This is a genomic window from Brevundimonas vesicularis NBRC 12165, from assembly GCF_001592205.1.
Classification (GTDB): domain Bacteria; phylum Pseudomonadota; class Alphaproteobacteria; order Caulobacterales; family Caulobacteraceae; genus Brevundimonas; species Brevundimonas vesicularis.
In genome coordinates, this window is sequence record NZ_BCWM01000020.1 from 1 (window position 1) to 57,671 (window position 57,671).

48 protein-coding genes (1 of these 48 running past the window's edge) are annotated in these 57,671 nt (G+C 62.9%); 24 read left to right on the top strand and 24 right to left on the bottom strand.

Going from position 1 to position 57,671, the window contains the following annotated elements; genetic code table 11:
• The first annotated feature begins 121 nt into the window (after positions 1-121).
• Positions 122-994: a glucose-1-phosphate thymidylyltransferase RfbA gene (rfbA, locus tag BVE01S_RS14210; RefSeq protein WP_066628905.1), complete on the top strand. Its 873-nt coding sequence runs from the start codon at positions 122-124 to the stop codon at positions 992-994.
• A gap of 2 nt (positions 995-996) precedes the next feature.
• Here rfbA and BVE01S_RS14215 read toward each other — a convergent pair whose 3' ends face one another.
• Genes BVE01S_RS14215 through BVE01S_RS14230 form a run of 4 tightly spaced genes read right to left on the bottom strand, consistent with a single transcriptional unit; the run spans position 997 to position 4,894 of the window.
• A complete protein-coding gene (locus BVE01S_RS14215) occupies positions 997-1,623 on the bottom strand; it encodes a D-sedoheptulose-7-phosphate isomerase (protein WP_066628907.1) in 627 nt (208 codons plus the stop codon).
• Between the two features lie 14 nt (positions 1,624-1,637).
• Complete coding sequence (locus tag BVE01S_RS14220) at positions 1,638-2,621, bottom strand: GHMP family kinase ATP-binding protein (RefSeq protein ID WP_066628909.1); 984 nt, start codon at positions 2,619-2,621, stop codon at positions 1,638-1,640.
• Positions 2,622-2,630: 9 nt separating this feature from the next.
• Positions 2,631-3,935: an HAD-IIIA family hydrolase gene (locus BVE01S_RS14225; RefSeq protein ID WP_066628912.1), complete on the bottom strand. Its 1,305-nt coding sequence runs from the start codon at positions 3,933-3,935 to the stop codon at positions 2,631-2,633.
• Complete coding sequence (locus BVE01S_RS14230; RefSeq protein WP_066628915.1) at positions 3,935-4,894, bottom strand: NAD-dependent epimerase/dehydratase family protein; 960 nt, start codon at positions 4,892-4,894, stop codon at positions 3,935-3,937. The genes BVE01S_RS14225 and BVE01S_RS14230 overlap by 1 nt, the downstream gene beginning before the upstream one ends.
• A 99-nt stretch (positions 4,895-4,993) precedes the next feature.
• Here BVE01S_RS14230 and BVE01S_RS16590 point away from each other — a divergent pair, with 99 nt between their 5' ends.
• The 3 genes from BVE01S_RS16590 to BVE01S_RS16600 all read left to right on the top strand — a co-directional run bounded on the left by BVE01S_RS16590 (position 4,994) and on the right by BVE01S_RS16600 (position 10,044).
• Positions 4,994-6,331 carry a glycosyltransferase family protein gene (locus BVE01S_RS16590; protein ID WP_084375420.1) on the top strand — a complete coding sequence of 446 codons (1,338 nt, stop codon included), beginning with the start codon at positions 4,994-4,996 and terminating at the stop codon, positions 6,329-6,331.
• A complete protein-coding gene (locus tag BVE01S_RS16595) occupies positions 6,328-9,195 on the top strand; it encodes a glycosyltransferase (RefSeq protein ID WP_157076471.1) in 2,868 nt (955 codons plus the stop codon). Before BVE01S_RS16590 ends, BVE01S_RS16595 begins: the two co-directional genes overlap by 4 nt.
• 261 nt (positions 9,196-9,456) lie before the next feature.
• Entirely contained in the window at positions 9,457-10,044 is a 588-nt protein-coding gene (locus BVE01S_RS16600) for a class I SAM-dependent methyltransferase (protein WP_169802128.1), read from the top strand.
• Positions 10,045-10,053: 9 nt separating this feature from the next.
• Here BVE01S_RS16600 and BVE01S_RS16890 read toward each other — a convergent pair whose 3' ends face one another.
• From BVE01S_RS16890 to BVE01S_RS14260, 4 genes are read right to left on the bottom strand one after another with little or no spacing between them, the layout of a single operon-like run.
• Positions 10,054-10,914, bottom strand: a complete 861-nt coding sequence (locus BVE01S_RS16890; RefSeq protein ID WP_157076473.1) for a hypothetical protein — start codon at positions 10,912-10,914, stop codon at positions 10,054-10,056.
• A gap of 3 nt (positions 10,915-10,917) precedes the next feature.
• Positions 10,918-11,553, bottom strand: a complete 636-nt coding sequence (locus tag BVE01S_RS14250; protein ID WP_244878391.1) for an ABC transporter ATP-binding protein — start codon at positions 11,551-11,553, stop codon at positions 10,918-10,920.
• 35 nt (positions 11,554-11,588) lie between these two features.
• Positions 11,589-12,752, bottom strand: coding sequence for a KpsE/RkpR family capsule polysaccharide export protein (locus BVE01S_RS14255; RefSeq protein ID WP_066628933.1), 1,164 nt, complete (start codon positions 12,750-12,752; stop codon positions 11,589-11,591).
• Positions 12,753-12,798: 46 nt separating this feature from the next.
• Positions 12,799-13,575: an ABC transporter permease gene (locus BVE01S_RS14260; RefSeq protein WP_066628936.1), complete on the bottom strand. Its 777-nt coding sequence runs from the start codon at positions 13,573-13,575 to the stop codon at positions 12,799-12,801.
• A 166-nt stretch (positions 13,576-13,741) separates the two neighbouring features.
• Between BVE01S_RS14260 and BVE01S_RS16895 the strand changes: the two genes are divergently transcribed.
• The 3 genes from BVE01S_RS16895 to BVE01S_RS14275 are packed head-to-tail and all read left to right on the top strand — an operon-like array spanning position 13,742 to position 17,293.
• Complete coding sequence (locus tag BVE01S_RS16895; protein WP_146112021.1) at positions 13,742-14,218, top strand: hypothetical protein; 477 nt, start codon at positions 13,742-13,744, stop codon at positions 14,216-14,218.
• The gene (locus BVE01S_RS14270) at positions 14,215-15,066 is read left to right on the top strand and encodes an NAD-dependent epimerase/dehydratase family protein (protein ID WP_066628942.1); all 852 of its coding nucleotides are present in this window, start codon (positions 14,215-14,217) and stop codon (positions 15,064-15,066) included. The genes BVE01S_RS16895 and BVE01S_RS14270 overlap by 4 nt, the downstream gene beginning before the upstream one ends.
• Before the next feature lies 1 nt (position 15,067).
• Entirely contained in the window at positions 15,068-17,293 is a 2,226-nt protein-coding gene (locus tag BVE01S_RS14275) for a glycosyltransferase family 4 protein (protein ID WP_146112022.1), read from the top strand.
• 49 nt (positions 17,294-17,342) lie between these two features.
• Here BVE01S_RS14275 and putA read toward each other — a convergent pair whose 3' ends face one another.
• On the bottom strand, positions 17,343-20,474 hold the full coding sequence (gene putA / locus BVE01S_RS14280; RefSeq protein WP_088582587.1) for a bifunctional proline dehydrogenase/L-glutamate gamma-semialdehyde dehydrogenase PutA: 3,132 nt from the start codon (positions 20,472-20,474) through the stop codon (positions 17,343-17,345).
• A gap of 109 nt (positions 20,475-20,583) precedes the next feature.
• Here putA and BVE01S_RS14285 point away from each other — a divergent pair, with 109 nt between their 5' ends.
• The 7 genes from BVE01S_RS14285 (at position 20,584) to BVE01S_RS14315 (ending at position 27,852) form a co-directional block, all read left to right on the top strand.
• Positions 20,584-21,045 (top strand): Lrp/AsnC ligand binding domain-containing protein, encoded by a 462-nt coding sequence (locus BVE01S_RS14285; protein ID WP_039243792.1) that lies wholly within the window; start codon positions 20,584-20,586, stop codon positions 21,043-21,045.
• Between the two features lie 118 nt (positions 21,046-21,163).
• Complete coding sequence (locus BVE01S_RS14290) at positions 21,164-23,377, top strand: AGE family epimerase/isomerase (protein ID WP_240612162.1); 2,214 nt, start codon at positions 21,164-21,166, stop codon at positions 23,375-23,377.
• A gap of 85 nt (positions 23,378-23,462) precedes the next feature.
• Positions 23,463-24,548, top strand: coding sequence for a glycosyltransferase family 4 protein (locus tag BVE01S_RS14295; RefSeq protein ID WP_066628947.1), 1,086 nt, complete (start codon positions 23,463-23,465; stop codon positions 24,546-24,548).
• Positions 24,549-24,558: 10 nt separating this feature from the next.
• Positions 24,559-26,058 carry a phosphomannomutase/phosphoglucomutase gene (locus BVE01S_RS14300; protein WP_066628949.1) on the top strand — a complete coding sequence of 500 codons (1,500 nt, stop codon included), beginning with the start codon at positions 24,559-24,561 and terminating at the stop codon, positions 26,056-26,058.
• 69 nt (positions 26,059-26,127) lie between these two features.
• Positions 26,128-26,388 carry a DUF6894 family protein gene (locus BVE01S_RS14305; protein ID WP_066628951.1) on the top strand — a complete coding sequence of 87 codons (261 nt, stop codon included), beginning with the start codon at positions 26,128-26,130 and terminating at the stop codon, positions 26,386-26,388.
• Entirely contained in the window at positions 26,388-27,131 is a 744-nt protein-coding gene (locus tag BVE01S_RS14310; RefSeq protein WP_066629015.1) for a Crp/Fnr family transcriptional regulator, read from the top strand. The genes BVE01S_RS14305 and BVE01S_RS14310 overlap by 1 nt, the downstream gene beginning before the upstream one ends.
• 52 nt (positions 27,132-27,183) lie before the next feature.
• Positions 27,184-27,852: a Crp/Fnr family transcriptional regulator gene (locus BVE01S_RS14315; RefSeq protein WP_066628953.1), complete on the top strand. Its 669-nt coding sequence runs from the start codon at positions 27,184-27,186 to the stop codon at positions 27,850-27,852.
• Here BVE01S_RS14315 and glmS read toward each other — a convergent pair.
• On the bottom strand, positions 27,813-29,627 hold the full coding sequence (glmS, locus tag BVE01S_RS14320) for a glutamine--fructose-6-phosphate transaminase (isomerizing) (protein WP_066628956.1): 1,815 nt from the start codon (positions 29,625-29,627) through the stop codon (positions 27,813-27,815). The two genes, BVE01S_RS14315 and glmS, sit on opposite strands and share 40 nt — an antisense overlap.
• Positions 29,628-29,788: 161 nt before the next feature.
• Here glmS and glmM point away from each other — a divergent pair, with 161 nt between their 5' ends.
• The gene (gene glmM / locus BVE01S_RS14325; protein WP_084375424.1) at positions 29,789-31,135 is read left to right on the top strand and encodes a phosphoglucosamine mutase; all 1,347 of its coding nucleotides are present in this window, start codon (positions 29,789-29,791) and stop codon (positions 31,133-31,135) included.
• On the opposite strand, the gene BVE01S_RS14330 is transcribed toward glmM, so the two are convergent.
• Both BVE01S_RS14330 and rph read right to left on the bottom strand, forming a co-directional pair.
• Positions 31,132-31,593: a hypothetical protein gene (locus BVE01S_RS14330; protein ID WP_157076474.1), complete on the bottom strand. Its 462-nt coding sequence runs from the start codon at positions 31,591-31,593 to the stop codon at positions 31,132-31,134. The two genes, glmM and BVE01S_RS14330, sit on opposite strands and share 4 nt — an antisense overlap.
• A 63-nt stretch (positions 31,594-31,656) precedes the next feature.
• Positions 31,657-32,382 (bottom strand): ribonuclease PH, encoded by a 726-nt coding sequence (gene rph / locus BVE01S_RS14335; protein ID WP_055754224.1) that lies wholly within the window; start codon positions 32,380-32,382, stop codon positions 31,657-31,659.
• Positions 32,383-32,448: 66 nt separating this feature from the next.
• Between rph and hrcA the strand changes: the two genes are divergently transcribed.
• Positions 32,449-33,543, top strand: coding sequence for a heat-inducible transcriptional repressor HrcA (hrcA, locus tag BVE01S_RS14340; RefSeq protein ID WP_055754458.1), 1,095 nt, complete (start codon positions 32,449-32,451; stop codon positions 33,541-33,543).
• Between the two features lie 44 nt (positions 33,544-33,587).
• Positions 33,588-34,175, top strand: a complete 588-nt coding sequence (gene grpE, locus BVE01S_RS14345) for a nucleotide exchange factor GrpE (RefSeq protein ID WP_240612175.1) — start codon at positions 33,588-33,590, stop codon at positions 34,173-34,175.
• Positions 34,176-34,199: 24 nt separating this feature from the next.
• Here grpE and BVE01S_RS14350 read toward each other — a convergent pair whose 3' ends face one another.
• The 7 genes from BVE01S_RS14350 to BVE01S_RS14380 all read right to left on the bottom strand — a co-directional run bounded on the left by BVE01S_RS14350 (position 34,200) and on the right by BVE01S_RS14380 (position 45,195).
• On the bottom strand, positions 34,200-36,242 hold the full coding sequence (locus tag BVE01S_RS14350; protein ID WP_066628964.1) for a S8 family peptidase: 2,043 nt from the start codon (positions 36,240-36,242) through the stop codon (positions 34,200-34,202).
• Between the two features lie 297 nt (positions 36,243-36,539).
• Positions 36,540-37,439: a dienelactone hydrolase family protein gene (locus BVE01S_RS14355; RefSeq protein WP_066628965.1), complete on the bottom strand. Its 900-nt coding sequence runs from the start codon at positions 37,437-37,439 to the stop codon at positions 36,540-36,542.
• 145 nt (positions 37,440-37,584) lie between these two features.
• Positions 37,585-39,189, bottom strand: coding sequence for a bifunctional phosphoribosylaminoimidazolecarboxamide formyltransferase/IMP cyclohydrolase (gene purH, locus BVE01S_RS14360; protein WP_066628967.1), 1,605 nt, complete (start codon positions 39,187-39,189; stop codon positions 37,585-37,587).
• A gap of 78 nt (positions 39,190-39,267) precedes the next feature.
• Positions 39,268-41,115, bottom strand: a complete 1,848-nt coding sequence (locus tag BVE01S_RS14365; RefSeq protein WP_066628970.1) for a heparinase II/III family protein — start codon at positions 41,113-41,115, stop codon at positions 39,268-39,270.
• The gene (rpe, locus tag BVE01S_RS14370; protein ID WP_066628973.1) at positions 41,112-41,786 is read right to left on the bottom strand and encodes a ribulose-phosphate 3-epimerase; all 675 of its coding nucleotides are present in this window, start codon (positions 41,784-41,786) and stop codon (positions 41,112-41,114) included. Before rpe ends, BVE01S_RS14365 begins: the two co-directional genes overlap by 4 nt.
• A 47-nt stretch (positions 41,787-41,833) precedes the next feature.
• Positions 41,834-43,222 carry an RsmB/NOP family class I SAM-dependent RNA methyltransferase gene (locus BVE01S_RS14375; RefSeq protein ID WP_370667797.1) on the bottom strand — a complete coding sequence of 463 codons (1,389 nt, stop codon included), beginning with the start codon at positions 43,220-43,222 and terminating at the stop codon, positions 41,834-41,836.
• On the bottom strand, positions 43,219-45,195 hold the full coding sequence (locus BVE01S_RS14380; RefSeq protein WP_066628976.1) for a potassium transporter Kup: 1,977 nt from the start codon (positions 45,193-45,195) through the stop codon (positions 43,219-43,221). Before BVE01S_RS14380 ends, BVE01S_RS14375 begins: the two co-directional genes overlap by 4 nt.
• Positions 45,196-45,363: 168 nt before the next feature.
• Between BVE01S_RS14380 and BVE01S_RS14385 the strand changes: the two genes are divergently transcribed.
• Entirely contained in the window at positions 45,364-45,834 is a 471-nt protein-coding gene (locus BVE01S_RS14385; protein ID WP_066628979.1) for an Rrf2 family transcriptional regulator, read from the top strand.
• A 7-nt stretch (positions 45,835-45,841) separates the two neighbouring features.
• Complete coding sequence (locus tag BVE01S_RS14390) at positions 45,842-46,639, top strand: SDR family NAD(P)-dependent oxidoreductase (protein WP_066628982.1); 798 nt, start codon at positions 45,842-45,844, stop codon at positions 46,637-46,639.
• On the opposite strand, the gene lpdA is transcribed toward BVE01S_RS14390, so the two are convergent.
• From lpdA to BVE01S_RS14415, 5 genes are all read right to left on the bottom strand, one after another.
• On the bottom strand, positions 46,640-48,037 hold the full coding sequence (gene lpdA, locus BVE01S_RS14395) for a dihydrolipoyl dehydrogenase (protein ID WP_066628985.1): 1,398 nt from the start codon (positions 48,035-48,037) through the stop codon (positions 46,640-46,642).
• Positions 48,034-48,492 carry a hypothetical protein gene (locus tag BVE01S_RS14400; RefSeq protein WP_066628988.1) on the bottom strand — a complete coding sequence of 153 codons (459 nt, stop codon included), beginning with the start codon at positions 48,490-48,492 and terminating at the stop codon, positions 48,034-48,036. Before BVE01S_RS14400 ends, lpdA begins: the two co-directional genes overlap by 4 nt.
• Positions 48,493-48,623: 131 nt before the next feature.
• Positions 48,624-50,288: a dihydrolipoyl dehydrogenase family protein gene (locus BVE01S_RS14405; protein WP_084375426.1), complete on the bottom strand. Its 1,665-nt coding sequence runs from the start codon at positions 50,286-50,288 to the stop codon at positions 48,624-48,626.
• Between the two features lies 1 nt (position 50,289).
• Entirely contained in the window at positions 50,290-51,414 is a 1,125-nt protein-coding gene (locus BVE01S_RS14410; RefSeq protein WP_205678547.1) for an alpha-ketoacid dehydrogenase subunit beta, read from the bottom strand.
• Positions 51,415-51,416: 2 nt separating this feature from the next.
• On the bottom strand, positions 51,417-52,664 hold the full coding sequence (locus BVE01S_RS14415; RefSeq protein WP_244878392.1) for a thiamine pyrophosphate-dependent enzyme: 1,248 nt from the start codon (positions 52,662-52,664) through the stop codon (positions 51,417-51,419).
• A 149-nt stretch (positions 52,665-52,813) separates the two neighbouring features.
• Between BVE01S_RS14415 and BVE01S_RS14420 the strand changes: the two genes are divergently transcribed.
• The 5 genes from BVE01S_RS14420 to BVE01S_RS14440 all read left to right on the top strand — a co-directional run.
• Positions 52,814-53,302 (top strand): Lrp/AsnC family transcriptional regulator, encoded by a 489-nt coding sequence (locus BVE01S_RS14420; protein ID WP_066628996.1) that lies wholly within the window; start codon positions 52,814-52,816, stop codon positions 53,300-53,302.
• A 39-nt stretch (positions 53,303-53,341) separates the two neighbouring features.
• Positions 53,342-54,280, top strand: coding sequence for a pirin family protein (locus tag BVE01S_RS14425; protein WP_066628999.1), 939 nt, complete (start codon positions 53,342-53,344; stop codon positions 54,278-54,280).
• Between the two features lie 56 nt (positions 54,281-54,336).
• Entirely contained in the window at positions 54,337-55,302 is a 966-nt protein-coding gene (locus BVE01S_RS14430; RefSeq protein ID WP_066629001.1) for a WD40 repeat domain-containing protein, read from the top strand.
• The gene (gene mtgA, locus BVE01S_RS14435) at positions 55,302-55,994 is read left to right on the top strand and encodes a monofunctional biosynthetic peptidoglycan transglycosylase (RefSeq protein ID WP_066629003.1); all 693 of its coding nucleotides are present in this window, start codon (positions 55,302-55,304) and stop codon (positions 55,992-55,994) included. Before BVE01S_RS14430 ends, mtgA begins: the two co-directional genes overlap by 1 nt.
• 64 nt (positions 55,995-56,058) lie before the next feature.
• Positions 56,059-57,671, top strand: partial view of a M2 family metallopeptidase gene (locus BVE01S_RS14440; protein WP_066629004.1) — the 5' portion only. It continues 283 nt past the right edge of the window; the window shows 1,613 of its 1,896 coding nt (coding positions 1-1,613); it begins with the start codon at positions 56,059-56,061; its stop codon lies off the right edge, out of view.

Consider the following 57,671-nt stretch of genomic DNA (forward strand, 5'->3'; position numbering starts at 1 on the left):
GCCCAATAAATTCTCGACTGAGCAACAATAAGATTGCCACATCCTTTGGAATCCAACCGACCCATTGGCGCGATGGAATTCCACAGCTCGTCGATAGGCTGATCAATATGGAGCCGTCGCAATGAAAGGTATCATTCTTGCTGGTGGGTCGGGAACACGACTCCACCCCATGACGATGGCCGTCTCCAAACAGATGATGCCAGTCTACGACAAGCCTATGATCTACTACCCTCTCTCCACCCTCATGTTGGCGGGGATTCGAGAGATAATGATCATCTCAACACCTCGGGATCTTCCGCAATTTCAGGCCTTATTGAGGGACGGGTCTCAGTGGGGGCTGTCGATCTCATACGCAGAGCAGCCAACCCCAGACGGCTTAGCGCAGGCTTATGTAATCGGTGCAGAATTCGTGGATAGGAAGCCGTCAGCCCTGATTTTGGGCGACAACATCTTCTACGGGCACGGCTCTACCGCGCTGTTCGAGGCCGCTTGCAACCGCCCCAGCGGCGCCTCGGTATTTGCTTATCATGTCAATGATCCCGAGCGTTATGGCGTTATCGAGTTTGATGAGAAAAGGCGCGCCATATCAATCGAGGAAAAGCCAGCCTCCCCGAAATCAAACTGGGCCGTGACGGGGCTTTATTTCTATGACGAGCGGGTGATCGACATCGCCGCAGACCTCACGCCTTCAAGTCGCGGAGAGTTGGAAATCACTGATGTAAACCGCGCCTATCTTGAGCGTGGCGATCTGAATGTCGAGACCATGGGGCGTGGGTTTGCGTGGCTTGATACGGGCACCCCTGAAAGCCTCATCGAGGCGGCGGAGTTCGTTCGGACGATCGAGAAACGCCAGGGCGTCAAGATTGCTTGTCCAGAAGAGATCGCGCTCGACCAAGGGTTCATCGACCTACTCCAGTTCGAGAAATTAGCCACAGAGCTAGGTAAGAGCGCTTATGGCCAATATCTTCGCAAACTGCTGTCAATACGTCATTGAAATCAGAACTTGAGCTTTCCTAATTGCTCCACATTCGAGATATGAAGCTGCCGCATATACTGAGCGAGGATGTGCATTAGGGATTGGTGAGCATCTTCGATAACACCATAGTTTTGCGCGTCCACATGCAGCGAGACATCGGCCAGTTTCGCAGTTTCGCCGCCAGAAAAGCCTGTCATGGACAATGTACGCATACCCAATGACTTGGCCGTCTTCACTGCATTTATAATATTTGGAGACGATCCGGACGAACTAATTGCGACCAGTACATCTCCTTCGGAGCCAAGCGACTCTAGCTGGAAGGAAAACATCTGCTCAGAACCAATATCGTTCACAATGGCAGTGATCAATTCGACTGTTGACGACAGGCTGACAACCTTAGGCTTCAGATTCGAGTTGGTCCGAACACCCTTTAGGCAATCGCAGACGAGGTGATTGGCGATAGCCGCTGAGCCGCCGTTTCCACAGCTATATATCGTACGGCCGGCTTGCGCGGCGTCCGACAACAACCGGCCAGCAGCCGTCATCGCATCTGTCGATACGGTTGCGTACGCGTCGTTCAGGCGATCAAAATACGCACGTGCGTAATCTCCTGCATGTTCGATCCGTTGCGTAGGAAAAAAACTCATCGGCGTTCCATCCGTCAGTTTGGATTGTAGAATAGTATTCTAGATCCAAGCGGCTCAAACCCAAAAGGCACCCGCCTGAGACCCAGGGCTTTTTCAATGTCCGCATGACGATCTTCGTCCGCATAGAACATCATGAAGCCGCCCGCGCCTGCGCCGAGCAGTTTGCCCCCTAGCGCGCCGGCTCCGATCGCCCTGTCGTACCAGTCATCGATCTCCACGCTGCTGATACTGGATGTAAGCGATTTTTTCAGCATCCAGTTCTCGTGCAGAACTTCACCAAATCCATCGAGATGGCCGGCACTCAGCTCATCACGAAGATAATAGGCCAGTTCGACCATTCGCCTCAAAGTATTCTGCTTGTCCGCCTGCGAGGCGGAGACTTTGCATTGCTCGCGTAGGATGTGTGAGGCGCTCCGCGTCCTGCCTGTGTAAAAAGTTACAATCCGACGCTCAAGGGTGTTCCTGATAGTGTCGGACATCACCACAGGAGACACTGCGACGCTGTCGTCAGGTTTGAATTCGATGAGGTTGAAGCCGCCGAATGCCGCCGCATACTGATCTTGCTTACCGATAGGTTCTCCGCATCGCTCGATTTCAACCTCACAACTCTTCTCGGCCAATGCTTCAGCAGAAACATGGCGTCCAAGATAAGCGGAAACTGCCTGTATCAAACCCACGGTGAAAGAACTTGAAGATCCCAGCCCTGTTCCCCTTGAAGGGATATCTGCAGTGGTGGTGATTTCGACGCCGCCTTCCAGATTCAACATCTCAAAAGTGGCTCGCAACAGCCGATGATCGATTTCCTGCAGAGAAGAAACTTCTTCTGTCTTTGAATAAGCTAGACGAATACCCCCGTCGAATTTCTTATTAACTGTAACATAAACGTATTTGCGAATTGCGGTCGAAAGGACGGCACCTCCGAATTGTCTGTAAAACGAGCTGATATCGCTCCCCCCTCCCACAAAACTCATGCGGAGGGGTGTGCGGCTAATGATCATTATTATCTCTCAGTCCGATAGGATGTGATCGACTGCGGCTGAGAGATCGGCACATCGGAGAGTGGGCTCTACCTCCGGCCATTTCCCATCACGCCCCCCCTCACCTGTTTCGAGCAATATAGTCCGGAGGCCGAAGGCGGCACCAGCCTTCGCGTCCGCTGTACTATCGCCAATCATCCAGGATTGCTGGATGTCTATGTTCATGCGGTCAGCAGCTTGTTCGAACATGCCCGTGCCCGGTTTTCTGCACGCACACGGCCCCTTCAAGGCTGCCACCTCGCCCGGAAAACCACCATCGGGATGGTGCGGACAGAGTTGGACGGCGTCGAACCATCCTCCTTCCGCACCAACTTGGGTTTCAAGGCGTGCGTGGATCGCGCCCATGGTTTGAAAATCGCATTCGCCACGGGCGATCACAGGCTGATTCGTCACCACCACGACGCGATACTCGGCCTCGTTGAGGCGGCGGATCGCATTGCCGACACCCGGAAGGAGATCAAGATCCTCAGGGCGGCGCACATAGTCACGAAGGACGTTTAGAGTGCCGTCGCGATCAACGAATACGACCTTCTGCGCCGCATTGCGTCGCGCTCGTATTGGAACGCCTGACCGAAGGTGTCGCTCCACTTTGTCTAGGCGCTTGGGCGTTCCAAGATCCTTGATGTACTCGAAGCTGACATAGCCATGCAGATGCTGGCCCTTTGCGACCATCGCAGGAAAAAGATCTTTGGCGAAATCGAGCGGAGTACTGGCTTCGCTCCAAGGCTCCAGCGCTTTGCGTTCGCAAATATAGAAGGCCGCATTCACGAGGTTTCTGAGCTCAGCCCCGGGCGGATGAGGATATCCGTGCAGTCCCCGAACATGACCATCTGGATCAATTTCGACCAGGTCGGAATCGGCGGGATGGTCGTTTGGATGAAGGAACAGTGTGACGTCGGCCTTTGCATCCGTATGCGCCTGCATCATTGCTGCGATATCGATATCGAACAGCGTATCGCCATACACGATAAGAAACTGCTCCGAGAGCCACGGCATTACCGCTAGGACCGCGCCTGCCGTACCGCGAGGCACGCCGTCGTCGATCAAACGCGCTTTCGGAGCCCTCGCCCCCCGAGTTTCAAAGAAGGCTTCGATCTGGTCAGCCGCATGATTGACCAGCACAAGGACCTCTTCAATCCCCTGCTCCGCCAGAAGAACAAGCTGCCGCTCCAGCAAGGGGATACCGTCTACGTCTACGAGCGGCTTGGGGCGGCCGTTCAGTCTGTCGGCAAGACGAGTCCCCCTCCCCCCAGCAAGAATAACGGCCTGACGCATCACGAAACCAGTTCTTGCCCAGCGATCTCGCCGACGGCTTGACGCACTGCCTCATGAGAAGAAAGCGTGGGACGCCAACCGGCCTTGAGCAGGTTATCGACTGAATAGCGGAAACGCGGCACGTCCCCGACCCACCCACGATTTTCCTTGCCATAGCGGATGCTCGCCGACGTGTTGACCCGATCTCTCACTGCCTCGGCGATCTCTCGCACTGTGATGCCGGCATCCACGGGGCCGATATTGTATACCAGATAGGCTCCATCCAGACCCGCGATGAAACGCATCGCGCTTACCAGATCGTCGATGTGGAGATAGGCTTTCTGCTGCGTACCGTCACCGAGGACCTCCAAGACGGAGTCATCAGCTTTCAACTTGCGGACGAAATCCCAGATCACCCCGTGGGTGGCGGGAATCCCGATTACATTGGGGAATCTGAAGATACTGGCTCGTTTCAACCACGCTTCTGACGCAGCGCGAATCTGGGCTTCCGACGCCAGCTTCATCGCGCCATAGTTGGAAATGGGTTGAAGCGGCCCGATGTCCTCGTGAATTTCCGTATCGCCGAAATCACCGTAGATGGCTGAACTGGAGGCAAAGTGTAACGTCCCCATTCCCTTAGCCTTCATCACCTCCAGGATGACGAACGTCGTCATAAAAGTTCGTTCGAGGTCGATGCGAGGATCAGCGACGCCAGCTGGGATATCGGAGTTTGCCGCCAGATGCCAAACGACGCAGTCCGCGCCCTCATATCCCTCAAGCGCCGCCATCAGATCTCGAAAATTGGAGCAGTCCGCTTTTCGAAACGAAAATTCCGGGATTCCGTAAAGCGGGGCGATTACATCCTCGCGACCACGTGAAAGATCATCGATGGCGATCACGGTATGCTGGTCCGCCAGCAGTGAGGCAGCGAGATTTGCTCCCACAAAACCCGCGCCACCAGTGATGATATGTGTGGACATTCCGCCTCGCTCTGATGCTGGACGTAGTTAGCGTATGGCGGTAGCCAGAAGCAACTCGTCGGACGCACCAGCGTCCGCCACAACTCCTGGTGAATCCGGATGACCGAAAAGGCGCTATTGGACGATGCCGCCGCCCAAGCTGCCGCGATACGCCTGGCGGCTGCTCAACGCGACGCAAACGCTCATGTTGACGATATGGAGAGGCTCGACACGTACGCTCGGTCTTTGGAACGGATCGCCTCTCGGGCGATCCAGGATCGGCAATCGCTTAGCTGGCTGGTGGCAAGCCCGCTTCGCTGGCTTGAGCGACATACCATTGCCCGAAGGCCCTCCCTTCCCCTTCTTCCGCTCTCGGAGACTCCAAAGCGCCCCCGCATTATTTTTATAAATGGATGCACGGAGGGGGAGTCTCAAAGATACAGAATCCGAAACTTGATGAGCGGACTTAGAAAACTCGGCGTGTGCTGCACTGAAATAATGTTAAGCGAGTGTCGTCGCATTTTCTATCAAAACATGAACCCTGAAGTCGTTGTTTTTTTCAGATCTTTGAACACCCCAAAGAATGATTATTCAGACGTTATTTTTCGGCTAAAATCCTTGGGAACACGCGTCTTCTTTGATATTGACGATTATGTCGTAGACCCAGAAATACTTGATCAAATCGACGTTTATCGGCGTCTCAATTCAGCCGGGCAGGAATCTTACAAAAATGAGGTTTTGGGATACCTGTCGATGATGAGACTTTGCGGGCGTGCGACCGCTGCAACGCCCCATCTGGCGATCGCCATGGACAGACTGGGCGCGGACACCCGCCACGTTACCAACTCGTTCAATGATGCGCAGCTGGCCAGGTCGATAGAGTTGAATTCGAAAAGCAAACGCAGAGACGGAAAGTTTCGTATTTCATATCTTTCTGGAAGCGCGACGCACGGGCAGGACTTTAAAGAATGCGAGTCCGCTCTACTAACATTCTTAAAAGTTCACGGGAACGTAGTTTTTACGCTGGTCGGATTTCTTGACCTTGGAGATCATTGGGAGAGTGTTGCTAGTCAAGTTGAGTCAATCCCATTTACAGAATACGTCGACACACTCGATATACTGAATGATAGTGATCTCAACATCGCCTGTCTCGACGAAAAGTCTTCATTCTGTCAGAGCAAGAGCGAGCTCAAATACTTCGAGAGCGCATTAGTGAAAACTCCAACATTGGCAAGCAGGACGGCGTCGTACCGATCAGCAATAGTCGACGGCCGTAACGGTATGCTGGCCTCGTCACACTCTGAGTGGTTGGAGAAGCTAGAGGCGATGTTCAACTCGCCCTGTCTTGGCCGGGCCATTGGAAACGAGGCGCACGCTGCCGTTCTTCACCGTTATTCCGACACTTATGCGGCTCGACAAGCCTTGTCGGCCTATGGCATTAGTGAACACGCAGCGTGACGTTGCTTTTTCGCGCCATACGTATCGCTAGAAAACGCCTGCGCTTGTTGCAGAGAGCTGCTGAGAAGCACCTCACTCCACTTCGTGAACATCAGGCACGTCGTTTGCTGCAAGCTCGTCGGCAGCCCTATGAGGCATGGCTTGACGTTAACCAGCCCTCGCGGATTGGTTCGGCGTCGTTGATTCTTGCTCTGTCCCAAGCGGGCAAGAAACCGCCGTCCATTTCGGTCATCATGCCCGTCTATCGCGCGCCGCTAGACGCTCTTGAGGAGGCTATCGCTTCGGTCAAGTCGCAAACATTTCAGAACTGGGAACTTTGTATCGCGGACGACTCCGGCATGGAATCCGATACTAGGAATTGGTTGCGAGGGAACACGCACCTTGATCCACGGATCCACCTGACGATACGCGAAAAGAACGGTGGAATAGCTGCAGCGACCAACAGTGCAGCCTCGATAGCAAAAAACGATATCCTCGTTTTTCTCGATCAGGACGATCTTCTTCACGAGGACTGCCTTGCAGAAATTGCGCTTTATTATGCGAAGGTTCCATTCGCTGACGTCGTCTATACCGACCATGACAAGATCGACAAATCTGGAAACAGATTTGACCCAGCGTTCAAACCGGGATGGTCGCCAACGCTGTTACTATCACACATGTATCTAGGTCATACGCTTTCGGTGAGACGGGCACTTTTCGAAGATGTCGGTGGAGTTCGTCCCGCATTCGACGGCGCTCAGGATTTCGATCTGGCGTTGAGATTATCGGAGAAAGCCCGTCACATCGGACACATCCCAAGGATCTTATATCATTGGCGCGTTTCACCGGGCTCGACCGCAGCGTCCGGCGACGCAAAACCAGAAAGCCTGCAGGCCGGGCATCAGGCGGTGACCGAGGCGCTCGCTAGACGAAATATTGCTGGCGAAGCGGTGCAGACGGGGTGGTCGCTTAGGCGACGCGTCGGCCTGTACAAAGTGGCTTTCCGTGGTGATCTGCCCAAGGTGACAGTAGTTCTTCCTCGTCTCAATGATCATGAGGCGCTGCAAGCGATGCTAAAATCTTTCGCCAAAACGGATTATCCATCTTGGGATATTCTGACGGACAACGATTTACCATCAAATTGTCACGTCAGTCTTTCGCTGACGCATGTACAAATTGATGCTGAACTTGACGGCGCGGCACGATGGCAGGCGATGGCGTTCAAGACGGATGCGCCATTTGTAATGCTTCTAGCCTCGGGCGTATCGCCATTGTCGAAGGATTGGTTGAAGCAGCTCGTGGGACAGGCCGTAATGGCCGAGGCAGATGTCGTAGGCGGACAATCGCGCCGAAATGGCCGCATCGCTGAGAACGGCTTGGTGCTTGATGGCGCAGGCGACGCCGCTCAACCACGGCTAGAAGGATCCAAGCCCAACACAGCCGGTCCCTATTTTTCAGCACAAGCTGCGCACGAAAGTCTCGCGCCGAGTTCACACGCATTGCTAGTAAAGCGAGACAGACTATTGGCGCTCAACGTATCGAGCTTGGGCGGCCACTCGCCTCTCGCGGCAGTCGCTACCGCCATGACCAAGTGCAAGCCCGGACTTGTCGTCCCTTCGGCGATCTTTGAGACGCGGGAGGCGACCAAGCGCCGCATCAGAACCAGAACCGCGCTGCCGCTCGATCGATATGTGAACGAGAATCTGATGAGGAATGGTGGTGGTTCAGCAAGAGCGGTATGCGTTCCCCTACCAGCGGGCCAAGTCACAGCCGCTTTGTTTTGCCATAATCTTGCCCATGAGGGGGCTCCGCGCACCTTGGTCGATCTGGCGATCGGACTGAAACGAAAGGGTCGGATCTCCCCAATTCTGATCTCCCCTGCCGACGGCCCATTGGGAGATGAATGCCGGCAGGCCGGGATCCCGGTTTCGATCCTGAAGGCCGATAATCTGTTGACTTGGCCAGACGCCGCTGCGGACCATCTGAAGACTAACGCCGCGGACATCGTGCTGGCCAATTCCCTTCAAAGTTGGCGCGCCCTTGAAGCAGCAAGACTTGCGGGAAAACCCGCCGTGGTATGGCAGCATGAGAGCGACGCTTGGCATTGCTTCTTCAAGAATCTGCCCGATCGAGGTGCACAGGCCTACAAGCTGCTGCAGTCGGCGTACGCCGTCGCATATGTCGCTGAAGCGACCAGGACCGCTTGGAGAGATGTCACGCAAGACAACAGCATCTTCATCCCCACGTCCCTGCCAGATTCGGCAGGAATTCGACTAGCGCCGACCAAGGAAGCCGCTCGACTACATCTCGGCCAGGACCCGAAGACGTTCCAGTTTCTGCTTCCGGGAACAGTGTGTGAGCGCAAAGGCCAAATCGACGCCATCAAGGCGTTCTCCGCTCTGCCGACAGACATCGCCGTGTCGTCTCGTCTCTTCGTAGTCGGAGCTCAACCGGAAGATGCGTATCTGAGGGCGATCAAGGCCGCGCTTGCACGCGCACCCGAACCACATAGATCCAGCATCGTTCTAACAGGCCCCGTCGAAGACATGACGCCTTGGTTCGCCGCCTCCGATGTGGTGGTATGCACGTCGCGAATAGAAAGCGCACCTCGAATCATTTTGGAAGCTATGGCTGCGGGCAGACCAATCGTGACAACGCCCGTCTATGGAATTCGGGAAATGCTCGAACCGGGTTCTGCGCTTTTCTATCAGCCAGGCGAGGACGCAGATTTAGCGCGCCTTATGGCTAAGCTCTACAGCAATGCAGAGGTTAGGGTAGGCTTGGCGACGAGAGCAGAGCGCATAATCCAAGATCGAATCAGTAATGACGAAATGATCAACGAATGGGAACGAATTCTACTTTCGGCTGCGCGATCTACGCTTTAGGAATGATCCAAGAGCGGCGGCTTGCCGTCTCCATCCTGTCGGGTCAGTATGCATTCCCGATGTGTCTATCCAACCGAGGTCGCCTTGCCCTTCTCTAAAGTTACACCCGACGCTCTTTCAACTGGGAAGTGTGGCGTTTGCGCATCTCATGGCACAACATCAAAATACTTGGAATGTAAAAGCCTAGACTCTGGATTTGCTCGACTTTGGATATGTTCCAATTGTTTCGCAATATACAATTCGACGGCAGAAGACCGAGAGATGGATGTTTTAGATTGGCAGAAAAAATGGTCTCAAATTGACGATTTTTACTCTGTTCCGCCACCGCAAGAATTCGAGGCGGCTCTAAAGAATCACGGAGCAGTATTCGACTTCTTCTCCAAGGATTTGGACCGGCAATTTTCAGGATCCTATCTTGAAGTTGGCGCGGGCGGGGGCATGATGGCTGCTGCTGCGGCAACACGATTTCAGGTGGCGAATGTCTTCGACCACGTGACCGATCGGCTTAATCAAGTCAAAGAACGCGTAGGAGATCACTACAGGATTGTCTCTGCTGATGAAATCGCCAGCCTGGAAACCGATACAGTTCTAATATGGCATGCAATGGAGCACTTCCTGGATCCCGGAGCGGTCTTTGAACTATGCGCAAAGACATTAAAGCCAGGAGGCCTTTTCTTCATACAAGTTCCAGTACTTAGCTATGAGCATGTATACCCCGGCCACTACTATTTTTATTGTGAGAGAAGCTTCGAAGTCCTGGCAAAAAATAACAACCTGAACATTTTGAAGTTTTATTACGACCACGCAATGAATGCTATGACCGTCGCATTGCAGGCGAATACAGTTTAGTTGATGGAATTAGTGAACGCGGCTCAAATGCAATTTTATCAGGGCTAGGGAACCATGGAAGCATGGATGCATGAGCGAAACGCCTAACATTGCAGGAGCTACATTCGACCAGAGGGCATCCATTGTCACACGGTATCGCCCTTGACGTCGCGCGGGCTCGAAATAGTTGATCGTATTGCCGTAGGGCCCCCAGCTAAACTGGAGCGCTACTTCACTAGTGAAGTCACCAATGCTCCACTCACTATCTACCCGCCAACGTCCTGGAGACAGCGCCAAAAATGGCCCTTCCACAAGGCCTCGGGCGCGACCAGTCAGGTCAATAACGTCGATACCGAACATATCGGCGCCCGGAACGCGTAGAAGCGACCCGTCCCACTCCGCACAGACATCCGGCCGTGTCGGCAAAATTTCGAAATGCGCCAATGTTTTTTTTGCGCGCCTGACGATATCCATATTGGGCGAATAGACGGATGCAGTTTCGCTGCGTTTTACATCCCCCAAAAGCGGCACCTGAACCCGATCTTCATCGGCATCGATGAATCTTGCGCCTCGATGGATAAGAAAATCTGCCGCAGCCATAACGCTTGAGGTCAAGCTGACGCACTCATCTCCATTGAGGTCTAGTACACTCTGTATCCACGCGGCGGCTTCGCTGGAAGATCGTCCAAGCACTACCCATTGATCAACGTCTAGACCCAAAATCTGTGCTGGGTCAGAAGTCACAAGCAGATGATTCAGCTCAGAATCTCGCTCTTCCGAAAGCGAGCCCTCATGCGTCATCCAGCCAGAAGCGGCCGCATGACGGTAAAGGTCACTACGCCATCCCTGCTCATTGTGTGATGGTATTTGGTAGACACCTACAACCGACATATCTTAAGCAGCCCGGAGCCAGGAATATACATCAACAGCCTCTCCGATATCGTCGAACATCTTGGCTCTTCCCCCCTCGACGATAAGCGCGCGCTCACAGACATGAGAGATCAAGTTCATGTCGTGTGATGCAATCAGAAACGCTCGATCTCGACGTGCGCCGAAAAGCTCCTCTGCGCATTTGGCTTGAAAACGAGCATCGCCTACGGCGACAAGCTCATCGATAAGGTAGCAGTCGAAATCGATAGCGAGAGACAGACCGAAAGCCAGCCGGGCTCGCATTCCAGATGAGTAATGCTTGACGGGTCGCTCCAGAGCGGTGCCTAGCTCGGCGAACGACTCGACGCGTTCAAACACCTCATCATAGGATCTTTCGTAGATTCTGGTGATAAAGCGAATATTGTCCAGTCCACTCAGACTGCCCTGAAAGCCGCCGCCGAAGCCGATCGGCCAGGAAGGCGACATCTTCCAGTCTACAATGCCGGCTGTGGGCGCGAGAACACCGCCTAGAATTTTTATGAGCGTGGATTTCCCCTGACCGTTCCGTCCGAGAACCGCCAAACGCTCTCCACGCCCGACATCGAAGTTCAAATCCTCAAAGAGAACCCGTGCACCAGCGCCGGAGTAACGCTTGGACAACCTCCGAACGACTAAGCCCGCATCGGCACCGTTTGTCATGAATGATGACGGCTTTCGCGGAGGCCTGCCCAGACCAGCCATCCCCCGCCATAGATCAAAAGGCAGGTGGCGAAGACAGCCAAGATCGAAAGCAAACGCTTGGGTTGCGAGGCGTCACTGGGCAAGGTCGGATCGACCACGCGATCCAGGTAGAGTTTTTGGCGCCTCGCATCGATCTGCGCCGTTTCGAGAGACGCAGAAGCCGCCGTCACGGCTCGGCTCGCAAGTTCGCGGTTCAGTATCATTGCCTCATAGGCGCCAGCCTTGCGAACTAGTGAATCATTGTCACCCGCGATCCGCCCGCGTTCGACCTCTAACTGCGCGTTGAGCGCCCTAATGCGCCCGTCCAAGGTTGGCAGAGTAGGGCTTTGAGGCGTTTGCTCAGCGACGAGGGCACGTTCAGCCCGCGCAGTCGCAAGCTCGACTGCGAGCTTGCCGATCAGTTCGGTGCTTACGCTCGCAGATTGCTCAGGGTCGAAAAACTGCTCGCGATTTCGGAAAGCCGTCAATTCACCCTGAATGGCGACGAGACGACTACGCGCTCTCTCCACCGTCATTTCAGCCTGACTTACAGCATCCTGATTTGCACGCTCGTTCAAGTTATTGATGAGGCGCTCCCCACCAATGAGCAGCTGCTGTGCGACGGCCTGCGCATCTTTTGGACTGAAAGCTTCCACCCTGAGCGTACTGATGCCGGTGGTCGCGTTATATCCGATGGTCAAATATCCCTTAAGTCCATTATGAAGTTCATCGAAGCTTCCAGACTGCCAAGGCTTGGGCACGCGGGAAAACGGGTCGGCCGCAGACTTCCCATACATTCGGCGCAAATCCAGAGTCCGAGACAATTCCCGAAGCGCTGCAGGCGACTCCACATATTCGTGAACGGCAAACGCGTCAGTCTGCGTAGACGCAATCCCCACACCCTGCAGTGCCACACCCAAAGACGAAGGCTGCTCCTTGGCCGGCGCACGGACAATGAAGCGAGCCTCGGACACATACCGGGGTGAAGCTAGCAGTAAAAAATAAATCGCGGCGATCAACGTCGGCAGCCCGACCACGAGCACCAAGGCGATCGGTACCCGCTGCAGAAAGGCTTTCTTGCCGCTCGCTTCGGCCAAGCCTGGCACAGGTCCCAAATAGGTCAGCTTGGAATCCGACATACGCACTGTCCGCTCGGTTCGATAGAGCGTGGTGAATAGGAGACTCTTATTCGATCTCCAAGTGCTTCTTTGCGCGGCTGACCATGAGCAGCCCGATCACGATGAGGACGGCCGCGCAAGCCAACAAATAGTCGGCATGATAGTAGGTGCTCACGAACTCTCCAAAAACTCCAGCCCGCACCATTTCAACCGCGTTAGGCATTGGGATGTGCAAATATGCGTCGCGATATTTGTCGGGAATCCAGGACGCCATTACAAAGGCGCCCGAGGCGGGGATCATGAGGTACATCACCACCTGAACGATTCGCTCGACGATCTCGTACTGCAGGGCCAACGCGGCAAAGATGAGAGCTATCCCCAGAGCTACCAGCGACATCAAGAACCAGCCGGAATAAAGAAGCAGCACATCGTGAGGCAGACCAACCTGGCCCAGACCGAACAGGACTGCGTAGACGACGAAGAACGCGATGGTTGCGCCCGCGACCTCCATAAGCCACCGTGACAGATAGATGTGCAGCACAGATATCTGGCGATGATAGAGCAGCCCGGCGTTTGCCTGAACTGCACTGAGACAGTGAGAAACGATATGCCGCAACAACAAGAGGCTCATATAGCCGGTCATCAAAAACGGCGCCAAGCGAACACCGTGCTCGTAGGGCGGCTTGATCACCGACCACATGATGAGAACGCCGAAGCAAAACATCAATGGCTCGGCGACGAGCCACATGAAGCCTATGCCTTCGCGGCCATACCTTGTCAGCATTTCACGCATGATGAGCGCGCCTATGATTCGTCGGTGGCGGTCGATCTGCTTCAGAACCATGTAGGGAGCTCTCGGTTGGTCTTCGCAACCGGCTAAGCCCTACCGAAGCGGTTTACAAGCGACCTCGGCCCTAGCGGGCGGATCACCCTAGCATTGCCTTGCCTTGGTTTGGGTCTTTCCGTATGCCCTTGCTTTGAAACCCATTGCTCAATCGATGGCGAGGACTATGAAGCCCAAAAGCGCCACGGCGACGACGAACCTCCCGGCCGCGTCGCAAGTCCATTCAGCTGAAACGCCAAGTGCCGATTTTCGCCTTGCCGTCCTGCAATCCGAGCTGAACTTCTACCGCAACAAGAGCCAGCGAGTTGAACGCGACATGCTCGTGCTTCGAGATGCTCTGAATCTGCAGGCTCCTGGAAACGGCGCCAGCCTGCCCTCCAGGAAAGAGCTGCAAAGACTGATTTCCGCGGACCGCCTTTATTCCGCAGCTCACGACGAGCAGCCAATCAGTTCCGAGCATGTAACCGCCTCGTCGGATACCCCGCCAGACTCGGACCGAGTTCGCATTTATGAACTCGAGAAGCAGATTCATGCATTGCAGGGCGTGATGCGCAGCCCACCGGTCCGATTGGCTAGGCTGTTGTCTGGCTGGGGACGCAATGTGAAACGGGCCTTGCGACGTAGAAGGCGGGCGCGGCCGTGAAGCGGCGCGTCCTAGTCACTGGCGCCAACGGCTATATTGGCCGTCACGTCGTTGAGAGCCTTCTACAGCGCGGCGATGTTGTCTATATCACCTCATCAAAGCCAGATGACTTTGGCGGCGAGGTCCGACGGCTTGACCAAAGCTGTTTCGACTTGGACATCGGGCGCATCACCGAGACCTGCGACAGCTGCATCCACCTCGCTTGGCGCGACGGATTCCGACACAATTCGGACGCCCACATGGCCGATCTATCGGCCCACTATCTCTTCCTGAGCTCACTATGCGCTGGAGGCCTGAAGAGCCTCACGGTCATGGGAACCATGCATGAGGTCGGTTATTGGGTAGGGCCTATCGACGAGCACACGCCGACCGATCCCCATTCGTTGTACGGAATTGCGAAGGACAGCCTTCGAAAGGCGCTTACTGCAAATCTGAAAGACAGCAGAACGGATTTTCGCTGGCTTCGCGCCTTCTACATCACGGGCGATGACCGGCACAGCCAATCCGTTTTCGGCAAGATACTCCGGAGTTATGAAGACGGTAAGCGGACCTTCCCCTTCACATCAGGTCGCAATCAGTGCGACTTCATTGATGTTGCTGAACTCGCAAGGCAAATCGTAGCAGCAGATGCACAGTCCAAAATCTTGGGCGTTATCAACTGTTGCTCTGGACAACCGGAGGCCTTGGCTGCTCGAGTCTTGAGGTTCTTGTCCGAAAATGGAATAGCGATGGACCTGCAGTACGGGGCCTTCCCGGATCGGGAATACGATTCGCCCAGTATCTGGGGCGACGCGTCAAAAATTAGGCAAATACTAGCAGCCACCGCATCCGAAATTACGGAGACATGAATTGCGCGTTCTATATATACTCGGATGCAACGAAGGGCCTAGCAAACGATATCGTGTCTTCAATCACATCGAAGCTCTCAAAGCGGCAGGTCATCACGCTGAATGGATTTGGGACATTCACCCCGAGCGCTTGGATTCCGAATACATCTCATCGTTCTCGATCGTTATAAACTTCCGTGGAGGATATAACGAACGCAGTGGGCAACTGTTTAACTTCGTTAAATCTTTCGGAATCCCGTTAGTCTACGATGTAGACGATCTAGTGTTCGATGCGTCCGCCGTTGATCAGATCGACGTCTATCGACGCATGACACCAGCAGAGCAGCAAGAATACTTGAGCGGAATTCGCTCTATATCTCGCGCTATGAAAAGTGCTGAATATCACACGACCTCGACGTCGTTTCTGGCATCCTACATCGAAAGATACACCGGTAAGGATGCATGGGTCATTCCGTTCGGCCTGAATGATCGCCAAGTGGAGATCGCCGCCCTCACGAACCCTCCTTGCGATTCCCCACGCTTCATTGGCTATCTAAGCGGCACCAAGACACACCAGAAGGATTTCGCCGAGGCGGCGCCCGCCGTGGCGCGCATTTTGAAAGAATATGACGACGTCTATCTCAAGGTGGTTGGATTTCTAGACACAGAAAAACTGCTGCCCGGCCTGGAAGACAAAATCGTTAAGGTTGATCTGCTGAATTGGGAGGACCTCGTTCTTGAAACGGCGTCTCTTTGGATCAATCTCGCCCCTTTCGAAATCGATAGCCTGTTCTGCCACGCCAAGAGCCAGCTCAAATTTGTCGAAGCCGCGCTTTCTAGGGTTCCTACCATAGCAAGTCCGGTTCCCTCGTTCGCCGAGAGCATAACCTCCGGCCTGAACGGAATTCTGGCCCGGACCGAAGCCGAATGGCACCAAGCGCTGAGCACCTTGCTGGATAATCATGATCTGCACGAACAAATGAGCCGCGAAGCTCATCGCGCCGCCCTATCGCGCTTTTCCCCTCAAGCGATAGGGCATCGATTGGTGGAGGTCTATCAAGACATTATTCAGCAACATGAAGTCAAAAGATCAGTGAGCGCGCCGAAAGACCGTCACGGTCTTCGCAAGGTCGGCGGCTTGTCGATTACGTGGATCATTCCCCAGCCCTTCGAAGCTTCCGGAGGTCACAGAAACATCTTCCGTGCCATCCGCTATTTGGGCGAGTTCGGCCACACCTGTAAAGTCCACATTCTTCCAGATAATCATAGATTCTCAAATGGGGCCGAGGTTGCCGAGTTTATTACCCTTGAATTCTTCAATCTTTATGCTGACGTTATATTGGGTGTCGAAGATATAGGAAACTGCGATATCCTGGTCTCTACTTTCTGGACGACAGCCTACGTGTCCAAGGATAATTCCGAAAAGGCTGCGTTACAGGTCTACTTCCTGCAAGATTTCGAGCCGATGTTCTATCCAATGGGCACCGAATATGTGCGCGCCATGGCGTCTTACGATTTCGGCTTCCACTTCATCACCTCAGGACCTTGGCCTTTAAAAATGTTGGCGGCGACAGTTGGCGAAAAGGAAGGTGATTTCTTCCGCTTCCCGATTGATCGCCAGATATATTACCCCGATATTATCGGACACGGGTCGCGCATGAAGGTCGCCTTCTTCGCCAGACCGCATATGCCGCGACGTTGCTACCCGTTAGGCGTAGCTGCATTGGCCTTAGTCAAGAAAATCCACCCTGACGTCGAGATAGTTTTCTACGGGGACAAGGGCGAAGCCTATAGCGACGTTCCGTTCGAGTTCACCAATCTTGGAATGACGGAAACAATCGAAGAGCTGGGAGATTTATACAGAACCTCCACGGTTGGCCTGTGCTTCTCGACGACGAACCCGTCTCTCGTGCCCTTCGAAATGATGGCTTGCGGATGCCCGGTCGTCGATCTCTCTGCAAACGGCAACGTCGTCAACTACGACAACGCGGACAATGCCGTGCTGGTCGATCCCACACCGGAAGCTATCGCCGCAGGCATTTGCTCGGTTCTGGAAGATGAAGACCTGCGACAACGCCTGTCCGCCAACGGCATCGAACTGGCTGCTCAGTTCCCGACGGAAGTCGAAATGGCCAAGCTGATTGAAGGGTATATGAAAAGCGCTCTCGATAAGAAAAGAATCAGCCAGTCGCTTCATTCGCAGACAATCGTAAAGCCGATGATTTCGTCTCAAAAACGAGCAGGCTAGGCTCTCGGTACTTCCGCAAGGGCAACTTCCTTTCGGAAGTACTTGGCCGCTACAAGTTCAACAGCGCCGGGTCTCCACCTTGCGCGGCGATATTGACGCTGATCGCCTTCTCGGCCGCGTAGCGGATCAGGCTGTTGGGGCCGCCGGCCTTGGGGCCCGTACCTGACAGACCTTCACCGCCAAAGGGCTGTACGCCGACCACGGCGCCGGTGATCGAGCGGTTGACGTAGACGTTTCCGGCGGGGACCAAGTCGACGACTTCGGCGGCGAAGGCTTCGATGCGGCTGTGGACGCCCAGGGTCAGGCCGTAGCCGCGGGCGGCGAGTTTGCCGGCGACCGACTTCAGGTCGGACGGAGCGTAGCGGTAGATGTGCAGGATGGGGCCGAAGACCTCACGCTCCAAGAAGTCGGGCGTGGGGATTTCTGCGATGGTGGGGGCGAACAGATCGCCCTTGTCGGCGCCCATCGGCAGGGCGGCGCGGGCGACGATCTTCGCTTCCTTCGACAGGCGCTCGACGTGGGCTTCGAGGGCGCGACGAGATTCGGGATCGATGACCGGGCCGATGTCGGTCTTAGGATCGGCGGGGTCGGCGACGGTCTGGACCGCCAGAGCGCCCTTCAGGCCCTCGATCAGGGCGTCGGCCGAATCCTTGGGCACATAGAGGACGCGTAGGGCCGAACAGCGCTGGCCGGCCGAGCCGAAGGCCGACTGGATCACGTCGTCGATGACCTGTTCCTTCAACGCCGTCGTATCGATGAACATGCCGTTCAGGCCGCCGGTCTCGGCGATGAAGGGGATGATGGCGCCGGGCCGTGCGGCGATGGCGCGGTTGATGGCGGCGGCCGTGTCGGTGCCGCCGGTAAAGGCGACGCCGTCGATGCCCGGATGGGTGACCAAGGCCGCGCCGACCGTCTCGCCTCGCCCGGGAACCAGCGCCAACAGGTCGGGGGTCAGGCCAGCCTTGTGATACAGGCGTACGGCCTCGGCGGCGATCAGCGGCGTCTGTTCAGCGGGCTTGGCCAGCACGGCGTTGCCGGCGGCGAGGGCCGCGGCGATCTGGCCGGTGAAGATGGCCAGGGGGAAGTTCCACGGCGAGATGCAGGCGAAGACGCCGCGCCCGTGCAGGAACAGCTGGTTGGTCTCGCCGGTCGGACCCTTCAGGGTCTCGGGGGCGGTGAAGTCGCGTTCGGCAAGCAGGGCGTAGTAGCGGCAAAAGTCTGCGGCCTCGCGCACCTCGGCGACGCCGTCGTTCAAGGTCTTGCCCGCCTCGCGGCTGAGCAGGGCGACCAGCCGATCCAGATCGGCCTCCAGCGCCTCTGCCATGGCGCGAAGGACGATGGCGCGTTTCGCCCCGCCCTGGCGGTCCCATTTGACCTGAGCCTCGGCGGCCGCCTGAACGGCGGCGTCGATGTCAGCCGTCTCGGCTTCCGAGACATGGCCCAGCACCTGTGATCGATCGAAGGGATTGGTCACGTCCTGAGCGTTAAGGCCGGCGCGCAGTTTGCCGCCGATGATGGGACCGCTGGTCAACTTCTCGCGGTCGACCAGTTCCAGCGCCCTGGCGTGAGCTTCACGGTCGGCAGCCTGAGAATAATCGCGGCCGAGGGAGTTCTTACGATCGCCGTACATGTCTTTCGGAACCGGAATCTTGGGGTGACGGTCGGGCGCCTGCTCGACCAGGAAAATGGGATCGGCCGCGACGGCCGAGGCGGGCACGCGCTCGTCCAGAAGGGCATGGACGAAGGAGGAGTTGGCGCCGTTTTCAAGCAGGCGACGCACCAGATAGGGCAGCAGTTCCTCGTGCCCGCCAACGGGGGCGTAGGCGCGGACGATGACGGTTTCATCGGTCCAGGCCTCCTGAGCGGCGTCATAAAGCGCCTCGCCCATGCCGTGCAGCCGCTGGTGCTCGACCTTGACGCCGTGATTACGCGCCATACGCCGCACGGCCGCCAGGGTGTGGGCATTGTGACTGGCGAACTGGGAATAGATGGCCGGCGCGGCCTCTATCATGGCCTTGGCGCAGACCAGGTAGTTCAGATCGGTCGCCGCCTTTGTCGTATAGACAGGGTAGTCGGTGCGGCCGAACACTTGGGCGCGCTTGATCTCGGTGTCCCAATAGGCGCCTTTGACCAGGCGCACCATCAGACGACGGCCCGAGCGCCGGGCGAGGTCGGCGACGCGTTCAATCGTTTCCAGCCCGCGCTTCTGATAGGCCTGAACCGCCAGACCCAGGCCGGTCCAGCCGCCCAGTGACGGCTCGTGCGCCAGCCGGTCCAGCAGTTTCAGCGACAGAGCCAGACGGTCCGCCTCCTCGGCATCCATCGTATAGTTGATGTCGTATTTGGCCGCGATCTGGGCTAGGCGCAGGATGCGGGGATACAGGGTCGCCCAGACGTCATCCTCATGCGTCGCCTCATAGCGGGGCGACAGGGCCGACAGTTTCACCGAGACTCCGTGGCCGTGCTCCGGCCCCTGCCCCTTCGACGTCTTGCCCACCGCCTCGATGGCGTCGGCATAGATCTTCTCATATCGGTCGGCGTCGGCCATGGTCCGGGCGCCCTCGCCCAGCATGTCGAAACTGCACAGCCAGCCTTCCTTGTTCGATCGTTTGAGCGCGCTCTGGATGGTGCGGCCGACGACAAACTGCTCGCCCATGATCTTGACCGCCGTGGCCACGGCTTGGCGAATGACCGGCTCGCCTAGACGACCGGCGATCCGCTTCAGGAAGCCGGGCAGGTCGCTGCGGGCCTCGTCGTCCACATCGACCAGCTTGCCGGTCAGCATCAGACCCCAGGTCGACGCGTTGACGAACAGGCTGTCCGACTGACCCAGGTGGGCGGCCCAGTCGGCCGAGCCGATCTTCTCGGCGATCAAGCGGTCGCGGGTGTCCTCGTCCGGCACGCGCAGCAGGGCTTCGGCCAGACACATCAGGGCCAGACCCTCTCGGGTGCCCAGCGAGAATTGCTGCAGGAAGCTTTCGACGACCCCCTGCTTCTTCTGGCTGCGGCGGGCGTGTTCCACCAAAGCCGTCGCCTCGGCGACCACATCCGCCCGTTCGTTCGCATCCAGAGGCATGCGCGCCAGATTGGCGGCGACGGCCTCGCGTTCATCGCGGAACTTGTGCGCGTCCAGACCGTCCCAGGCGGCCAGGCGCGAAGGCATGAAGGCGGGCGTGGTCATCAGTGACAAATCCTGTGGATTTCAGCCGTATATTCCGGAGTTCATTGAAGGTGCTTCGTATGATACGAACCCAGGCCGAAGATCGTTCGGTGCAATGTCGTGATTTCTGATGATCGATATCGACGCCGTTGATCGCCGCATCCTGCGGGTGCTCCAGACCGACGCCCGCATTTCCAACGCCGAACTGGCGAGGCGCTGCAATCTGTCGCCTGCCGCCTGTTTCGAACGGGTCAAAAGGCTGCGCGAAAAGAAGATCATCACCGGCTATGCCGCCATGATCGACCCGGCTCAGGTCGGCCGAGACCTGCTGATCTTCGTCGAGGTCCTGCTGGACCGCACCACCGGCGACGTCTTCGAAGCCTTCGCCGCCGCCGTTCGCAGTCAGCCGGAGGTGCTGGAATGCCACATGGTCGCCGGCGGCTTCGACTATCTGATCAAGGCCCGCGTCGGCGACATGGACGCCTACCGCGCCTTCCTGGGCGATGTGCTGGTGCGGATGCCGGGCGTCCGCGAAACCCGGACGTATGCGGTGTTGGAAGAGGTCAAATCGACGACGGTGCTGCCTCTGTAGGGAGGCTAAAAAATACTTTTGATTGTGGCCTAGCCACCTAGAGCTTTGCGGCAGGTGACGGACGCTCTCAGTTCCCCTAAGCCTGCACGCACAACAACAAGGTACGACGCCGTCGCCAATGCCGGTTATTTTCCCTGTCATCATGTGCGGCGGTTCCGGCACGCGCTTGTGGCCCGCGTCGCGACCGTCGCGCCCAAAGCAGTTCATTCCCCTGTCAGGCAACCGGTCCCTGTTTCAGGAGACCGTCGAGCGCGTCGTCGATCTGACCGGCTCAGAGGGTAGGCTGATCGTCATTGGCGGCGCTGCGCATCGACAGGCGATTTGCGAACAGTTGAAGGAGCTGGGACGCGACGCAATCGTCCTTCTGGAACCCGAAGCACGCGAATCCGCCGCCGCCATGGCCGCCGCCGCCATCTGGACCAGACGACAGCATCCTGATGCGGTGAATTTGTTCGTCGCGTCCGATCACCACATCCCAGACGGCGACGCGTTTCGCGCTGCAGTCCTTACGGCAAGCGAGGCCGCACACACCGGCCGCATCGTCACGTTTGGCGTCGTGCCTTCTGGCCCCTCGTCGGCCTATGGATACATTGCCCCCCGCAGCGAGGGGTTGGCGGAGGTCAAGGCCTTCGTTGAAAAGCCCGACCTCGTCACCGCGGAACGCTATATCGCCGAAGGTTATCTGTGGAACAGCGGCAACTTTGTCGTCCGCGCCGATGTCCTTCAAGATGAGCTCCGCCAGGCCACCGCAGGCCTGATCGAGGCTGTTTCTGATGCGCTCGATTCTTCGCTCTCGGACGGCGGCGCGATCCTCTTGGGCCGCAGATTCGGCGATGCGCCGAAGATCTCCATCGATTACGCCGTCATGGAAAAAACCCGGCGTGCCGCCGTCCTGCCGGTCGGGTTCGATTGGTCGGACCTCGGCGCCTGGGACGCCGTTCACCGGTCGGGAGAGGGCGACGTCGGCCTGCATGTGTTCGAGGACGCCGAGAACTGCCTGGTCCGGGCCTGCGACGGCGTCCTGGTCGCCGCCGTCGGCGTGTCCGATCTCGCCATCGTGGTCGAACGGGACGCGGTATTGGTTACCGATCTGGCGCGGAGCCAGGACGTACGAAAGATCGTGAGTCGATTGGAGGGGCTGTCGCCGCGCCATCTCGACTTCCCGCAGACGCCTCAGGAAACGCTTGAGCAGGGCGCGACGCGCTTCGCGGCGTGGATGCGGCAAACGGCGCTGCCGACCTGGTGCACATTAGGTCAGAACGCCGAGGGCGGCTTCGAGGAGTTGCTGGCCCAGGACGGGCGGCGACTTCCGGCCTCACGACGCGCCGTCGTGCAGGCGCGCCAGCTCCAAGTCTATTCCGCAGCAGGTCGTCTCGGTTGGTCCGGGCCTTGGAACGCTGTGGTCACATCAGGCTTGGCCTGGACACGCCAGCGCCTCGTGAAGACTGATGGGCGGATGCGGACTCGGTTGTCTTTCTCCGGCGCGCCCGAAGACGACACGACAACCATCTATGATCAGGCCTTCCTTCTCTTCGCCCTGGCCGACATTTCGATCGCCATGCCCGCGGCAGCCGTCGAGGATCAGGCGGCCCAAATCCGCGATCACTTGGTGGCTTCCATGAACGCTGACGGCGGTGTCGTGGAAACTGGCGACCATCCCTATCAAGCGAACGCGCATATGCATCTGCTAGAAGCGGCGCTCGCGTGGGAGGACGCAGGAGGCGACTCGTGCTGGGCAGGGCTTTCGGATCGGATCGTCGCCTTGGCGCGAAAACCGTTCATCGATGCCGACACCGGCATGATCCGAGAATACTTCTCTTCCGACTGGTCTCCGGCAGCCGGCGGCGACGGTTCGCTGATAGAGCCCGGTCATCAGTTTGAATGGGCCTGGCTTCTGGCTCGTTACGCCAGAGCCCGCGCCGACGCTGAGACACTCGAGGTGGCTTGGCGACTGTTCGAGGCTGGCCTGAAGGGTATTGATCTCTCGCGGGGGGTGGCGATCGATGCGATGGATATCGACGGCTCGATCCGAAGCGCGCGGGCGCGCCTGTGGCCGCAGACGGAATGGCTGAAGGCCGCCCTGATCCTCGCGTCGTCTTCAGACGATGGTCGACGCGATCTGTGCCTGATGCAAGCCGCCAAAGCGCAGCGCGCCCTCTGGCGTTATCTGACGCCCGTCGGTCTGTGGCGCGACAAAATGCTGGAGAGCGGCGATTTCATCGACGAGCCAGCGCCTGCCAGTTCTCTCTACCACATCATGGCCGCCTATAGTCAGGTCAGGGCCACGCTAGGAGGCCTGCGCCCCGATCTCGCCTCTGCGCTGGATTTATAAGGCTGCCGACATCCATCTCGCCTTCGTCATGCGAAACGTCTAGAAGTTCGCCCCTTACTCAACGGCTCAGGGTCCGCCCGCCTCAATGCGCATCGTTCTGGCCACCGACGCCTGGGAACCCCAGGTCAACGGCGTCGTCCGCACCCTGACGCGCACCGTCGCGGAATGTCGCGGCATGGGCCATGAGGTCGAGGTCATCGAACCCAGTCTGTTCAAGACCATTCCCTGCCCCACCTATCCGGAAATCCGGCTGGCGCTGGGAGCGGAAGAAGAAATCCGCGAGATGCTTCGCGCCTTCGAACCCGAGGCCGTCCACATCGCAACCGAGGGACCAATCGGCATCGCCACGCGCCGCATCTGCGTGGAGTGGAAGCTGCCGTTTACGACCAGCTATCACACCAAATTCCCCGAATATGTCTCGGCGCGTTTTCCGATCCCGGTTCAGGTCGGCTACGCCTATATGAAGTGGTTCCACAAGCCCTCGGGACGGCTGATGGTGGCGACGCCGACCCTGCGCGACGAGCTGGTCGAGCATGGTTTCAAGAACGTCTCGCCTTGGTCGCGGGGCGTGGACACGGATGTGTTCAATCCCGATTTGGAGCGCATCTACGACGAGCTTGGGGGCAAGGACTGGCCCCGGCCCTTCTTCCTGAACGTCGGGCGTGTGGCGGTCGAGAAGAATATCGAGGCCTTCCTGCAACTCGACCTGCCCGGCACCAAGATCGTCGTCGGCGATGGCCCGGCCCGCGCCGAGCTCGAAGAGAAATATCCGGATGCCAAATTCCTCGGCGCCAAGTTCGGCGACGACCTGGCCCGCTGTTTCCGCGACGCCGACGTTTTCGTCTTCCCCAGCTGGACAGACACCTTCGGTCTGGTGATCCTCGAAGCTATGGCGGCCGGGACGCCGGTCGCCGCCTATCCGGCTCACGGCCCGATCGACATCATTCCCGGATCGAACGCAGGCGCAATCGATAAGGACCTCAAGACCGCCTGCCTGCAGTGCCTTGATCTCGATCGCAAGGCTGTGCGCGCCTATGCTGAAAAATTCAGCTGGCGCGCTTCGGCCGAGCAGTTCGTCGAGAACCTGCAACCCTATCCGGAACCCGAGCGCGGGCGATTCTGGCGTCGCCTGCGACGCATCGCCCGTATCCGCAAACGCGCCGCCGCCTGATCCAATTAGAATGCTCAAGCCCAGGCAGGACCTGAAGCCGAATACCGCCGATTACGAAACCCAGGCCTTGGTCAAGCCGACAGGCTTTCGCGAATACGACGCGCGCTGGATCCTGGAAAAAGAGATCAACCTTCTCGGCATTCAAGCGCTGGGCCTTGGCTTGGCCACCTATATCCACGAGAACGGCGTCGCGCCCAAGATCGTCACCGGCCATGACTTTCGTGGCTACAGCCTCAGCGTCAAACAGGCGCTGATCCTGGGGCTGCTGGAAGGCGGGATGGAGGTTCTGGACGTGGGCCTGGCCTTGTCGCCGATGGCCTATTTCGCTCAGTTCGAACTGGATGCGCCGTGCGTCGCCATGGTCACCGCCAGCCACAACGAGAATGGCTGGACCGGGGTGAAAATGGGGGCGAACAAGCCCCTGACCTTCGGCCCCGACGAGATGGGCCGCCTGAAAGAGATCGTTCTGAACGGCGAGGGCGTGGCCCGCCCCGGCGGCAAGCTGGTGCGCGTCGATGACGTCCGCGAAACCTATGTCGCCGACGTGGCCTCCAAGGTGCAGATCAAGCGTCCCCTAAAGGTCGTCTGCGCCTGCGGCAACGGCACAGCCGGCGCCTTCGCCCCCGACGCTCTGCGCCGGATGGGCGTCGAGGTGATCGAGATGGACACCGACCTCGACTACACCTTCCCGAAATACAATCCGAACCCGGAAGATCACGCCATGCTGGTGCAGATGACCCAACGGGTGCGTGAGACGGGCGCCGATCTGGCCCTTGGCTTCGACGGCGACGGCGACCGTTGCGGCGTGGTGGACGACACGGGCGAGGAAATCTTCGCCGACAAGATCGGCCTGATGCTGGCCCGCGACCTGTCCAAGGTCTATCCGGACAGCACCTTTGTCGTCGATGTGAAGTCGACCGGCCTCTACAAGACCGACGAGGTCCTGAAAGCCAATGGCGCCGAGGTCGTCTACTGGAAGACGGGCCACTCCTACATCAAGCGCAAGACCGCCGAACTTGGCGCCCTGGCCGGCTTCGAGAAGTCGGGCCACTTCTTCATGGCGGGCGATCTGGGCCACGGCTACGACGACGGTCTAGTCGCTGCGGGCGCGGTTCTGGCCATGCTGGATCGCAATCCGGACCAAAAACTCAGTGAACTGAAGACCGCCCTCCCAGACGCCTGGACCAGTCTGACCATGTCGCCCCATTGCGACGACGAGCTGAAGTACGGCGTGCTGGAGCGGATCGTGAAGGAATACTCCGACCTGGCCGACGCTGGCGGCGAAATCCTGGGCCGCAAGATCGTCGAGGCCATCACCGTCAACGGCGTTCGCGTGCATCTGGAAGACGGCTCATGGGTCCTGGTCCGCGCCTCGTCCAACAAACCGGAGCTGGTCGTGGTGGTCGAGAGCATGCGGTCCGAAGACGACATGCGCGATCTGTTCCGCAAAGAGATCAAGCCGCGCCTGGCCGCCTATCCTGAAATCGGCGCCTTCAACCAAGAAATCTGAAAGATCACAGCGGACTGAACCAATCGCGCTCGTGACCGCTTCCCTCTCGGCTGAGGCCAGGAGGGAAGATTGCCGCGCTACTTTTTCCATACCCAGAACGGAGATTGCATCCGCGACGATCAGGGCGAGGAACTGAGGAGCGTTGACGCGGCCCGCGAGGAGGCCGTCGCCGTGCTGGGCGAAATCCTTCGCTACCGAGGCGCGTCGTTCTGGACGACCCGCGCCTTCAGCGTCATCGTCACGGATACCGAAGGTCGAACGGTCGTCAGCGTCACGGCGTCCGCATCCGATCAGGCGCCCGAGGGCTGGACATTGACGGGGGACGCGTGATGACCAAGGGTGGCAGCGTCTCAAAGATCACCACGCTGGTCGACAAATTGTCGCTTCGGGACCGGCTCAATCCCGAAGAGATAGAGGCGTTAAGCGCAGTCCTCGATGCGCCCAAAACCGTCTCCGCCGGATCCGATATCGTGCGCGAGCACACCCGCCCGCTGCACAGCACCCTTCTGATTTCGGGCTTTTCCGCGCGTTACTCCACGCTGGAGGACGGGTCGCGTCAGATCACGGAAATCAATGTGTCCGGCGACTTCATCGACCTGCACAGCCTGTTGATGAAGCAGATGGATCACGGCGTCGTCGCCCTGACCGACTGCGTGATCGCAGAGGCGCCGCACAGCGGCTTGATCGACATCACCGAGCGACATCCACACCTGGGCCGACTGCTTTGGCTGGACACCATCATCGACGCCGCCATCCATCGACAGTGGCTGGTGGCCATGGGCCGGCGCAGCGGCCTGGGCCATCTGGCGCATCTGGTGTGCGAGCTTTACCTGCGCCTCCAGGCCGTCGGCCAAACAGGTGATTTGACCTTCGAACTCCCGCTGACGCAAACGACCTTGGGTGATGCGCTGGGCCTCTCGACCGTCCATGTCAGCCGCCTGATTTCCGAGCTTCGCAGCGAGGGGGTCGTCGCTTGGGCGGGCGGGCGCATCGATATTGTCGACTGGCGTCGCTTGGCCGAGATCGCCGAGTTCGACCCCACCTATTTGCGCCTGCAATCCGAGCCCGTCTGATCACTTAACGCATGTTATCGCACCGAACGGCGATCGGCCGTCTAGACGGGGCATGTCCCAGTCGAACCTCGCGCACGCTCTGTTGTCTGCCCTTGCAGTTCAGGGCCTGGACGAAGGTGACGCCTTCTTCGCCGAGGCTGGCGCACGAACCTCAACCACACAGAATGGCGAAGCTGTCGTCACACAGATCTTGTCGGGTGTCGTGGCGCGGATCGGGCTCGACGGCGCTCTGTCGCATGGGCTGGCGTCCAGCTACGACGTAATCAACTTCGACGCTGTATTGGGCGGCGGTGAGCCAGAGTCGGCCGTTTGGTTGACGGCCGGACGATATCTGACCTTCTCCGCTCGCAAGCTGGCGCAAAAGATTGATCGCGACAGTCTGGTCGAGATGGCGTTGATTGATCTTCGCCGTCGCAACATCGCCCTTCAGGCTGAGCTTTCGCGCCACGCCACATTGAAAGTCAGCCAACGCCTGGCCGCCCTATTGCTCGACGTTCACGACCGAAGGGGAGGCGACGTCCTCGCCCTGCGTCAAACCGAGTTGTCGCATTTGATGGCTGTGCGACGCGCCAGCATATCGACCGCCTGCACCGAACTATGCGCCGCCGGCGCCGTGCGGCTGCGGCGCGGCGCGATCCAGATCACCGATGCAGACGCCCTGCGGCAGATGACGGACGAGGCCTATTCGACCGTGACAGACTTGGCCAGGTTGCGGGGCTGATCGACGTCGGTGCCCTTCTGGACGGCTGTGTAATAGGCCAAAAGCTGCACCGGCACGGCATAGACCAGGGGCGCGATCAGCGGGTGACAGTCGGGGGCGTGGATGCGGCGAATGCCGGCGCCGTGCGGATCGGGCGCCTTTTCCGGCGCGATCATGATGACCGGGCCGCCCCGCGCGGCGACCTCTTGTAGATTAGACGCGGTCTTTTCGAACACGTCGTCCAGCGGAGCCAGGGCGATTGTCGGGGTCTCTTCATCGATCAAGGCGATGGGGCCATGTTTTAACTCTCCGGCGGCATAGCCCTCGGCGTGAATATAGCTGATCTCCTTCAGCTTCAGCGCGCCCTCCATGGCCAGCGGGAACATGGCGCCCCGGCCTAGGAAAAGGACATCGTCGGCCTTTGACAGGTCATGGGTCACGGCGCGAATGCTATCGCCCATTGTCAGGGCCTCAGCGATCAGGCGCGGGCTTTCGAACAGAGCCTTGACCAGTTCGGCCTCGGTCGCAGCATCGATCCGGCCGCGCGCCACGCCCGCCGCCACGGCCAAGGCCAGCAGGGCCGCGACTTGGGCGGTAAAGGCCTTGGTCGAGGCGACGCCGATCTCGGGTCCGGCATGGGTGGGCCACAAAACGGCCGCTTCGCGCGCCATCGACGACGAATGGACATTGACGACGGCGGCGGTCTGCAACCCTTGCGCCTTGCACCACGTCAGGCTGGCCAGGGTGTCGGCCGTCTCGCCCGACTGGCTGACGGCGACCGCCAGCGTCTTGGGCGACACGGCAGGCGAGCGATAGCGGAACTCGGACGCGATCTCGACGTCGCAGGGCAGGCCGGCCAGCTTCTCGAACGCATAACGGCCGATCTGGCCGGCGTAAAAGGCCGTGCCGCAGGCGACGATCTGGATGCGGTCGATGGCGGCGAAATCGACGGGATTGGTCTTGGCCTTTCCCGTCACCAGGTCGAGATATTCCGACAAGGTGTGCTGGACGCTGTCGGGCTGTTCATGGATCTCCTTTTCCATGAAGTGGCGATATTCGCCCTTCTCGACCATGGCCGAGGAGGCCGAGACCTGAACGATGGCGCGTTCGACCGGCTTGCCCGCCACGTCGAACATCTGAGCGCCGGCCTTGGTCACGGCGACGTAATCGCCCTCTTCCAGATAGGAAATCTTTTGGGTGAACGGACCGACGGCTAGCGCGTCCGACCCCAGATACATCTCGTCCTCGCCCCAGCCGACGACCAGAGGGCTGCCGCGTCGCGCGCCCAGTATTAGGTCGTCCGTCCCGTCGATCAGCACCGCAAGCGCATAGGCGCCCGTCAGGCGGTTCAAAGTGGTCTTGAACGCCTCCAGAGGGCTGCGGCCCGTATTCAGTTCGGCGTCCAGCAGGTGGGCGATGACCTCGGTGTCGGTCTGGCTTTCGAAGACATGGCCTTCGGCGGCCAGTTCGGCCTTCAGCTCAGCGAAGTTCTCGATGATGCCGTTGTGGACCAGGGTGACGCGCCCAGCCTTGTGCGGGTGGGCGTTCTCCGTCGTCGGCGCGCCGTGCGTGGCCCAGCGGGTATGGCCGATGCCGACCGTCGCCGTCATCGGATCCTCGGCCAGGACGGCTTCCAGATTGCGGATCTTGCCCTTGGCGCGGCGGCGCTCGACCGACCCGTTCACGACTGCGGCGACGCCGGCGGAATCATAGCCGCGGTACTCCAGCCGTTTCAGGCTGTCGATCAGCCGGGGAACGACAGGACCATTGCCGGTGACGCCGATGATGCCGCACATGAGCGAAGGCTCCGAGAAGTCAGGATAAGGGCGCCGCTTTGCACTGGCGGCGATCCGGGGCTAAGCCACACATCAAGCCCCACCGGCCGTCTATGCAATCTTAAGGCGGGCCGCATCAAAAAAGGGGTTTCGGAACGTTACCCGAAACAAAGGACCAGGCCTTGGGCGACAGAAAATATTTCGGCACCGACGGCATTCGCGGCCGCGCCAACACCTATCCGATGACGGCCGAAGTCGCGCTGCGCGTGGGTCTGGCCGCCGGGAAACTGTTCCGCACCGACGACGACCGCCGCCATCTGGTGGTGATCGGCAAGGATACCCGCCTGTCAGGCTATACGATCGAGCCGGCCTTGGTCGCCGGTTTCGCTTCGGTCGGAATGGACGTGCGCACCTTCGGGCCCGTGCCGACGCCTGGCGTGGCCATGCTGACCCGCTCGATGCGCGCCGATCTGGGCGTGATGATATCGGCCTCGCACAACGACTATGCCGACAACGGCATCAAGCTGTTCGGGCCGGACGGTTACAAGCTGTCGGACGAGATCGAACTGAAGATCGAGGCCATGATGGATCAGGGTCTCGACCAAGGCCTGGCGCCGTCGAACAAACTGGGCCGGGTCAAACGCATCGACGACGCCCAGGCCCGCTATATTGAGATCGCCAAACAGGCCTTCCCCAAGCGGCTGACGTTGCAAGGCCTGCGCATCGCCGTCGATTGCGCCAACGGCGCCGGCTACAAGGTCGCGCCGACCACCCTGTTCGAACTGGGCGCCGAAGTCTTCCCCGTGGGCGTGACCCCGAACGGCACCAACATCAACGCCGAGTGCGGCTCGACCCATCCGGCGACCCTGGCCGATGCGGTCAAACGCTACCGCGCCGATATCGGCATCGCCCTGGACGGCGACGCCGACCGACTGATCATCTGCGACGAGACGGGTCGGGTCGTGGACGGCGATCAGATCATGGCCCTTGTCGGGCTGGACTGGGCCAGGCGCGGCCTCCTGACCGGAGGTGGCGTCGTGGCCACCGTCATGTCCAATCTGGGGCTGGAGCGTAAACTGAAAGCCGAAGGCCTGAGGCTAGAGCGCACCAAGGTCGGCGACCGCTATGTCATGGAACGGATGCGCGAAGGCGGTTTCAACATCGGCGGCGAGCAGTCGGGCCACATCATCCTGCACGACCACGCCACCACCGGCGACGGCCTGATGGCGGCGCTGCAGGTGCTGGCCGTCCTGGTCGAATCCGGCAAGCCGATGAGCGAACTGGCCCGCCAGTTCGAGCCCGTGCCGCAAAAGCTGGAGAACGTCCGCTTCACCGCCGACAAGCCGCTGGAGACCGACACGGTCAAGGCCGCCATCGCCGAGGCCGAGGCGGCGCTGAACGGCTCGGGCCGCCTGCTGGTGCGGCCATCGGGCACGGAAAAACTGATCCGCGTCATGGCCGAGGGCGACGACGAGGCGCTGGTCAAGCGGGTGGTGGCCGATGTGGCGGGCGCGGTGCGCTCAGCCTAGGGCTTGCACGCCGCCGGCGGGTCTCCGTCGCGTTCCCACAGTTTGCAGGACCGGTCGATCTCTCCCTGGATCAGGTCGCAGGGGTTGGCGGCGTTGCAGGGCGGGCGGGTCGCCGGGCTGACCTGGATGCAGCGCTCGACCAGCCGGGCCGAGGCGGCGGCGCCGATGGCTTCGCGGCAGGGAACCTCGCTGATCGGCACCGGCTGAGCGGGCATGTCTGGACCCTCGGGAATGCTGGCCTCAGGGTCCTCGGCCGGTTTGGCGGCTTCCTTCTCCGCAGCCGCCGGCTTGACGGGCGCGGCAGGCGGCGGAGCGTCCGGCGCCAGTGGAACCGCGTCGATGACGTTGCTGCTTGCCGCCGTGTCTCCGGGCGCAGGCTGATCGGCTGGATCAGCGCGCTGACATCCGGCCATCAACAGAACGCAGGCGGCCATCGAAAGCCAGGGGGATCGACGCATCGACTTGTCTCCGGTCAGGACTGACCGAACAAGGATGCCCGTCCGCGCCCCGAGGTGAAACCCCTATCGCTTCACCGCCGCCAAGGCCGCCTTTTGCAGGGCGAACAGTTCGGTGCAGCCGATCTCGGCCAGCGAGAAGAGCCGGTCGAACTCGGCGCGCGAGAAACCGCGCTTCTCGCCGGTGGCCTGGACCTCGACGATCTGGCCCGAACCGGTCAGGACGAAGTTCGAATCCGCCTCGGCCTCGGAATCCTCTTCGTAATCGAGGTCCAGCACCGGCACGCCGTCGCAGACGCCGCACGACACGGCCGCCACCTGATCCGTGATCGGGTCCGCCTTAAGCACGCCCTCGTCGCGCAGATAGTTCAGGGCCAGGCTCATGGCGACCCAGGCGCCGGTGATCGACGCCGTGCGGGTGCCGCCGTCGGCCTGGATGACGTCGCAGTCGATCAGCACCTGACGTTCGCCGAGCGCCTTCAGGTCCACCACGGCGCGCAGGGAGCGGCCAATCAACCGCTGGATCTCTTGCGTGCGGCCCGACTGTTTGCCGGCGGCGGCCTCACGACGCCCGCGCGTGTGAGTGGCGCGGGGCAGCATGCCGTATTCGGCCGTCACCCATCCCTGACCCGTGTTGCGCATCCAGCCCGGCACCTTGTCCTCGATCGAGGCGGTCACCAGCACCTTGGTGTTGCCGAAGCTGATCAGGCACGAACCCTCGGCATAGCGGTTGACGCCGGTCTCGATGGTGACGGGACGCAGTTGATCGTCGGTGCGTTGCGAATGGCGCATGGGAGGGATCCTTGGAAGTCTGACCTTGGAAGCTGTGGCGGCGGTGCTTATCCTGAAACCGTGAGCCTGTATGCCCCGAAAAACCCGCCGTTCGACGCCGGCCAGTCCCTCGCGGGTCTGGCGGGGCTGGATGCGCGGGCGCGCGACATCTTCCGTCGTATCGTGGAATCCTATCTGGAGACAGGCGAGCCGGTCGGGTCGCGGACCCTGTCGCTGGGGGGCATCGCCCTGTCGCCTGCCTCGATCCGCAACACCATGCAGGATCTGACCCTCGCGGGCCTGCTGGCGGCGCCCCACACCTCGGCCGGGCGCATCCCGACCCATGCAGGCCTTCGCCTGTTCGTCGACGGCCTGCTGGAAGTCGGCGACCTGACCAAGGAAGAGCGTCGCGAGATCGACGGGCGGCTCGCCGGGCGCGGCCGGAACTTCGAGTCCGCCTTGGACGAGGCCTCGAACCTGCTGTCCGGCCTGGCCGGCGGTGCGGGCGTCGTATCGAGCCCGGTCCGTGATTCCGGCGTCAAACATGTCGAGTTTGTCGCCCTGGGCGGCGATCAGGCCCTGGCGGTCATCGTCGCTGACGACGGCACGGTCGAAAACCGCATCATGACCCTGTCGGCCGGCGTCACGCCTTCGACCCTGGTCGAGGCCTCCAACTTTCTGAACGCCCGCCTGCGCGGCCGCCCCTTCGCCGACGCCAAGCGAGAGATGACCCAGGAGCTGGAAATCGCACGGCGTGAACTGGACCAGACGGCCGCCCGCCTGGTCGAGGACGGATTCGCTGCGTGGTCCGGCGGCCAGGATCGCGAGCGCGCCCTGATTGTGCGGGGCCGCGCCAACCTGCTTCAGGACCGGGAAGGCCTGGCCGATCTGGAACGGGTCCGCGTCCTTTTCGATGATCTGGAGCAGAAGGAACAGCTGATCGGCCTGCTGGACGGCGTCGATGCGGCCCAAGGCGTGCGCATTTTCATCGGCGCGGAGACACGGTTGTTTTCACTTTCGGGTTCCGCCGTGATCGCGGCGCCCTATATGAGCGGCCGACAGCGGGTTCTGGGCGCCATCGGCGTGATAGGCCCCGCAAGACTGAACTACGCCCGTGTCATTCCGTTGGTGGACTATACCGCCCGGGTGCTGGGCCGGATGCTGGACGGGAACGACAAGTGAGCGACAAGCCCCTTAACGACGAACTAAACGCCGTGGACGCCGACATGGCCGAAACCAACGCCGAACACGGCCTGGACGCCTATCCGTCAGACGATCTGGCGCCGCTGGACGCCGTGATCGCCGAGCGTGACGAATGGAAGGACCGCGCCCTGCGCGTCGCCGCCGAGATGGAGAATCTGAAGCGCCGTTCGGAGACGCAGCAGAACGACGCCCGCGCCTTCGCCATTCAACGCTTCGCCAAGGACCTTCTGGGCGTCGCCGACAATCTGGAACGCGCCCTTATGGCTGCGCCCAAGGACGCCGAGGGCGCGACCGCTGGTCTGGTGACCGGGTTGGAGCTGACGCAGAAGGCCCTGCTGCAAGCCTTCGACGCCAACGGCCTGAAGCGCGTCGCGCCCCAGGCCGGCGAGGCCTTCAACCCGCATCTCCACCAGGCGATGATGGAACAGCCGTCCGAGACCGTGCCCGGCGGATCGGTGATCCAGACCATGCAGTCCGGTTTTGAACTGTTCGGCCGCACCGTGCGCCCCGCCATGGTCGTCGTCGCCGCCAAGGGATCCGGCGCCCAGACTCCCAACCCCTATGGCGCCGCCGCCGCCGCCGACGGTCAGGCCTTCGACGGCAAGGCCTGATCTGCGGTCTTCAGGCGGCGTCGGTCAGAACTGACGCCGCCAGGCTCCGATCAAGGCGAACTCCGGCGGCGCGTCTGCGACATGGCGCGGCTCGCGGCTGGCGACCGCTTGCAGCGTCATGCTGGACCCATCCCACAGCCGACGTTCGCCACCGAGGATAAAGTCGATCTGGCGGCCGCTGGGCGTCGCCGAGAAGCTGCGGCGCGAATAGGTCAGCGGATCGAAATATTCGACAGGAACATCCGCCAGCATGGCCGAGAAGGTTCCGCGCTCGATCCTGAGCGGCTGAGCCAGGGTCAAGCTGATCCGGTCACAGATCATCGAACAGCCCGTCAGGAGCCCCAGCCGCCAGTTCGAACTGATCGCCGCCTGATCCATCGACAGGAACCGACCCTCGATCCGCGTAGACCCCATCCCCGCCTCGCCGATCAGACGCAGGCCCGGTCGCAGGGCCCAGTCGCCGCCCAAGGCATAGAAGCTGGTCCGTGACGGCAGGGCGAAGTCGGATCCGCCCGGCAGGAAGGCACCCAAAGGCCCTAGCCGTTCATCCAAGGCGCCCACGCTGAACGACATACCGCCCTCCGCTCCGCGCCATCCGATCGCCGCGCGACTATAAGTCGAGGCGTCCTGCTCGACACGACGCAGCGGCATCCGGCGATCGCCGCCGCCGCTCTCGCCCGACACCGTCACCGGGCCGAACCGCATCGCGCCGCGTACGGCGTGATCGGCCTGGGCCAGGGCGGCGAAACCGTCGCCCGCCGCACCGTTGAACGGCGAGGTCGCCCCGCCCTTGCCTTGCCAGACCGAGAAATTCATCCGGCCCGTGGCGACATCCAGCATTGCCTCCTGCCGCGGCTCGTCCCCCATCCAGGGCGCATCATAGAGATCGTGACGAGGCGCGATCGGGTCAGGTCGCGCGCTGGGTTGGGCCGCGATCAGGTTCAATCGACCGCCGCCCGGCAGGGCCAGGCTGGTTGTCGCCGTGGTATTCTGCTCGAACGGCGCCGCCTGATAGGATCGGCTGGGCGCAGTCGGATAGGCGCCGCCCAGTTGGACGGCGAACATCCGATCGTAAGCGTCGTAGAGCACCGTATTCAGCGCCGTCTGCCGACCGAAAGCGTCCCCGAATGCGGCGCCGACGAAGCTGCCCGGTTCACTCATGCTGACAATGGAACTCCCGTCAGCCATCGGCGTCGAGGTCGTTCCGACCGGTCTGAACGCGCCGGCCATGTCCAGCAGGCCGCGCCCATAGACGATGTCCGTGCCGGGATCGCCGGCGTCGCGTGCGGTCGTCAGCAAGATATCCAGAGCCGCACGCGCCGACAGATTGGGGAAGGCCTGCATCAGCAAAGCGAGCGCGCCGGACACATGCGGCGCCGAGAAGGAGGTGCCGTTGACGCGCCAGCACGACGTGCCCTCACACCCGGTGATCACATCCTCGCCCGGCGCAGAAATATAGCCGACCGCCGTATCCCCTGCCCGGTTCGAGAAGCTGGACATCGCATCGGTCGCGCCGTGCGATCCGACCGCGATGACGCTGCCGGCGAACCGGGGGTCGATGGCGTAACGCGCGGGCCAGCCCGGATTGGCGTTTCCGTCATTGCCCGACGAAGCCACGATCACGGCGCCCGAGTTGACGGCTCGCAGCAGCGCCGCCTCGAATGCCGAGCCCAGCCGCCCATCGCCGCCCAGCGACATGTTGATGATCTTGACGCCATTGGCGACGGCGTAGTCCAGCGCGCGCACCAGATCCGAACTGCTGAAACAGACGTCCGTGTTCTTGTCCGTGCAGTCGGAGATATCGGTGCGGATCGACAGGATGGTCGAATTGTACGCCACGCCAATCGTACCGAACCCGTTGAAGTTCGAGGCGATCACGCCCGACACGCGCGTGCCGTGGCTGCTTGACGCCACATAGGGCGTATTGCGCCCCACGACGACGTCCGTCGAGGCGCTGGAGATACGCCCCTCCAACTCTGGCAAGGTATTGGCGATACCGGAGTCGACGACGGCGACGGTGACGCCGGCTCCAGTCGCCCCGGCCTGCCAAGCGGATTGGACCTTCATATTGGCCAGGCCGTAGTTCCGCAGATACTCGCTCGACGTGACCGAAGGAGGGGGCGGCGGCGGCGGAGGCGGTGGTGGGGGCGGAGGTGGGGGAGGCGGCGGGGGTGGCGGGGGCGGAGGAACGGGGGGCGTGATCGTGCCGCCGCCGCCACCGCCTCCACCACCGCCTCCGCACCCTGCGAGAGGCAGAAACAGCAGACCGATACCCAGGACGATCGCCCCACGAAGCCGCAATCCGTTCACGCCCTACCCTCCCATACTCGGGCTGCTCCCCGCAGCCTTGGCGCCAGTAACGCCCTAATTCTTTAACGCTTTATCGAACGTCGCCAGCAGCTTGGACCAGCCGTCCTTGGCGTCTGCTTCCGAGTAGCTTGCGCGGTAGTCGGCGTGGAAGCCGTGCTGGGCGTCGGGATAGATGACGATCTGGCTGCCGGTCTGGCCGGCGCGGGCCAGGGCTTCGCGCATCCGTTCGACGCTGGCCAATGGGATGCCCTGATCCTTGCCGCCATACAGGCCGAGCACAGGCGCTTTGAGATCGTCAGCGATGTCGACCGGCCAGGGTTGGCCCGATGAGATCTGAACCGGCGTGGCGTCTGCGGCGGGCGCCAAGCGGCCGTACCAGGCCACACCCGCGCCGATCGCGGCGAAGCGGGCCGCCGCCTGCCACACCACCTTGCCGCCCCAGCAGTAGCCAGTGATGCCGACCTTGCCGTCCTTGGACCACGACTGCTGGCTGGCCCATTCCAGCGTCGCCGACAGGTCGCCCATCACCTGCTCATAGTTCGCCGCTGCGACGATCTGCATGATCCGCTGCATATCCGACAGCGGCGCGGGATCCTCGACCCGGACGAAGAAGGCCGGCGCAATGGCGGCGTATCCCTGCTTGGCCAGACGGCGGCAGATGTCGCGGATATATTCGTGGACGCCGAAGATCTCTGACACCACCACCACGACCGGGAACGGGCCGTCGCCGGCCGGCCGGGCGACATAGGCCGGAAGCTGGAACCCGTCCGGCGCGGCATAAGTCACGGTCTCGGTGGACAGACCCTCGGCGTCGGTCGTGATGGGCTTGGCGTCCTTGGCCAGGGCCGCGACGGCATAGCCGGAAAAGAGCAAGCCACCCAATGCGCCCAGTGTTCGACGACTCAGTTTCAGATCGTCGGCGGTCTGGCCTTCGGGGCGGATCAGCACGGTCATGGGACGCTCCAACGCGGGAAAGACGTCAGAGCATCACGGCTGACGGCAGTCGTCCAGTCACGATAAGGCGCGCTTTAAAACGGGAAGAAGGGCGCTCAAGCAGTGCGATGCCGCGCGTCGAGCGTTAGCGCCCTTCCTTCCAAGATTAGTGCCTGAAGACCCGCACGCCGGTGAAGGCCATGGCGATGCCCTTCTCGTCAGCGGCGGCGATGACTTCGGCGTCGCGCATGGAGCCCCCCGGCTGGATCACCGCCGTGGCGCCGGCCGCGACGGCTTCCAAGAGGCCGTCGGCGAAGGGGAAAAAGGCTTCCGAGGCGCAGGCCGAACCCTCGGCAAGCGACTGGGTCAGACCCTTGGCCTCTCCAGCCTCCTTGGCGCGGATGGCGGCGATGCGGGCGCTGTCGCGGCGGTTCATCTGGCCGGCGCCGATGCCGGCGGTCTGGCCGTCCTTGGCGTAGACGATGGCGTTGGACTTGACGTGCTTGGCCACGGTGAAGGCGAACAGCATGTCCTGGATCTCGGTCGGGGTCGGCTGGCGCTTCGTCACGATCTTCAGATCCGAAGGCTTGATCAGCGACCGGTCGCGGCTCTGGACCAGGAAGCCGCCAGCGACCGAGCGGAACACCTCGCCAGGACCGTGGGGGTCGGGCAGGCCGTCAGTGATCAGCAGGCGCAGGTTCTTCTTGGCCGCGAAGACGGCCTTGGCCTCGTCGTCGGCGCCGGGGGCGATGACGACCTCGGTGAAGATGCCGGTGATGGCGCGGGCGTCATCGCCGTTCAGCGGACGGTTGACCGCGATCACGCCGCCGAAGGCCGAAACGGCGTCGCACTCCAGCGCGCGGGCATAGGCTTCGGACAGATCCTTGCCCACGGCCACGCCGCACGGGTTGGCGTGTTTGACGATGACCACGGCCGGCTGTTCGAACTCGGCCACCAGCTCATAGGCGGCGTCGGCGTCGGCGATATTGTTGTAACCCAGCTCCTTGCCCTGAACCTGTTCGGCATAGGCCACGCCGGGGCGACGCTCGCCGGTGCGGTAGAAGGCGCCCGACTGATGCGGGTTCTCGCCATAGCGCAGGGTCTGGGCCAGGGCGCCAGCGATCGACTTGCGGGCCGGGGCAGCGTCCTGGATTTGACCGGCGAACCAGCCGGAGACAGCGGCGTCATAGGCGGCGGTGCGCGCGAACGCGCGGGCGGCCAGGCGCTTGCGCAGGGCCAGATCGGTCGAGCCTTCGGTCTTGAGAGCCTCAAGGATCAGGCCGATGCTCTCGCCGTCGACGGCGACGGCGACATAGCCGTGGTTCTTGGAGCCCGAGCGGATCATGGCCGGACCGCCGATGTCGATGTTCTCGACCGCCGCCTCGAACGCGCCGCCCGCCGCGACGGTGCTCTCGAACGGATAAAGGTCGATCCAGACGATATCGATGGCGCCGATGCCGTGATCGGTCATGGCCTGGGCATGGTCGGCGGCGTCACGCACGCCCAAGAGGCCGCCGTGAACGATGGGGTGCAGGGTCTTGACCCGGCCGTCCATCATCTCGGGGAAGCCGGTCAGATCGGCCACGTCCTTGACCGGCAGACCCAGCTTCTCGATCGCCGCGCGCGTACCGCCGGTCGAGACCAGTTCGACGCCCAGATCGTGCAGGGTGCGGGCCGCGTCCTCCAGCCCGGCCTTTTCGGACAGGGAGATCAGGGCGCGTTGCGGCTTGACCCGATCAGGGGCGGGCGGAAAGTCGGGAGCGGCGGGCATGGGCGGCGTCCGTGATGGCAGGGGAGGATGGCGCGCCGTCTAGACCCAAACCGCTTCGCCGTCACCCCATGGGCGGTTTCAGGTCGGTTCGCCGCTCGCGCCGGCCGGGCTCAACTTCCAGCGGATCTTGGTCTCGCTGTCGGTGCGGGCCGAGCCGCGCACCACGATCTGAAGGGAGCGGCGGGTCAGGCCGGCGTCGATATGGACGCTGGGCTCGATGGCCACGTCCGGTCCGTCGGTCCTGAACCACCAGCCCCGGCCCGAGGCGCCGCGCAGCAGGATCGACCGCCGGTCGCGCGCCAGCGAGGCCTGAACCCCCGGCTCCAGATGGAAGCGGATGGCATAGGGGGCCGCGATCTGGCGCACCATCTCCTTGCGGCCTGGCGTCGGGAAAAGCTTCTCTTCGGCCCGCAGTTCGTCCAGGCGCTGGTCAAGATAGAGCCGGCGCTGATGGTTCAGGCCGAACAACTCATTCCAGCCGTCGTGTTCCATCTCCAGCCAGACGGCGCCGTCGCCGTCGCGCAGGTCGGTGGTCACATGGATCGGCGGTCCGACCAGGCGCGGGCCCAAGAGCTCACCCTTCCAGCCGCCCAGCGGTTCGTTCAGCGATCGCTCGCCCAAGGTCAGGGTCGAATGGGCCGGCGTCAGCCGCAGGGCCTGGCGGTCGGTCGAGGCCGGCGTCCACCCCGAGCCGGTCACCAGACGATCCTTGCCGCAGGCGATCTCCAGCGCCAGCGGCTGGGCGCAGGCGGCCGCCCCCCAGGCGTCGCGCGCTGGCGGGGCGGTGTCGGCGATGATGGTGAGCAGGGGGCTGGCGATGCGCGTCAGGCCGGCGACCGCACCGGTCGCTGCAGGCGCTACGTCGCTGCTGGCCATCGCTTCGTCGTCGTGGGCGCAGGCGGCCGCGACGCGTTCAATGGTGGAGCAGCCGCCGCCCTGGAAGCTGGCCAGACGGCCATCGGGCAAGGTCAGCAGGCGCAGGCCCTGCGTCAGCCGGGCGATGGCGGCCGAGACGCTCTCCGGCGTCGGTTCGGAAAGTTGCGACAGGGCGTCGTCCAGCGTCAACAGGTCGAGCAGCAGCTCAAGCCCCGCCTCGGGACTGCGCGAGGCGTGGCCGCCGTCGGCCTGCACCGTCGTCTTCAGGGCGCCGTCCAGCCGCGACAGCGCGCGGCGACGCAAGGCCTGCCCCGGCGCACCCGCCAGCACGCAGCCGCCGATGGCCGCCGCCGTCAACCGCTCGGCCCGGCTGGCCAGACCGCCGGGCGGGCGCAGCAGCTGTCGGGTCTGGCGCGCCAGACTGTCGGCCAGTTTCAGTCGCTCGGCCTCTGTCGCGACGGCTCCCATCCGCCGTGCGCCGCACGCCAGATTGACGACCCGCCGCGCCAGGATTTCCGGTCCCCAGGCGAAGGGCGACCACCGTGCAAAGGCGTCGGCCCAGGCCAGGGTCAGACGCAGCGCCTCGCGCGCGCCACGGTCGCCTTGTGCCATCAGGCCCGGCAACCAGGCGAAGGCGTGAAGCTCGACCGCAAAGGGCCGCGAGGGACTGGGTCGATTCCACGGATCGGTCGGCGGCTCGACCTCCATCGAGGCGCCGGCCAGCATGAAACGCCCGGCCAGAACATTGCGCCCCGGCGCCGGATCATGAGGGCGGAAATCGCGCGGCGTGGCGGCGAACGCGGTCACCTTGCCTCCGCCCAGAGGCGACCCCAGCGTCAGGCTGTAACCGGGCAGGCCGTAAAGCTCGATCCACAGCTGCCGCGTCGCCAGTCGGCCGGCGATGGCGGGCCACAGGCCGGGTCCGGCGATTGTGTCGCCCGACCGCACGGGCGTGCGTACCGGGGCGCCAGGCAGGCCGGGGATCTGACCCGAGGCGACGTCCAGCGTCGTTTCCTGCCCTCGTGGGGCGAAGGGGCCGAGCGGGCTCACGAAAAGCTCTGAGCAGCCGGCGCGGCTTTCAGGGCGGCGATATTGGCCGCGTAATCGCCCTTGAACACGAACGAGCCGGCGACCAGCGCATCGGCGCCGGCGGCGACGCAGGCTGCGGCGTTGGCGGAGGTCACGCCGCCGTCCACCTGAAGGTGAGCTGACGAACCGGCGCGGTCGAGAATGGCTCGCGCGCCCGCGATCTTCTTCAGCGAACTCTCGATGAACTTCTGACCGCCGAAGCCCGGATTGACCGACATGATCAGCACCAGATCGACCAGATCGACCACCTCTTCCAGGATCGACAGCGGCGTCGCCGGATTGAACACGACGCCGGCCTTGGCGCCCAACTGACGAATGCGACCCAGGGTGCGGTGCAGATGCGGCCCACTCTCAGGATGGACGGTCAGGACGTCGGCGCCCGCCTCGCGGAACGCCTCCAGCCAAGGATCCACCGGCGCGACCATCAGGTGCACGTCGAACGGCAGCGTCGTGTGTGGCCGGATCGCCTTCACGATGTCGGGGCCAAGCGTGATGTTGGGCACGAAATGCCCGTCCATCACATCCACGTGGATCCAGTCGGCGCCCGCCGCCTCAAGCACACGGACTTCTTCACCCAGCCGCGCAAAATCGCTGGCGAGGATCGACGGGCAGATCAGAGGGGTAACGGCCATGGCCTTCCGGATAAGGCGGGTTGCGGGCGGGAGCAAGGCGCTCCCGCTCAGGACACCCGTTCCAGCCTTGCCGCGAAGAAGCCGTCCAGTCCGCCGTGTTCGGCCCACATGGAGGGCAGGATGCGCAACCAACCTTCGGGCGTCAGCGCCTCCGGCGGGGCGCCCGCGGCGGCCGGATCAGCGGCGACGGTGCGGAAGGCAGGATTGCGACGCAGGAAGGCGATGATCTGGGTTTCGCCCTCCTCGCGCTCCAGCGAGCAGGTGCAATAGACCAGACGGCCGCCCGGTTTGACGCGTTCGGCGGCGGCGTCGAGAAGTCGGTGCTGAACGTCCGCCAATTTGGCCACCTCTGCCGGTTTGGTGGCGCGCAGGACCTCCGGGTTGCGGCGGAAGGTGCCCGTCGCGGTGCAGGGCGCGTCCAGCAGGACGGCGTCGAAGGTGCGGGCGTCCTCCCAGTCCTCGGCCGGAACGGCGACCACCTCGGCGGTCAGGCCGGTCCGCTCAAGATTCTGCGTCAGGCGTTTCAGGCGCGGGGCCGACCGGTCGAGCGCGACGACCGTGGCGCCGGCGGCCGCCAGTTGCAGCGTCTTGCCTCCAGGCGCGGCGCACATGTCGAGCGCCGTCTCGCCGGGCTTCACATCCAGCAGCCGGCCGGGCACGGCGGCGGCCGCGTCCTGGACCCACCAGTCGCCATCCTCGAAACCGGGCCAGCCGGCCACATCGCCGCGACGGCCGGTGCGAACCGTGCCACCGGACAGAACCTCGCCCTCGACAGCGGCGGCGACCGCGGCGGGATCAACGCCTGGCTTCAGGCTGAGATCGGTCGCGGGTTCCTCGCGCGCGGCCAGGGCCAGACCCGCCAGGGCGGCTTCGCCATAGGTCGCTTTCCAGCGCGCCGCGATCCAGTCCGGCAGATTGCTCTCGGCCGTCGTCAGGCCGGGGCCTTCACGCCCAACCCCGCGCAGCACCGCATTGACCAGATTCTTGTAGGGCCGGGTCTTAGGATCGCGCTCGGCCAGTTTCACCGCCGTCGAGACGGCGGCGAAGGCGGGCGTTTCCAGCACCAGAGTCTGGGCCAGGGCGATGCGCATCAGGGTGCGCACAGCCTCGGGCGGCGACTTCTTCAGGCGGCGATCCAGGATCTGGTCGATCTCGCCCAGACGACGCAGGGCCGCCATGGCCACGGCCCGGGCGAAGGCGCGGTCCACCGGCTCCAGCGCGCGGGCGGCGGGCTGCGACAGGGCCTCGTCCAATCCGTTGCGCTTCTCCAGCGCGGCGTTCAGCAGGATGCCGGCGACGACGCGGGCCTCGACGCCGATATCGTCCTGCGACGGACCTTGAGCGGCCTCGGCCGAGGCCGGGCGCGGGCGGCCCTTGGTGGCCATGCGACGGCCGCGCGCCTGCGAGCTCTGCCCGCCCCGTCCCTCGGTGCTCATACCGCCACCTGCGCGCCCAGCTCGACCACGCGGCCGGGCGGGATGTGGAAGAAGTCGGTCGGATTGGCGGCGTTGCGCATCAGGAAGATGAACAGCTTGTCCTGCCACAGCGGCATGCCCTGACGCGCCGACGGGATCAGCGAACGGCGACCCAGGAAGAAGCTGGTCGACATGATGTCGAACTTCAGCCCCTGCTTGCGGCACAGGCCCAGCGCACGCGGCACGTTCGGCGTTTCCATGAAGCCGTAGGTGACCGTAACCTTCTTGAAATCGTCGTTGATCGGCTCCATCCGCACCCGGTCGGCCTCCTTGACGCGCGGCCGCTCGGAGGTGCGCACGGTCAGGATGACGTTCTTCTCGTGAAGCACCTTGTTGTGCTTGAGATTGTGCATCAGGGCGACCGGCGCGACGTCGGGATCCGAGGTCAGGAAGATGGCCATGCCCGGCGCACGGTGCGGCGGACGGGCCTGAAGCATCTCGATCAGATCGTTCAGCGGCAGGCTGTCTTTGCGCGTCTTGGTCGTCAGAATCTGCGTCCCCCGCACCCAGGTCCACATCACCACGACCAGCAGGGCGCCCAGCACCAGCGGCATCCACGCCCCGTCCGGAATCTTCAGCAGATTGGACGTCAGGAAGACGCTGTCGATGAAGGCGAACGGAATAAGGGTCCCGGCCACCGCCCACATCGGCCACTTCCAGCCCTTGCGGATGACCGAATAGGCCATCAGCGTATTGACCAGCATGGTGCCGGTCACCGCCACGCCATAGGCTGCGGTCAGGTTGTGCGAGCTCTGGAACACGACCAGCAGCACCAGCACCCCGACCATCAGGAAGGTGTTGACCGCCGGCACGAAGATCTGGCCGGCCTGGGTCTCGGAGGTGTTCTTGATGTCGATGCGCGGCAGAAGGCCCAGCTGCACCGCCTGCTGCGTCACCGAGAAGGCGCCGGTGATCACCGCCTGCGAAGCGATGACGGTGGCGGCAGTCGCTAGGATCAGCATCGGCCAATAGGCGAACTGCGGCACCATGTTCCAGAACGGGTTCTCGGATGCGGCCGGATTGTCCAGGATCAGGGCGCCCTGGCCCAGATAGTTCAGCGTCAGGCACGGCAGGACGAACGCCAGCCAGCCCATGCGGATCGGCGCCTTCCCGAAATGGCCCATGTCGGCATACAGGGCCTCAGCCCCGGTGACGGCCAGGAAGACGCTGCCCAGGATCACGAAGCCCAGGAAGCCGTCGTTGAGCAGAAGCATGACGCCATAGTGGGGCGACAGGGCCCGCAGCACGCTGACGTCGTCGAAGATATGATACAGGCCCAGCGCGCCCAGGCTCAGGAACCAGACGGCGGTGATCGGGCCGAAATACTTGGCCAGGCTGGCCGTGCCGCGTGACTGGACCAGGAACAGGGCGATCAGGATGCCGGCCGAGATCGGCACGATGAAGGAATCCAGCCGCCCTGCCAGACCCGGCGCGTCCTGCAGGCCTTCGACGGCGGACAGGACCGAGATGGCGGGCGTGATGATGCCGTCGCCATAGAACAGGGCTGCGCCGCAAACGCCCAAGATGAAGATCCAGGCGCTGCGTCGCCCGACCGCGAACTGGGCCAGCGCCATTAGCGACAGGGTGCCGCCCTCGCCCTTGTTGTCGGCGCGCATCAGGAAGAAGACGTATTTGAACGTCACCACCACCATCAGCGCCCAAAACGCCAGCGACACGACGCCGATCACGGCCAGATCGCCGCCGACGCCGGAGCGCGCATGGTCGATCGCTTCGCGCAGGGCGTAGAGCGGGCTGGTGCCGATGTCGCCGAACACCACGCCGATCGCGCCGATGGTCAGGGCCCAGAAGCCGCCGTGCTTGGCGGCCTGGCCGCCCGAGATGTGGGATTCCGGACCCGTGGCGTGGGTGGGCTTGTCCGGCGTGTTCGACGCGGGCGAGGGAGCGCTCGCGTCGTGGGGAGTGTCCCCGGCCATGCGTATCCTCCGGGTCTCCGACGCGGCGTCGGTCCCTTCAAAGCGGCGAGCCTTTAGGCTCATTCCACGCGGTCTTCAATCGCGCCGCAGCGGATTCGGTTTCGGCGTTCTGCGGCGCGATTTGTGATTCGGCCCCTGAACGCCTATTTTCGCATCAGGAACAGAACCATGTCAGACAGCCAACGCTTCCCCGTCGCCGCCCACGCCCTGGCCTATATGGCCCACAAGGGCGCGTTCGGGCCTGCGCAGGCGATGCCCAGCGGCGTGCTGGCGTCCTCGATCCCGACCAATCCCGTCGTGGTGCGCCGCGTGACCGCCCTTCTGGCCAAGGCCGGGCTGATCGCCACCCGTCCGGGCGCGACCGGCGGCTCCTGGCTGTTGCGCCAGCCCGAGGACATTCGGCTGGATCAGGTGCTGAAGGCGGTGAACGGCTGCGCCCACATCGGCTCGCCCCCCGCCGGCGCCAAGGGCTGCCCGATCAGCGAACACATTCCGCGTCAGGTCGCCAAAGCCCTGACCGCCGCCGACGAGGCCGCGACCGAGGCCCTGTCCAAGATCACCATCGCGGACCTTCTGGCCGAAAACCCGATCTCGCTGGCGGCCTTTGCGCCGCACAAGTCCTGCCCCGTCGCGGCCTGATCGCGCCGTGAACCGAACCGTTCTGATCACCGGCGCCTCAGCCGGCATCGGCGCGGCCTTGGCCCGGATTTATGCGGCCGAGGGTTGGAATGTGATTCTGACGGCGCGTCGCCAAGCCCCGCTGCAGGCGCTGGCTGACGAACTGACCGCCGCCCACGGCGTGACCGCGACCGTCATCCCCGAAGACCTGTCCGACCCCGCAGCGCCCGAGCGGCTGGTCGCGACCATCGAGGCCCGCGGCCTGACCGTCGACGGCCTGGTCAACAATGCGGGTTTCAGTCGGGTCACCGGCTTTCTGGATACCGACCTGGGCGCCCACCGCGCCATGATCCAGGTCATGCTGACCGCGCCGGTCGAGCTGTCGCGCCTGTTGCTGCCCGGCATGATCCAAGGCGGCTTCGGCCGGGTGCTGAACGTCGCCTCGCTGGCCGGCCAGATGCCCGCGACGGGCGGCGACACCCTGTACGGACCGATCAAGAGCTTCCTGATCAAGGCGTCACAAGGCGTGCATCTTGAGACGCAGGGGACCGGCATTCACGTCACCGTGCTGAACCCCGGGTACACCCTGACCGAGTTCCACGACGTCAACGGCTCGCGCGAGCAGGTCTCCAGCGCCTATCCGGCCTGGATGTGGATGGACGCCGCGCGCGTGGCGCGCATCGGCTATGACGCCTGCGAGGCCAACCGTCCCAGCGTCACACCCGGCGTCATGAACAATGTCATGGCCGGACTGGCCCGCTTCCTGCCCGATGGCTTGGCGCTCCGCATGGTGGCGAACCACGCGAAGCGGCTGGACCGGATCTGATCAGATGTGGATGGCGTGCCCGAGGGCGCGCAGGCTGGCCTCGTGGAAGGCCTCGCCCAGGGTCGGGTGGACATGGATGGTTCCGGCCACGTCTTCCAGCACCGCCCCCATCTCCATCATCTGCGCAAAGCTGTTGGACAGTTCCGACACATGCTGGCCTACCGCCTGGATGCCCAGGATGCGATGATCGCCCTTGTTCGCGATCACCCGCACGAAGCCGCCGTCCTCGCCCGCCTCGATGGCCAGGGCGCGGCCGATTGCGGCGAAGGGGAAGACCGACTGGATCACATCGTCGCGGCCCGCGACCTCGTTCGGCCCCAGACCGGCCGAAACGATTTCCGGCTCGGTGAAACAGACGGCGGCGATGGTTACGGGATCGAAGATGCGGTCGTGGCCGGCGATGATTTCGGCGACCACCTCGCCCTGGGCCGAGCCTTTGTGCGCCAGCATGGGTTCGCCGGTCAGGTCGCCGACCGCCCAGACGTTCTTCATGCTGGTGGCGCAGCGCTGGTCGATCTTCACGAATGGCCCGGCCATGGCCACGCCCATGTTTTCCAGACCCCAGCCTTGCGTACGCGGACGCCGACCGACCGTGACCAGCACCTTGTCGGCGTCCAGTTGCAGCGGCTCGCCGTCCTTCGTCGTGATCGACAGCTTACCGTCACCGAAGCCCCCAGCGCGCGCGCCCAGGTGCAGCTCGACACCATGCTTCTCCAGCCACTTGGCGACCGGATCGGTCAGGGCCTTGTCGTAGAGCGGCAGGATACGCTCGGCCATTTCGACGATGGCCACCTCGGCGCCCAGCTTGCGATAGGCGATGCCCAGTTCCAGGCCGATATAGCCGCCGCCCACGACGACCAGCTTCTTGGGGACCTCTGACAGGCTCAGCGCCTCGGTCGATGAAATGACGTCGCCGCCGAAGGGCAAGAAGGGCAGTTCGACCGGCTCGGACCCCGTCGCCAGGATGACGTGTTCGGCAGTGATACGGATGTCGCCTTCGTCGGTCTTCACCACGCAGGTCTTGGCGTCGGCGAACTCGGCCCAGCCCTTGATCACCTTGACCTTGGCCTTCTTCAGCAGGGCCGAGACCCCGGCGTTCAGCTTACGGACGATGCCGTCCTTCCATTCGACCGTCTGCGACAGGTCGATGGCCGGCGCCGCCGCCGTGATGCCCAGCGTCCCGCCGCCGGCCGCCTTGGCCACCGTCTCGAACTTGCCCGCCGCATGGATGATGGCCTTGGACGGAATGCAGCCGACGTTCAGGCAGGTGCCGCCCAGCCCATCGCCGCCGTCCACCAGCACGGTGTCGAGGCCCAGCTGGCCGCAGCGAATGCCGGCGACATAGCCGCCGGTGCCCGCCCCGATGATCAGGACTTTGGTTTTCAGGGTCTGGGTCAACGATAGGCCTCAAGGCGGGTGCTGAACTGCGGAGGAACTTGCTGGGGCTCGAAAACGCGGACCGCGCCGGTCTGGGTTTCCATGGCCAGTACGACGTCGCCGGGTTTGACGCGCTGAAAATCGACGCAAATCATGCCTTGATAGCCGCCCAACGGACGGGCGGTTTCCGCAGCGGTCAGGGTGTATGTCTGTTGCGGGGCGCCTTGAAGCGTTTCCAGTCTGACGATGGTCGCCTTGGACTGAATGACCTCGATGGTCGGCGTCCGGCTGGGTTCCGGCAAACGCTCCACCGTCGTCACGCGCGCGATGAACAGCGCCGGCCCATCGGTCCGTAGCAGAGACGACCAAGCCGGCGGCGGCTCGGGAATGCAGGCGTTAGCGGACGAGGCGACAACGCCGACGGCTGCCAGCAGGCTGGCGCCGATGGTCAGCGCTTTGACTTTGACTTGCCGCATCACATTACCCTTTCGATTCCCGATGATCCTCTCTCGGCGAGGAGAGAGGATCATCAAGAGCCATGGCGCCAAATTCGAGGTGATAGCCATAGGCGCGGGCGGACCTCGCTTTCCCGCTTAGAAAATGGGCATCACCCCATCCACAGCGTCGCCGGGTTTTCCAGAAGCCCCTTGATCCGCTGCACGAACACCGCCGCGTCGTGACCGTCGACGATGCGGTGATCGAAGCTGGACGACAGGTTCATCATCTTGCGCACGACCATCTGGCCGTCCTTGACCACGATCCGTTCGGCGATCTTGTTCGGACCGACGATGGCGACCTCGGGGTGGTTGATGATCGGGGTGTGGACCACCCCGCCCAGCGTGCCCAGCGAGGTGATGGTGATGGTCGAACCCGACAGTTCCTCGCGCTTGGCCGAACCGTCCTTGGCCGCGCCCGAGACGCGGGCGATTTCCAGCGCCGTCTCGTAGGGGTCGCGCGCCTCGGCGTGTCGCACCACTGGCACCATGAGACCGTTCGGAGTCTGGGCGGCGATGCCCAGATGGACCGGGGCGTGCTGGGTCAGGACGCCGGCTTCGTCGTCATAGGTGGCGTTGATCTGGGGCTGGTCGCGCAGGGCGACCACGATGGCGCGGGCGATAAAGGGCAGGACGTTCAGCTTGGGCTGATCCTTGGACTTCGTCGCGTTCAGGTGGGCACGCAGCTCCTCCACCGCCGTCATGTCGATTTCCTCGACATAGGTGATGTGGGGAATGCGGCGCACGCTCTCGGCCATCTTCTCCGCAATCTTGCGGCGCAGGCCGATGATCTTGACCTCGGTCGTCCCTTGCGCCTTCGCATAGGTCGAGCCGCCGCCGGACGGCGCCGACGCGGGTTGCGAACCGCCGCGCGCGATGAAGCCGTCCAGATCCTCGTGCGTGATCCGACCCGCCGGGCCGGAACCGGGCACGAAGGTCAGATCGACGCCCAGATCCCGAGCGCGATTGCGCACGGCCGGCGAGGCCGACGGGCGTTCGCCGGGCGCACGTCCCGTCAGGGCGGGAACGGGCTTGGAGGGCGCAGTCGCTGAAGTCGCGCTTTGAGCCGTCGGAATCGCGGCGGAAGCCGTCGTCGCATTCTCGGTCGGCTTGGAGGCCGGTTTCGGCGCCGCGACGGGCGTCGAGACATTGCCCCGGCCCTCGACATCGAACGCGACCAGCGGCCCGCCGACCGGCACCGACTTGCCCGCCTCGCCGTACAGGGCGACGACGGTTCCGGCGACCGGCGAGGTGATCTCGACCGTGGCCTTGTCGGTCATGATGTCAGCGATGATCTGGTCTTCCTCCACCGCGTCCCCGACCTTGACGTGCCAGCCGACCAGTTCGGCCTCGGCCGTGCCTTCGCCGACGTCGGGCAGTTTGAAGACATAGTTGCCGGATGTCGGCGCCTCGACAGCGGGGGCTGCCGTCGTTTCGACCTTCGGCTCCTCGGCGATCACGGGCGCGGGGTCCGGCTTTGCGGCGGCGGGGGCGACGGGGGCGACGGGCGTCGGGGCGTCATCGGCATTGCCCGCCCCCTCGACCTCGAACTCCACCAGGGGGCCGCGCACCGGCACCATGGCGCCGGGTTCGCCGTGCAGGGCGACGACCTTGCCGCTGACCGGAGCGGTGATCTCGACCGTGGCCTTGTCGGTCATGACGTCGGCGACGATCTGATCCTCGGCGACGGTGTCGCCGACTTTGACGTGCCAGCCGACCAGTTCGGCCTCGGCGGTGCCTTCGCCCACGTCGGGCAGTTTGAAGACGAAACGACCCATCTTATCGACCTCCCGTCATGACGCTCTTCAAGGCGTCTGCGACCCTTTGCGGTCCGGGGAAATATTCCCATTCGAAAGCGTGCGGATAGGGCGTGTCCCAGCCGGTGACGCGCGCGATCGGCGCTTCCAGGGAATAGAAGCAGCGCTCCTGCACGAGAGCCGACAGCTCGCCGCCGAAGCCCGAGGTCTTGGGCGCCTCATGCACGATGACGCAGCGGCCGGTCTTCTTCACCGAGGCCTCGATGGCTTCGATGTCCAGCGGCACGAGCGAGCGCAGGTCGATGACCTCGGCGTCCACGCCCGCGTGTTCCGCGCCGGCCAGGGCGACCCAGACCATGGTCCCATAGGCCAGGATGGTGACGTCGTTTCCTTCGCGCATCACGCGCGCCTTGCCGATGGGCTCGACATATTTTCCGGTCGGGACCTGGGCCAGATCCTGGGCCTTCCACGGGCTGACCGGCTTCTCGTGCCAGCCATCGAACGGCCCATTATAGAGGCGTTTCGGCTCGAAGAAGACGACCGGATCGTCATCCTCGATGGCGGCGGTCAGCAGGCCCTTCGCGTCATAGGGGTTTGACGGAATGACGACCTTCAGGCCCGCGATATGGGTGAACAGGCTTTCCGGCGACTGGCTGTGGGTCTGCCCCCCGAAGATGCCGCCGCCATAGGGGCTGCGCACCGTGATCGGCGAAGTGAACTGACCGCCCGAGCGGTAGCGCATCTTGGCCGCTTCCGAGACAATCTGATCGTAGGCCGGATAGATGTAGTCGGCGAACTGGATCTCCACGACGGGACGCAGGCCATAGGCGCCCATGCCGATGGCGGCGGCGACGATGCCGCATTCAGAGATCGGGGCGTCGAAGCTGCGGGTCAGGCCGTGCTTCTGCTGCAGCTTGTCGGTGACGCGGAAGACGCCGCCGAAATAGCCGGCGTCCTCGCCGAACGACAGGACGTTGGCGTCTTCCGCCATCTTGACGTCGATGGCCGAGTTCAGCGCCTGAATCATGTTCATCGGCACGATTCCGGCGCCCGAGGCCTGCGAGGCCGGAGCGTCATTTTGATCGACCATGTCCGGCTCGACGCCGTCGTTGCGATCGGCGTCGGTGAAGGTAGTTTGCTCGCTCATGGTCAGACCCCCACCTCGCGGCGCTGTTCGATCAGGCGCCAGTCTTCGGTCGCATAGACCTCCTCGAACATCGTCTTCACGCTGGGGCGCGACTGGCCCAGGGTGCCGATGGCTTCGGATTCCTTGCCGGCGGCGCGGACCTTCTCGACGGCGTCCTTCAGGGCGGCGGCGTGACGCTCGTCGTCCCATTCGCCGAGGACGGTCAGATGCTGGCGCAGACGTTCGATCGGATCGCCCAGCGGCCATTTCTCATGCTCGTCGCCGGGGCGATAGCGGCTGGGGTCGTCGGAGGTCGAGTGCGGGGCGCCGCGATAGGTGAACAGCTCGATCACCGTCGCCCCTTGGTTCGACCGCGCCCGTTCCTCGGCCCACTGGGTCGCCGCCCAGACCGCCAGGAAGTCGTTGCCGTCCACCCGCAGGGCCGGCAGGCCATAGCCGATGGCCTTGGAGGCGAAGGTCGTCTCAAGCCCGCCGGCGATACCCTGGAAGGAGCTGATGGCCCACTGGTTGTTGACGACGTTCAGAATGACCGGGGCGCGATAGACGCTGGCGAAGGTCAGGGCGTTGTGGAAATCGCCTTCGGCCGTGGCGCCATCGCCGATCCAGCTGATGGCGATCTTGTCGTCGCCCTTGTAGGCGCTGGCCATGGCCCAGCCCACGGCCTGCGGCACCTGGGTGCCCAGATTGCCGCTGATGGTGAAGAAGCCGTAGTCCTTGGCCGAGTACATGATCGGCAACTGGCGGCCTTTGATCGGATCTTCGGCGTTCGAATAGATCTGGTTCATCATCGCGACCAGCGGATAACCGCGCGCGATCAGAAGCCCCTGCTGGCGATAGGTGGGGAAGCCCATGTCCTCGCGGCTCAGGATCATGCCCTGCGCGACCGCGATAGCCTCTTCGCCGGTGCACTTCATATAGAAGCTGGTCTTGCCCTGGCGGTGGGCGCGGTGCATCCGGTCGTCGAAGGCGCGCGTCAGGATCATGGCCTTCAGGCCCCGGCGCATCGTCTCGGGATCCAGGCGAGGGTTCCACGGACCGACTGCGACGCCCTCATCATCCAGCACCCGAATCAGGCGGAAGGCGAGATCGCGCATCTGATAGGGCGTCGACCCGACCTCGGGCCGTTCGACGACACCGGCAGGGTCCATCTGCAGATGGCTGAAGTCCGGCGTATCGCCGGGACGGCCGGACGGCTCCGGCACGCGCAAGGACAGGGGCTGGCTGTTCTTTTTGTTCATTTTATCGTTCATGCGGGCGTCCATATCCGTTCTGGGGTCCGTCCGTGTTTCCTCTGGACGTGTGATAACACGACCCCTAAGCAGGTGCTCGCTCAATTTGACCTTGCGCAATCCCGATATCGGGTATTTTATTTCGCGATAATCATAATCGGAGAAACGCATTGGCCGACGAACTCGACCCCATCGACGCCCGCATCCTGGATATCCTGCAACAAGACGCCGGGCTGTCGGTCGCAGAGGTCGCCGATCGCGTCGGGCTGTCGGCCTCGCCCTGCTGGCGGCGGATCAAGCGGCTGGAAGACTCCGGCCTGATCACCAAGCGCGTCACCCTGCTGAATGCTCAGCTGCTGGGCTTGGACTTCGAGGTCTACGCCATCGTCAAACTGAAGCTGCCGTCGGCGGAAAACCTCAATGTCTTCGAGGCCGCCGTGGCCAAATGGCCGGAAGTGGTCCAGTGCGCCACCATCACGGGGCGCGAGGACTATGTGCTGCGCATCATCACCTCGGACATGCACGCCTTCGACCTGTTCCTGCGTGAGAAGCTGCTGGCCCTTGGCATCGTCTCGGACTGCGAAAGCCACATCGTCACGCGCGGCGTGAAGAATGTGACCGCCCTGCCTCTTGGCATCATCACGCCTCACGTCGGATAACGTGGCTCAGGCGGCGCGGGCCGCTTTGGGAGCCGACACATGATCGAACTGGTGATCGACGCGCGCCGCAAGGACCTGGGCGGGTTCGAGGTCGGGCGCGTCCTGCCCTTCCATTCGCGCCGGATGGTCGGGCCCTTCATCTTCCTGGACCAGATGGGGCCGGCCGAGTTCGCGCCGGGCGCCACGGCCATCGACGTGCGCCCTCACCCGCATATCGGCCTGTCGACCCTGACCTATCTGTTCGAGGGCGAGATCATGCACCACGACAATCTCGGCTACGATCAGGCGATCCGGCCGGGCGAGGTCAACTGGATGACCGCCGGCAAGGGCATCGTCCATTCCGAACGCACCGATCCGCTGAGAAAGAGCACCGGCGGGGCGATGCACGGGATGCAGGCCTGGGTCGCCCTGCCCGACGAGGCCGAAGAGACCGATCCGGCCTTCCATCACCTGGGCGAGGACGCCCAGCCCGCATACGAAAACGGCGGCCTGTTCGCGCGTCTGGTCGCGGGCGAGGCCTACGGCGCCAAGGCGGCCGTGCCGGTGTCGTCGCCGCTGTTCTATATCCATTGGGAGCTTCAGCCCGGCGTCCGCACCGCACCGCCGTCCGGCAAGGGGGCGGGAGGCATGAGCGAGCGCGCCCTCTATGTGGCCAAGGGCGCCATCGAGGTCGGCGACCGCACCTTCCACGAAGGCCAGATGATCGTGCTGGAGCCGACGGCCGAACCGACCGTAAAGGCCCTGGTTCAATCGACCGTCATGGTGCTGGGCGGGGAGCCGGTGGGCGAGCGGCTGATCTGGTGGAACTTCGTCGCCTCCAGCCAGGCCCGCATCGATCAGGCCAAGGCCGACTGGAAGGCCGGCCGCATGAGCCTGCCCCACGCCGACGACCTGGAGTTCATTCCCCTGCCGGATGAGCCGGCCAAGGCTCAGGCCGCCCCTGCGCCGGTCGAGCCCAAGCCGACCGACCCGGTCTAGGGCGAAGACATCACGCAGAAGGTGACGTGGCGAGGCCGGATCGCTACATGCGGCCTATGAACTTCGATTTCGACGCCCAGGTCACCGCCGCCCTGTTCGACAACACCGGCGCTGTCTTCGCCCTCGGCGACGGCTCGGTCCGGTTCGAGGACCGGACGCGGGTGGAGGCGCACGACGGCGCCGTGCTGTGCGCCTGCGTTCATCCGTCCGGCGACGGGATCGTCACAGGCGGCGATGACGGCAAGGTCGTCTGGACCCGTCGCGACGAGGACCCGGTCGTTCTCGCCACGGCCAAGAACCAGTGGATCGACGCCATCGACGCCTCGCCGGCCTCAGGCCTGATCGCCTTTTCCTTCGGCCGCACCCTGTCGGTGATCGACCCGAAGGAAGTGGGCTTCCGGCGCGACTTCCAGCACGAGCGCACCGTCTCCGGCGTCGCCTTCGAGCCCAAGGGCAGGCGCATCGCCACCTCGACCTATGGCGGGGCGGCCCTGTGGTATGCACGGATCGAGAAACAGCAACCGGTGAAGCTCGCCTGGGCCGGGTCGCACACCGGCGTCGCCTTCTCGCCCGACGGCGCCTTCGTCGTCACGACCATGCAGGACAATCAGATGCACGGCTGGCGCATCAAGGACGCCAAGAACCTGCGCATGGGCGGCTATCCGGGCAAGGTGCGCTCGATGGCCTTCCTGGCAAATGGTCAGCTGATGGCGACCTCAGGCGCGCAGGGCGCGGTCCTATGGCCCTTCATCGGATCGAACGGACCGATGGGGCGCGAGGCGACCGAGATCGGCTATGACGACACGACCCTGGTCAATCTGGTCTCGGCCCGCGCCGATCAGGGCCTGCTGGCCGCCGGCCTGACCGACGGTCGGGTCTGGGTCGCGCATCCGGCGGCCCAGGGTCTGAACTTCGTCAAGGCCGAGAAGGGGCCGGCCATCGTCGCCCTGTCGCTCAACCCCGCCGTCGACAAGGTGGCCTGGGCCGACGACGACGGCGCCGCCGGGGTGTTGATCCTCTGATGGCGACGGGCCGTAAAAGCTGGCGTCGTGTCGTGCTGACCGCGCTTCTGATCCTGGCTCTAGTTCCGGTTGCAGGCGTGCTGATCGTCGCCATCATCCCGCCGCCGCCCACCATACTGATGCTGCGCCAGCTCGCGAGGGGCGACGGCATGGACTATCAGTGGCGCGGTCTGAACCAGATTTCGCCCAACCTGGTGAACGCCGCCATCGCCGCCGAGGACGCCCGGTTCTGCAGCCACCACGGCTTCGACATGGAGGCGATCCAGAAGGCCCTGGACCATAACGCCGAGGGCGGGCGCCTGCGCGGCGGATCGACCATTAGTCAGCAGACGGCCAAGAACGTCTTCCTGTGGCCCGGCCGCGACTGGATCCGAAAAGGTCTGGAGGCGGGCTACACCGTCCTGATCGAGGCCGTGTGGTCCAAGCGCCGGATCATGGAGGTCTATCTGAACGTGGTGGAATGGGCGCCCGGCGTCTATGGCGCCCAGGCCGCGTCGCGCCACTGGTTCGGCAAGGACGCCCGCGATCTGAGCCCGCGTGAGGCGGCGCGTCTGGCCGCCATCCTGCCGGCCCCGCGCCGTTATGAAGCCGCCGCGCCCGGCCCCTATGTGCGTCGGCGCGCTGCGCGTATTCAGGCGGCTATGGGCACGGTGCGCAACGAGGGTCTGAACACCTGCGTCGTCGGTCGCTGAACCGTCACGCTTGACGGGCGACCGGGCCTGACCTCTCCTGCCCGCGCTGTTCAGGAGAACCATCATGAAGCGTCAGATGATGACCGCCGTCGCGGTCTGCGCCCTTGCCTTCGCCGCCGGCTGCGCCAGCACCAGCGAACCCGCCGCCGCAGCCCCGGGCGTCGAACAGACGGCCTCGACGACGCCCGCGCCGGCCGTCAGCGGCATGCGCGCCGACTATCCGATCACCGCCGAGGGCGCGACAGCCTTCATCGCCGACGCCGAAACCAAATGGGCGGAGGTCAGCGAATATGTCGCCCGCATCCAATGGGCGCGCGCCACCAACATCACCTTCGACACCATGTGGCTGGAATCCAAGGCCAACGCCGAGGCGACCGAGCTTCAGGTCCAGCTGGCCAATCAGGCGGCCAAGTTCAATGACATCCAGGTGGATCCGGTCGTGCGCCGCAAGCTGAACCTGCTGCGGCTCAGCCTGGTTCTACCCGCCCCCAACCGCCCCGGCGCGGCCGACGAGCTGGCCCAGATCACCACGCGGCTGGACTCGACCTATTCGACCGGCAAGTTCGATTTCAAGGGCAAGCCGATCACCCTGGACGAGGCCTCGCTGATCCTGGCCGACAGCCGCGACCCCGCCGAGACCAAGGCGCTGTATGAAGGCTGGCGGACCATCTCCCCGGTCATGCGCGACGACTACGCCCGCATGGTCGAGATCGCCAACGAGGGCTCGCGTGAGCTGGGCTTCGCCGACACCGGCGCCCTGTGGCGGTCAGGCTACGACATGCCCGCCGACGATTTCGCCGCCGAGACCGACCGACTGTGGGCCCAGGTGAAGCCATTCTACGAGAACCTGCACTGCTATGTGCGCGCTCGGTTGAACGCGAAGTATGGCGACGCGGTGCAACCCGATCACGGCCCGATCCGCGCCGACCTCTTGGGCAATATGTGGTCCCAACAGTGGGGCAACATCTACGACGTCGTCGCCCCGCCCAGCGGCGGCGCCTCCAGCTACGACCTCACCGAACTGCTCAAGGCCGCCGATTACGACGCGACGAAAATGGTCAAGACGGGCGAGGGCTTCTACGTCTCGCTGGGCCTCGACCCGCTGCCTCAGACCTTCTGGGAACGCAGTCAGATCACCCGCCCGCGCGACCGCGAAGTCGTCTGTCACGCCTCGGCCTGGGACCTGGACAACGCCGACGACATCCGCATCAAGATGTGCACCAACGTCAACGGCGACGACTTCTACACCGTACACCACGAGCTTGGTCACAACTACTACCAGCGCGCCTACAAGAACCAGCCGATGCTGTTCCGGAACGGCGCGAACGATGGCTTCCACGAGGCCATCGGCGACTTCGTCGGCCTGTCGGCCCTGACCCCCACCTATCTGAACCAGATCGGCCTGCTCAAAACCACCCCGGGCGCAGAGGAGGACATTCCCTTCCTGCTCAAGATGGCCTTGGACAAGATCGCCTTCCTGCCGTTCGGCCTGATGGTCGACCGCTGGCGCTGGGACGTCTTCTCAGGCGAGACGGCGCCGGCCGCCTACAATACCGCCTGGACCGCCGACATGCTGCAATACCAGGGTCTGGTTCCGCCTGGACCGCGCCCGGCCAACGCCTTCGATCCGGGCGCCAAATACCATGTGCCCGGAAACACGCCGTACACCCGCTACTT

Coding starts and splice junctions, on each gene's coding strand:
- rfbA (WP_066628905.1), top strand. CDS start 122: ATGAAAGGTATCATTCTTGCTGGTGGGTCGGGAACACGACTCCACCCC.
- BVE01S_RS14215 (WP_066628907.1), bottom strand. CDS start 1,623: ATGAGTTTTTTTCCTACGCAACGGATCGAACATGCAGGAGATTACGCA.
- BVE01S_RS14220 (WP_066628909.1), bottom strand. CDS start 2,621: ATGATCATTAGCCGCACACCCCTCCGCATGAGTTTTGTGGGAGGGGGG.
- BVE01S_RS14225 (WP_066628912.1), bottom strand. CDS start 3,935: ATGCGTCAGGCCGTTATTCTTGCTGGGGGGAGGGGGACTCGTCTTGCC.
- BVE01S_RS14230 (WP_066628915.1), bottom strand. CDS start 4,894: ATGTCCACACATATCATCACTGGTGGCGCGGGTTTTGTGGGAGCAAAT.
- BVE01S_RS16590 (WP_084375420.1), top strand. CDS start 4,994: ATGACCGAAAAGGCGCTATTGGACGATGCCGCCGCCCAAGCTGCCGCG.
- BVE01S_RS16600 (WP_169802128.1), top strand. CDS start 9,457: ATGGATGTTTTAGATTGGCAGAAAAAATGGTCTCAAATTGACGATTTT.
- BVE01S_RS16890 (WP_157076473.1), bottom strand. CDS start 10,914: ATGTCGGTTGTAGGTGTCTACCAAATACCATCACACAATGAGCAGGGA.
- BVE01S_RS14255 (WP_066628933.1), bottom strand. CDS start 12,752: ATGTCGGATTCCAAGCTGACCTATTTGGGACCTGTGCCAGGCTTGGCC.
- BVE01S_RS14260 (WP_066628936.1), bottom strand. CDS start 13,575: ATGGTTCTGAAGCAGATCGACCGCCACCGACGAATCATAGGCGCGCTC.
- BVE01S_RS16895 (WP_146112021.1), top strand. CDS start 13,742: ATGAAGCCCAAAAGCGCCACGGCGACGACGAACCTCCCGGCCGCGTCG.
- putA (WP_088582587.1), bottom strand. CDS start 20,474: ATGACCACGCCCGCCTTCATGCCTTCGCGCCTGGCCGCCTGGGACGGT.
- BVE01S_RS14285 (WP_039243792.1), top strand. CDS start 20,584: ATGATCGATATCGACGCCGTTGATCGCCGCATCCTGCGGGTGCTCCAG.
- BVE01S_RS14290 (WP_240612162.1), top strand. CDS start 21,164: ATGCCGGTTATTTTCCCTGTCATCATGTGCGGCGGTTCCGGCACGCGC.
- BVE01S_RS14295 (WP_066628947.1), top strand. CDS start 23,463: ATGCGCATCGTTCTGGCCACCGACGCCTGGGAACCCCAGGTCAACGGC.
- BVE01S_RS14300 (WP_066628949.1), top strand. CDS start 24,559: ATGCTCAAGCCCAGGCAGGACCTGAAGCCGAATACCGCCGATTACGAA.
- BVE01S_RS14310 (WP_066629015.1), top strand. CDS start 26,388: ATGACCAAGGGTGGCAGCGTCTCAAAGATCACCACGCTGGTCGACAAA.
- BVE01S_RS14315 (WP_066628953.1), top strand. CDS start 27,184: ATGTCCCAGTCGAACCTCGCGCACGCTCTGTTGTCTGCCCTTGCAGTT.
- glmS (WP_066628956.1), bottom strand. CDS start 29,627: ATGTGCGGCATCATCGGCGTCACCGGCAATGGTCCTGTCGTTCCCCGG.
- BVE01S_RS14330 (WP_157076474.1), bottom strand. CDS start 31,593: ATGCGTCGATCCCCCTGGCTTTCGATGGCCGCCTGCGTTCTGTTGATG.
- rph (WP_055754224.1), bottom strand. CDS start 32,382: ATGCGCCATTCGCAACGCACCGACGATCAACTGCGTCCCGTCACCATC.
- grpE (WP_240612175.1), top strand. CDS start 33,588: ATGGCCGAAACCAACGCCGAACACGGCCTGGACGCCTATCCGTCAGAC.
- BVE01S_RS14350 (WP_066628964.1), bottom strand. CDS start 36,242: ATGAAGGTCCAATCCGCTTGGCAGGCCGGGGCGACTGGAGCCGGCGTC.
- BVE01S_RS14355 (WP_066628965.1), bottom strand. CDS start 37,439: ATGACCGTGCTGATCCGCCCCGAAGGCCAGACCGCCGACGATCTGAAA.
- purH (WP_066628967.1), bottom strand. CDS start 39,189: ATGCCCGCCGCTCCCGACTTTCCGCCCGCCCCTGATCGGGTCAAGCCG.
- rpe (WP_066628973.1), bottom strand. CDS start 41,786: ATGGCCGTTACCCCTCTGATCTGCCCGTCGATCCTCGCCAGCGATTTT.
- BVE01S_RS14375 (WP_370667797.1), bottom strand. CDS start 43,222: ATGAGCACCGAGGGACGGGGCGGGCAGAGCTCGCAGGCGCGCGGCCGT.
- BVE01S_RS14380 (WP_066628976.1), bottom strand. CDS start 45,195: ATGGCCGGGGACACTCCCCACGACGCGAGCGCTCCCTCGCCCGCGTCG.
- BVE01S_RS14385 (WP_066628979.1), top strand. CDS start 45,364: ATGTCAGACAGCCAACGCTTCCCCGTCGCCGCCCACGCCCTGGCCTAT.
- BVE01S_RS14400 (WP_066628988.1), bottom strand. CDS start 48,492: ATGCGGCAAGTCAAAGTCAAAGCGCTGACCATCGGCGCCAGCCTGCTG.
- BVE01S_RS14405 (WP_084375426.1), bottom strand. CDS start 50,288: ATGGGTCGTTTCGTCTTCAAACTGCCCGACGTGGGCGAAGGCACCGCC.
- BVE01S_RS14410 (WP_205678547.1), bottom strand. CDS start 51,414: ATGAGCGAGCAAACTACCTTCACCGACGCCGATCGCAACGACGGCGTC.
- BVE01S_RS14415 (WP_244878392.1), bottom strand. CDS start 52,664: ATGAACGATAAAATGAACAAAAAGAACAGCCAGCCCCTGTCCTTGCGC.
- BVE01S_RS14425 (WP_066628999.1), top strand. CDS start 53,342: ATGATCGAACTGGTGATCGACGCGCGCCGCAAGGACCTGGGCGGGTTC.
- BVE01S_RS14430 (WP_066629001.1), top strand. CDS start 54,337: ATGAACTTCGATTTCGACGCCCAGGTCACCGCCGCCCTGTTCGACAAC.
- mtgA (WP_066629003.1), top strand. CDS start 55,302: ATGGCGACGGGCCGTAAAAGCTGGCGTCGTGTCGTGCTGACCGCGCTT.